Source organism: Pseudovibrio sp. POLY-S9 (genome assembly GCF_001431305.1).
Classification (GTDB): domain Bacteria; phylum Pseudomonadota; class Alphaproteobacteria; order Rhizobiales; family Stappiaceae; genus Pseudovibrio.
Map to the genome: position 1 here is coordinate 65,927 of NZ_LCWX01000145.1, position 57,306 is coordinate 123,232.

At 51.6% G+C, this 57,306-nt stretch carries 56 protein-coding genes; 34 read left to right on the forward strand and 22 right to left on the reverse strand.

Features of this window, described 5'->3' with window-relative positions; all coding sequences use genetic code 11:
- The 3 genes from PPL9_RS12565 to PPL9_RS12575 form a co-directional block, all read left to right on the forward strand.
- On the forward strand, positions 1-308 hold a 308-nt coding region (locus tag PPL9_RS12565), incomplete at its 5' end, for an ABC transporter substrate-binding protein (protein WP_152986689.1).
- Positions 309-364: 56 nt separating this feature from the next.
- On the forward strand, positions 365-1,366 hold the full coding sequence (locus PPL9_RS12570) for an iron ABC transporter permease (protein WP_057463239.1): 1,002 nt from the start codon (positions 365-367) through the stop codon (positions 1,364-1,366).
- Between the two features lie 257 nt (positions 1,367-1,623).
- The gene (locus tag PPL9_RS12575) at positions 1,624-2,331 is read left to right on the forward strand and encodes a class I SAM-dependent methyltransferase (RefSeq protein WP_057463012.1); all 708 of its coding nucleotides are present in this window, start codon (positions 1,624-1,626) and stop codon (positions 2,329-2,331) included.
- Between the two features lie 177 nt (positions 2,332-2,508).
- On the opposite strand, the gene PPL9_RS12580 is transcribed toward PPL9_RS12575, so the two are convergent.
- Positions 2,509-3,000: a DUF1499 domain-containing protein gene (locus PPL9_RS12580; RefSeq protein WP_208989342.1), complete on the reverse strand. Its 492-nt coding sequence runs from the start codon at positions 2,998-3,000 to the stop codon at positions 2,509-2,511.
- 345 nt (positions 3,001-3,345) lie between these two features.
- On the opposite strand from PPL9_RS12580, the gene PPL9_RS12585 reads away from it, so the two are divergent.
- Positions 3,346-3,984 carry a septation protein A gene (locus PPL9_RS12585; protein WP_057463013.1) on the forward strand — a complete coding sequence of 213 codons (639 nt, stop codon included), beginning with the start codon at positions 3,346-3,348 and terminating at the stop codon, positions 3,982-3,984.
- 87 nt (positions 3,985-4,071) lie between these two features.
- Here PPL9_RS12585 and PPL9_RS12590 read toward each other — a convergent pair whose 3' ends face one another.
- On the reverse strand, positions 4,072-4,617 hold the full coding sequence (locus PPL9_RS12590) for an ActR/PrrA/RegA family redox response regulator transcription factor (RefSeq protein ID WP_057463014.1): 546 nt from the start codon (positions 4,615-4,617) through the stop codon (positions 4,072-4,074).
- Between the two features lie 131 nt (positions 4,618-4,748).
- A complete protein-coding gene (locus PPL9_RS12595) occupies positions 4,749-6,104 on the reverse strand; it encodes an ActS/PrrB/RegB family redox-sensitive histidine kinase (RefSeq protein ID WP_057463015.1) in 1,356 nt (451 codons plus the stop codon).
- A 231-nt stretch (positions 6,105-6,335) separates the two neighbouring features.
- Here PPL9_RS12595 and secB point away from each other — a divergent pair, with 231 nt between their 5' ends.
- The 6 genes from secB (at position 6,336) to rsgA (ending at position 11,004) form a co-directional block, all read left to right on the forward strand.
- Positions 6,336-6,845 carry a protein-export chaperone SecB gene (gene secB, locus PPL9_RS12600; RefSeq protein WP_057463016.1) on the forward strand — a complete coding sequence of 170 codons (510 nt, stop codon included), beginning with the start codon at positions 6,336-6,338 and terminating at the stop codon, positions 6,843-6,845.
- A 164-nt stretch (positions 6,846-7,009) separates the two neighbouring features.
- Positions 7,010-7,459, forward strand: coding sequence for a hypothetical protein (locus PPL9_RS12605; protein WP_057463017.1), 450 nt, complete (start codon positions 7,010-7,012; stop codon positions 7,457-7,459).
- Between the two features lie 40 nt (positions 7,460-7,499).
- Positions 7,500-7,925, forward strand: a complete 426-nt coding sequence (locus PPL9_RS12610; RefSeq protein WP_057463018.1) for a hypothetical protein — start codon at positions 7,500-7,502, stop codon at positions 7,923-7,925.
- A gap of 204 nt (positions 7,926-8,129) precedes the next feature.
- Positions 8,130-8,651 carry a hypothetical protein gene (locus tag PPL9_RS33285; protein WP_057463019.1) on the forward strand — a complete coding sequence of 174 codons (522 nt, stop codon included), beginning with the start codon at positions 8,130-8,132 and terminating at the stop codon, positions 8,649-8,651.
- 193 nt (positions 8,652-8,844) lie between these two features.
- Entirely contained in the window at positions 8,845-9,645 is an 801-nt protein-coding gene (locus tag PPL9_RS12620; protein WP_057463020.1) for a protein-L-isoaspartate O-methyltransferase, read from the forward strand.
- Between the two features lie 318 nt (positions 9,646-9,963).
- On the forward strand, positions 9,964-11,004 hold the full coding sequence (gene rsgA, locus PPL9_RS12625; RefSeq protein ID WP_057463021.1) for a ribosome small subunit-dependent GTPase A: 1,041 nt from the start codon (positions 9,964-9,966) through the stop codon (positions 11,002-11,004).
- Positions 11,005-11,412: 408 nt separating this feature from the next.
- On the opposite strand, the gene PPL9_RS12630 is transcribed toward rsgA, so the two are convergent.
- The 5 genes from PPL9_RS12630 to PPL9_RS12650 all read right to left on the reverse strand — a co-directional run bounded on the left by PPL9_RS12630 (position 11,413) and on the right by PPL9_RS12650 (position 18,417).
- Positions 11,413-13,005 (reverse strand): HAMP domain-containing sensor histidine kinase, encoded by a 1,593-nt coding sequence (locus PPL9_RS12630; RefSeq protein WP_057463022.1) that lies wholly within the window; start codon positions 13,003-13,005, stop codon positions 11,413-11,415.
- Positions 13,002-13,703: a response regulator transcription factor gene (locus tag PPL9_RS12635; protein ID WP_057463023.1), complete on the reverse strand. Its 702-nt coding sequence runs from the start codon at positions 13,701-13,703 to the stop codon at positions 13,002-13,004. Before PPL9_RS12635 ends, PPL9_RS12630 begins: the two co-directional genes overlap by 4 nt.
- A 2-nt stretch (positions 13,704-13,705) precedes the next feature.
- Positions 13,706-15,304, reverse strand: a complete 1,599-nt coding sequence (locus tag PPL9_RS12640; protein WP_208989343.1) for a DUF4173 domain-containing protein — start codon at positions 15,302-15,304, stop codon at positions 13,706-13,708.
- 201 nt (positions 15,305-15,505) lie between these two features.
- Complete coding sequence (locus tag PPL9_RS12645; RefSeq protein WP_057463024.1) at positions 15,506-17,563, reverse strand: methyl-accepting chemotaxis protein; 2,058 nt, start codon at positions 17,561-17,563, stop codon at positions 15,506-15,508.
- Positions 17,564-17,907: 344 nt separating this feature from the next.
- Complete coding sequence (locus PPL9_RS12650) at positions 17,908-18,417, reverse strand: DUF2867 domain-containing protein (protein ID WP_057463025.1); 510 nt, start codon at positions 18,415-18,417, stop codon at positions 17,908-17,910.
- A 289-nt stretch (positions 18,418-18,706) separates the two neighbouring features.
- Between PPL9_RS12650 and PPL9_RS12655 the strand changes: the two genes are divergently transcribed.
- A complete protein-coding gene (locus PPL9_RS12655; protein ID WP_057463026.1) occupies positions 18,707-19,636 on the forward strand; it encodes a prolyl oligopeptidase family serine peptidase in 930 nt (309 codons plus the stop codon).
- A 68-nt stretch (positions 19,637-19,704) separates the two neighbouring features.
- On the opposite strand, the gene PPL9_RS12660 is transcribed toward PPL9_RS12655, so the two are convergent.
- The 3 genes from PPL9_RS12660 to pyrF form a co-directional block, all read right to left on the reverse strand.
- Positions 19,705-20,049 carry a hypothetical protein gene (locus tag PPL9_RS12660; protein WP_057463027.1) on the reverse strand — a complete coding sequence of 115 codons (345 nt, stop codon included), beginning with the start codon at positions 20,047-20,049 and terminating at the stop codon, positions 19,705-19,707.
- Positions 20,050-20,546: 497 nt separating this feature from the next.
- Positions 20,547-21,215: a pyroglutamyl-peptidase I gene (gene pcp / locus PPL9_RS12665; protein WP_057463242.1), complete on the reverse strand. Its 669-nt coding sequence runs from the start codon at positions 21,213-21,215 to the stop codon at positions 20,547-20,549.
- Between the two features lie 135 nt (positions 21,216-21,350).
- A complete protein-coding gene (gene pyrF / locus PPL9_RS12670; protein ID WP_057463028.1) occupies positions 21,351-22,067 on the reverse strand; it encodes an orotidine-5'-phosphate decarboxylase in 717 nt (238 codons plus the stop codon).
- A 204-nt stretch (positions 22,068-22,271) separates the two neighbouring features.
- On the opposite strand from pyrF, the gene hisB reads away from it, so the two are divergent.
- The 11 genes from hisB to PPL9_RS12725 all read left to right on the forward strand — a co-directional run bounded on the left by hisB (position 22,272) and on the right by PPL9_RS12725 (position 30,045).
- Complete coding sequence (gene hisB / locus PPL9_RS12675) at positions 22,272-22,865, forward strand: imidazoleglycerol-phosphate dehydratase HisB (RefSeq protein WP_057463029.1); 594 nt, start codon at positions 22,272-22,274, stop codon at positions 22,863-22,865.
- Positions 22,866-22,900: 35 nt separating this feature from the next.
- Positions 22,901-23,374, forward strand: a complete 474-nt coding sequence (locus PPL9_RS12680; RefSeq protein WP_057463030.1) for a DUF2628 domain-containing protein — start codon at positions 22,901-22,903, stop codon at positions 23,372-23,374.
- 13 nt (positions 23,375-23,387) lie between these two features.
- A complete protein-coding gene (hisH, locus tag PPL9_RS12685; protein WP_057463031.1) occupies positions 23,388-24,041 on the forward strand; it encodes an imidazole glycerol phosphate synthase subunit HisH in 654 nt (217 codons plus the stop codon).
- 45 nt (positions 24,042-24,086) lie between these two features.
- Positions 24,087-24,830, forward strand: coding sequence for a 1-(5-phosphoribosyl)-5-[(5-phosphoribosylamino)methylideneamino]imidazole-4-carboxamide isomerase (gene hisA / locus PPL9_RS12690; protein WP_057463032.1), 744 nt, complete (start codon positions 24,087-24,089; stop codon positions 24,828-24,830).
- Entirely contained in the window at positions 24,827-25,606 is a 780-nt protein-coding gene (hisF, locus tag PPL9_RS12695; RefSeq protein WP_057463033.1) for an imidazole glycerol phosphate synthase subunit HisF, read from the forward strand. The genes hisA and hisF overlap by 4 nt, the downstream gene beginning before the upstream one ends.
- A gap of 54 nt (positions 25,607-25,660) precedes the next feature.
- Positions 25,661-25,984 carry a phosphoribosyl-ATP diphosphatase gene (locus PPL9_RS12700; RefSeq protein WP_057463034.1) on the forward strand — a complete coding sequence of 108 codons (324 nt, stop codon included), beginning with the start codon at positions 25,661-25,663 and terminating at the stop codon, positions 25,982-25,984.
- 54 nt (positions 25,985-26,038) lie between these two features.
- The gene (coaA, locus tag PPL9_RS12705) at positions 26,039-27,004 is read left to right on the forward strand and encodes a type I pantothenate kinase (RefSeq protein ID WP_057463035.1); all 966 of its coding nucleotides are present in this window, start codon (positions 26,039-26,041) and stop codon (positions 27,002-27,004) included.
- 325 nt (positions 27,005-27,329) lie between these two features.
- Entirely contained in the window at positions 27,330-28,292 is a 963-nt protein-coding gene (locus PPL9_RS12710) for a hypothetical protein (RefSeq protein ID WP_057463036.1), read from the forward strand.
- Positions 28,293-28,384: 92 nt separating this feature from the next.
- Entirely contained in the window at positions 28,385-29,164 is a 780-nt protein-coding gene (locus tag PPL9_RS12715) for a GNAT family protein (protein ID WP_057463037.1), read from the forward strand.
- Between the two features lie 165 nt (positions 29,165-29,329).
- Positions 29,330-29,587: a PQ-loop domain-containing transporter gene (locus PPL9_RS12720; protein ID WP_057463038.1), complete on the forward strand. Its 258-nt coding sequence runs from the start codon at positions 29,330-29,332 to the stop codon at positions 29,585-29,587.
- A gap of 152 nt (positions 29,588-29,739) precedes the next feature.
- Positions 29,740-30,045, forward strand: a complete 306-nt coding sequence (locus PPL9_RS12725; protein WP_057463039.1) for a hypothetical protein — start codon at positions 29,740-29,742, stop codon at positions 30,043-30,045.
- 76 nt (positions 30,046-30,121) lie between these two features.
- Here PPL9_RS12725 and PPL9_RS12730 read toward each other — a convergent pair whose 3' ends face one another.
- Positions 30,122-34,930 carry an NAD-glutamate dehydrogenase gene (locus PPL9_RS12730; RefSeq protein ID WP_057463040.1) on the reverse strand — a complete coding sequence of 1,603 codons (4,809 nt, stop codon included), beginning with the start codon at positions 34,928-34,930 and terminating at the stop codon, positions 30,122-30,124.
- 357 nt (positions 34,931-35,287) lie between these two features.
- Between PPL9_RS12730 and argC the strand changes: the two genes are divergently transcribed.
- The 3 genes from argC (at position 35,288) to PPL9_RS12745 (ending at position 37,506) form a co-directional block, all read left to right on the forward strand.
- Positions 35,288-36,235 carry an N-acetyl-gamma-glutamyl-phosphate reductase gene (argC, locus tag PPL9_RS12735; RefSeq protein WP_057463041.1) on the forward strand — a complete coding sequence of 316 codons (948 nt, stop codon included), beginning with the start codon at positions 35,288-35,290 and terminating at the stop codon, positions 36,233-36,235.
- 40 nt (positions 36,236-36,275) lie between these two features.
- The gene (gene leuD / locus PPL9_RS12740; RefSeq protein ID WP_057463042.1) at positions 36,276-36,881 is read left to right on the forward strand and encodes a 3-isopropylmalate dehydratase small subunit; all 606 of its coding nucleotides are present in this window, start codon (positions 36,276-36,278) and stop codon (positions 36,879-36,881) included.
- A gap of 88 nt (positions 36,882-36,969) precedes the next feature.
- Entirely contained in the window at positions 36,970-37,506 is a 537-nt protein-coding gene (locus tag PPL9_RS12745) for a hypothetical protein (RefSeq protein ID WP_208989345.1), read from the forward strand.
- 57 nt (positions 37,507-37,563) lie between these two features.
- Here PPL9_RS12745 and PPL9_RS12750 read toward each other — a convergent pair whose 3' ends face one another.
- Both PPL9_RS12750 and PPL9_RS12755 read right to left on the reverse strand, forming a co-directional pair.
- Positions 37,564-38,241 (reverse strand): ankyrin repeat domain-containing protein, encoded by a 678-nt coding sequence (locus tag PPL9_RS12750; RefSeq protein WP_057463244.1) that lies wholly within the window; start codon positions 38,239-38,241, stop codon positions 37,564-37,566.
- A 142-nt stretch (positions 38,242-38,383) separates the two neighbouring features.
- Entirely contained in the window at positions 38,384-39,007 is a 624-nt protein-coding gene (locus PPL9_RS12755; RefSeq protein WP_057463043.1) for a LysE family translocator, read from the reverse strand.
- Between the two features lie 91 nt (positions 39,008-39,098).
- Here PPL9_RS12755 and PPL9_RS31320 point away from each other — a divergent pair, with 91 nt between their 5' ends.
- A complete protein-coding gene (locus tag PPL9_RS31320; RefSeq protein WP_082596803.1) occupies positions 39,099-39,569 on the forward strand; it encodes an Lrp/AsnC family transcriptional regulator in 471 nt (156 codons plus the stop codon).
- A 12-nt stretch (positions 39,570-39,581) separates the two neighbouring features.
- Here PPL9_RS31320 and PPL9_RS12765 read toward each other — a convergent pair whose 3' ends face one another.
- Together PPL9_RS12765 and PPL9_RS12770 are read right to left on the reverse strand one after the other, a co-directional pair.
- Complete coding sequence (locus tag PPL9_RS12765) at positions 39,582-40,019, reverse strand: cyclic nucleotide-binding domain-containing protein (RefSeq protein WP_208980539.1); 438 nt, start codon at positions 40,017-40,019, stop codon at positions 39,582-39,584.
- A gap of 94 nt (positions 40,020-40,113) precedes the next feature.
- On the reverse strand, positions 40,114-40,797 hold the full coding sequence (locus PPL9_RS12770; protein WP_057463045.1) for a response regulator transcription factor: 684 nt from the start codon (positions 40,795-40,797) through the stop codon (positions 40,114-40,116).
- A 265-nt stretch (positions 40,798-41,062) separates the two neighbouring features.
- Between PPL9_RS12770 and PPL9_RS12775 the strand changes: the two genes are divergently transcribed.
- The 7 genes from PPL9_RS12775 (at position 41,063) to PPL9_RS12805 (ending at position 47,214) form a co-directional block, all read left to right on the forward strand.
- Positions 41,063-41,569 carry a L,D-transpeptidase family protein gene (locus PPL9_RS12775; protein WP_244273168.1) on the forward strand — a complete coding sequence of 169 codons (507 nt, stop codon included), beginning with the start codon at positions 41,063-41,065 and terminating at the stop codon, positions 41,567-41,569.
- Positions 41,570-41,721: 152 nt separating this feature from the next.
- Positions 41,722-42,627: a diaminopimelate epimerase gene (gene dapF, locus PPL9_RS12780; protein WP_057463046.1), complete on the forward strand. Its 906-nt coding sequence runs from the start codon at positions 41,722-41,724 to the stop codon at positions 42,625-42,627.
- Positions 42,624-43,892 (forward strand): tRNA (N(6)-L-threonylcarbamoyladenosine(37)-C(2))-methylthiotransferase MtaB, encoded by a 1,269-nt coding sequence (gene mtaB, locus PPL9_RS12785; RefSeq protein WP_057463047.1) that lies wholly within the window; start codon positions 42,624-42,626, stop codon positions 43,890-43,892. Before dapF ends, mtaB begins: the two co-directional genes overlap by 4 nt.
- 30 nt (positions 43,893-43,922) lie before the next feature.
- Positions 43,923-45,476 (forward strand): signal recognition particle-docking protein FtsY, encoded by a 1,554-nt coding sequence (ftsY, locus tag PPL9_RS12790; protein ID WP_057463048.1) that lies wholly within the window; start codon positions 43,923-43,925, stop codon positions 45,474-45,476.
- 145 nt (positions 45,477-45,621) lie between these two features.
- Positions 45,622-46,233, forward strand: coding sequence for a LysE family translocator (locus PPL9_RS12795; protein WP_057463049.1), 612 nt, complete (start codon positions 45,622-45,624; stop codon positions 46,231-46,233).
- Positions 46,234-46,275: 42 nt separating this feature from the next.
- Positions 46,276-46,737 carry an isoprenylcysteine carboxylmethyltransferase family protein gene (locus PPL9_RS12800; protein WP_057463050.1) on the forward strand — a complete coding sequence of 154 codons (462 nt, stop codon included), beginning with the start codon at positions 46,276-46,278 and terminating at the stop codon, positions 46,735-46,737.
- Positions 46,738-46,881: 144 nt separating this feature from the next.
- Complete coding sequence (locus tag PPL9_RS12805) at positions 46,882-47,214, forward strand: hypothetical protein (protein ID WP_057463051.1); 333 nt, start codon at positions 46,882-46,884, stop codon at positions 47,212-47,214.
- Positions 47,215-47,307: 93 nt separating this feature from the next.
- Here the strand turns inward: PPL9_RS12805 and PPL9_RS12810 are convergent, their stop codons facing one another.
- From PPL9_RS12810 to PPL9_RS12835, 6 genes are all read right to left on the reverse strand, one after another.
- Complete coding sequence (locus tag PPL9_RS12810; protein ID WP_057463052.1) at positions 47,308-48,939, reverse strand: ABC transporter ATP-binding protein; 1,632 nt, start codon at positions 48,937-48,939, stop codon at positions 47,308-47,310.
- 17 nt (positions 48,940-48,956) lie between these two features.
- Complete coding sequence (locus PPL9_RS12815; RefSeq protein WP_057463053.1) at positions 48,957-50,141, reverse strand: ABC transporter permease; 1,185 nt, start codon at positions 50,139-50,141, stop codon at positions 48,957-48,959.
- A gap of 6 nt (positions 50,142-50,147) precedes the next feature.
- Positions 50,148-51,257, reverse strand: coding sequence for a microcin C ABC transporter permease YejB (locus PPL9_RS12820; protein WP_057463054.1), 1,110 nt, complete (start codon positions 51,255-51,257; stop codon positions 50,148-50,150).
- 14 nt (positions 51,258-51,271) lie between these two features.
- Positions 51,272-53,143 carry an ABC transporter substrate-binding protein gene (locus tag PPL9_RS12825; RefSeq protein ID WP_057463055.1) on the reverse strand — a complete coding sequence of 624 codons (1,872 nt, stop codon included), beginning with the start codon at positions 53,141-53,143 and terminating at the stop codon, positions 51,272-51,274.
- Positions 53,143-55,008 (reverse strand): extracellular solute-binding protein, encoded by a 1,866-nt coding sequence (locus PPL9_RS12830; RefSeq protein WP_057463056.1) that lies wholly within the window; start codon positions 55,006-55,008, stop codon positions 53,143-53,145. The genes PPL9_RS12825 and PPL9_RS12830 overlap by 1 nt, the downstream gene beginning before the upstream one ends.
- Positions 55,009-55,287: 279 nt before the next feature.
- Positions 55,288-55,836, reverse strand: coding sequence for a cytochrome c family protein (locus PPL9_RS12835; protein ID WP_057463057.1), 549 nt, complete (start codon positions 55,834-55,836; stop codon positions 55,288-55,290).
- A 557-nt stretch (positions 55,837-56,393) separates the two neighbouring features.
- On the opposite strand from PPL9_RS12835, the gene PPL9_RS12840 reads away from it, so the two are divergent.
- Positions 56,394-57,284 carry a prephenate dehydratase gene (locus PPL9_RS12840; RefSeq protein WP_057463058.1) on the forward strand — a complete coding sequence of 297 codons (891 nt, stop codon included), beginning with the start codon at positions 56,394-56,396 and terminating at the stop codon, positions 57,282-57,284.
- Positions 57,285-57,306: the final 22 nt, after the last annotated feature.

Consider the following 57,306-nt stretch of genomic DNA (forward strand, 5'->3'; position numbering starts at 1 on the left):
ATGCCATGCCGACGGCTATGATTGAGGCTGCTGGTGGTACTAACGTGATGGATACCCTGGAGAAGAGCTGGGCGCGGGTGAACTGGGAGGCTGTTGTTGAGGCTAATCCAGAAATGATCGTGATTGTGAATTACGGGGAAGTGACTGCTGAGCAGAAGCGTGAGTTCATGCTCAACAACCCAGCCTTTGCGGATATGGATGCGGTGAAGAACGACCGGTTCGTTACGCTGGAATATGCAGAGGCAACACCAGGGCCGCGCAACATCAAAGCGATCAAGAAACTCGCAGCGGCATTCTGGGGGAACTAAGAATGAACGAAGGAACCGGCGTTGTTGCTGCCCCCAAAGGGGGCTCCTCTCATCATATGCTGCAGATCATCTGCGTGGGATTGGCTGCGCTGGTTCTTTCTGTTTGCCTTGCGGTCTCCGTTGGGGCTGTTTCCATTTCCATGGAGACTGTATGGGGTGTTCTTGCCAACAAACTGGTGCCGGGGACGGTTGAGCCGAGCTGGTCACTGGGGCGGGAGAGTATTCTCTGGGAAATCCGCCTGCCCCGTGCGCTGCTGGCGATCATGGTGGGGGCCGGGCTTTCCATCGTGGGAGCTTGCCTTCAGTCCGTCACCCGCAACCCGTTGGCTGATCCGCATCTGATCGGGATTTCAGCTGGTGGTGCGTTTGGTGCTGTACTGGCGCTGCTGCATACGGGGTTGTTTTTGGGGATGCTCACCGTGCCTTTGCTGGCATTTCTGGGTGCTCTTGGGGCGACACTTATTGTGATTGGGGTGGCGAAGTTTACAAGCGCGACCAGTGCAGATCGCTTGGTGCTGACCGGTGTGGCGGTGAGCTTTGTGCTGATGGCAGGCGCGAACATTCTCATCTTTCTGGCAGACCCGCGGGCGACGCACAGTGTGGTTTACTGGATGTTGGGTGGGTTAGGTCTGGCGCAGTGGGGACACCTTATCTATCCGTTGGTGGTGCTGGTCCTTTGTGGGGTCTGGCTGTGGCTGCGGGCCGGACACTTCAACGCCATGACCATTGGCGATGAGACAGCGACCACGCTTGGCATCTCCGTTGGTGCATTCCGGCTGGAGACCTTTCTCATTGGGGCACTGATTACTGGTGTTATGGTGGCGTTCTCGGGTATGATCGGGTTTGTGGGGCTTATGGTGCCTCATATTGTGCGGTTGTTTGTGGGCGGTGATTATCGGCGCTTGATCCCGGTCTCTGCGTTGTTCGGGGCAATCTTTTTGCTGCTTGCGGATGTGGCTGCGCGGACACTGATGAAGCCGGAAGACATGCCGATTGGCATCATCACCGGGCTTGTTGGCGGGGTCTTTTTTATCTGGTTATTGAGAGAAAAGCGGTAGGTCTGCCGCTTTTCAAGCACTCTGGCATCTCGTAGTTGCTGTGATATGAGCTTGAGCTTGCCGTCATCACGACACAGTTTTTTCGCGTTAGACTCATACAAGGCCCATCTGGCAGCATGGCAGAAACACGGATTTTGAAAGGTATTTACCTTTATTCCGGTTGGTTTCGGCTGCTTTTAATTATGGTTTTGTCGCATATTCCTAGGCGTTGATCAGAGGTCTTGTTCGGGAACATGTGTTTGATGCGGAGTACGTGAATGACATCTCGGTTGTATAGCGATTTTGCCGAGCAGTATGATGAGGCCATTCAGGAGAACATCTACAACGCTCTTTTAGAGCGCCCCACCCTGCTTGGCATGCTGCCGCCACTGCAAGGGCTGAAGGTGCTGGACCTTGGGTGCGGCCCCGGCGTGTATGCGCAGTTTCTCTATGATCACGGAGCCGATGTAACCTGCATTGATGAATCCGAGCAGATGCTGAAGCTGGTGAAAGAGAAGCTGGACGACAACGTAAAGTGCTACACCTCCGACCTGTCTAATGGGTTGCCGGAGAAACTGGAAGGCACGTTTGATATCGTGATCTGCCCGTTGATGATCCATTACGTCGAAGACCTGAACAAGCTTTTCAGAGACATCGGAAACGTGTTGAAGCCGGGTGGTTACTTCGTGTTCTCAACGCATCATCCGCTGGTGGATGCGCAGTGCTCTCCAAGCGGCAGTTATCTGCGTCAGGAACACGTGACGGAGGAATGGAACACCATTGGTATGCCGGTGAAGGTGAGTTTTTATCGCCGCCCGCTCTCTATGCTGTTTGGGTGGCTCTCAGCTGCCGGAATGTGTGTTGTGGACCTGCGCGAAGGGATGCCTGCTGCCGAGATGAAAGAGAAATCTCCAATCCACTATGAGAAGCTGCAGAAGAACCCGAGCTTCATCTTCTTCAAATGCCAGAGCCACTGCAGCAAGTAGGTTGACCTCCTGACCCGCTTCAGACTCACTGGCTACTTACAGTTTTGTGAGTCTCAAGGTTTCTGCGGTTTATCTCCCGCAGAGTCAGTTGCACTGTATGCAATCGGGTAGATTCATGAGTCATTTCAAGGGGATACTGACTCTGCGAAACTCACAGGCGTGTTAGTTGCCTCTGAGTCAATTCTCAACATCGGTGAATGTGGAATAAATGCTTCTGAAACGCTCGTAGCGAGCCTTGTTGGCGCCCATATCGCTGTAGCCAACGCGGGATTGAGAGCGGTAGTGCACGACGCCTGCTTCTTCATCGATCCAGAGCTCTACATCGTCGTTGTAACCCATGCTTGAGCTTGTGAAGACGGCGTGGAGGTATGATCCTTCCACCTTGCTGATCTTGTTCTTGCCCATCTCCTGCAAGGTGTTGGTGAGAGCTGCCTGTGTGATCTCAAAGGAGGAGAGCATGGGAAAAGGCTCCACACGACGGGCTGTGTCTTCTGTTTGAGAAGAGACGGCATTGGGGGAGTTGGGCAGGGCTGCAAACTGGCCATCATGCACGCCAACATAATCCGGCACTCTAGAGTTTTGCCAAATAAGTTTTACAGTGACGCCAACCACAAGCGCGACCAGAAGAATTGCAATAACAGCCATTTTAGAAAGACCTTTGAATATCATCGTTCCCGAATTTCCCACTTGCACAAAGCATAACTCATTCAGAGGTTGCGGGCGAAATGAAATTCTAGTGTTTAGAGTGCGACACAATCTGTTCGCATCTCTTACAGGTTTGCGTGAGGGGTAGGAGTGAGGTCTGAAATTTAACTTCCACTCCAAACCAAGTAGTTCACGCTTCTTCACTGCAAGATGAACGCATAATTAAGGCTATAGCCCCTCAAAACGGCTATATTGGTGCCATAAAACTTGACGATTTTGCAATTTCGCTCTTAATTGCCCTTTTAATAGCAAAATTGCTGCTTAAATCTCTCAGGTCGGGAGAAAAGCAACAAAAGGAAGCCTTTGCAGATGAATTCAGAACGCTCTACGCAGACAACTGAGCGCCAAGACGTTTCGCCACTTTTGAAACTGGCCCTTGAGCTCGGTCCATTGGGCGTTTTCTTCATCGCCAACTCCAGAGGCGCACAGCTTGCTGAGATGTTTCCTGCATTGGGTACTCTTGGTCAGCCGATCTTTATTGCAACAGCTGCCTTTATGGTGGCAATCACCATCTCCCTCACCGTGTCTTACATCCTCACCCGTCATCTGCCCGTGATGCCGGTGGTGTCTGGTGTTGTGGTGCTCGTGTTTGGCGCACTGACACTGTATTTGCAGGATGATCTGTTCATCAAACTCAAGCCAACCATCGTGAACACCTTGTTCGGGTCCATTCTGCTGGGTGGCCTGTTCTTCGGTAAGTCTCTGCTGGGCTATGTGTTTGACAGCGCCTTCAAGCTGGATGCTGAAGGCTGGCGCAAGCTGACTATGCGCTGGGGTCTGTTCTTCTTTGTGTTGGCGCTGATCAATGAGTTCGTCTGGCGCAACTTCTCAACGGACTTCTGGGTGGACTTTAAGGTCTTTGGTTTCATGCCAATCACCATGGTCTTCACCATGATGCAGCTGCCGCTGATCCAAAAGCACAGCTTAGAGAGCGAAGAGAAGAGCTAAAGCTCTCTCACTTTCCCAAGTACAGACAAAATTAAAGCGCGGTTTGAGCCGCGCTTTTGTGTTTTTGTAGCAATAAATGCCGCTGGATTAGCGCGGTGCGCGCTTTGCCAGGATGCGCTGGAGCGTTCTGCGGTGCATGTTCAGGCGACGGGCTGTCTCTGAAACGTTGCGGTCACACAGCTCATAAACGCGCTGGATATGCTCCCAACGAACCCGGTCAGCAGACATTGGATTGTCTGGTGGTGGGGCTTTATCGTTTGGACGGCGGGTCAGCGCTGCCAGAATATCATCAGCATCAGCTGGCTTTGCGAGATAGTCAATGGCACCAAGCTTTACTGCTGTTACAGCAGTTGCGATGTTGCCATAGCCGGTCAGGATGATTGCGCGCGCGTCCGGCTTTTTCATGCGGATGGCTTCAACCACGTCCAGACCGCTGCCATCTTCGAGGCGCATGTCTACGACAGCATAATCAGGTGCCTGTGCTGCAACTTTACTCAGCGCTTCTCTTACGCCGTCTGCGGTTTCCGTGTGAAACCCTCGTTTCTGCATCGCACGTTCCAAGCGCTGCTGGAAAGCACGATCGTCATCAACGATTAGAAGGCGTCCAAGAGGTGCAACTTCTGGTTCTGTCATTTTGCAGGTCCGATTAATCTACGGTATTCACAGGACACTTTAGTATATTTTTCAGTTAAGGGAAGTTCCCATGGGCTTTTATAGCCAGATTTCGCTAAAGTATTTTTACTAGGATACCTAGAGATTTACTCTCAGGATTCTGGAGTTTGCGCTCCCTGATCCATAGTTTCACGTAGCCAGCGTATATGAACCAAAGCTCCGCGGTCAGGATCTTTTCGATTATGAAAATTCACTCTTCCACCAGAGCGCTCCAGCAATGTTTTGGCAATGAAGAAGCCAAGACCCAAGCCACCGCCTGATTGGCGTTCTGCTTCGTCGTCAAATTCTTCTTCACCATCCTCTGAAATTGCAGGTGCAGAGCGTTTGGAAACATAGGGTTCGCCCATTCTGGCAAGCACGTCCGGCGCAAAGCCTGGGCCGTCATCCAGAATGAAGATTTCCACGTGCTTATCATCCCACTTCGCTTCGAAAAGAACGGTGGTTTCTGCGAAGTCTACGGCGTTTTCGAGTAGGTTGCCGAGGCCATAGCTGATGGCAGCGTCACGGACGCCGACGGGTTCTGGTCCGACGCCTTCAGCCTTGATATTGATTTCAATGCCGAGACCTCGGTGCGGCTCAGATACATCTGCCAGCAACAGCGAAATCGGCATGCGCTGGAACACCTGATCGGCATCACTGGACAGGCTTGTGAGCTTCTTCAGAATTTCACGACAACGCGCGGCCTGAGAATAAACCAGCTCAGCATCTTCACGCAGTGGGTCGCCCTTCTCAAACTCGGTGGAGAGCTCTTTGGCCGTCAGATAGATGGTGCCCAGCGGTGTGCCGAGTTCGTGCGCGGCAGCTGTTGCAAGGCCGTCCAGCGCGGACAGATGCTTCTGGTGCGCCAGGACCATGTCACTGGCTGCCAATGCATTGGAGAGCTGGCGTGCTTCTTCAGCAACCCGCAAAGAGTATGTTGCCATGAAGAACATGGAGCACATGAGCGAGAACCAGACGCCGACAAGGTAGAGCGGCGGCAGATCAATCTGCGTGCCATCATACCATGGCAACGGCATGTGGAACGCGGTGAGCAGCGTGACAACTGCACCGGCCAGCGCGCCGAGAATGATGGTGTTGCGGGAAGAGAGCGCGGTTGCAGAGACGACAACAGGTGCAAGAATGAGGAAACAGAACGGGTTGCCCAGACCACCTGTGAGGTAGAACAGACCACCGAGCTGAATGATATCGTAGGCCAGCTGAGCTGCTGCTGCATTTTTGGAAATGCGCGTGCTTGATGGCCAGCGAATTTTGAGAATGACATTGAGCCAGGCGGATGCGGCCACCAGAACGTAGCTGTAACCAATGGGCAGCGGGAAGTTGAGCAGATAGTGCACCACAAGCAAAGAGACAGTTTGTCCTGCCACTGCCAACCAACGCAGGCGCACAAGCGTATCCAGCTTGATCTGCGGGTCTAACAGTCGCGACTGCCCTTCCGGTGTGCTCATCATTTAATCTTGCTCCAATATGTCACAGATGCCCTTCATAAATCACAGGTGATCCACTTGCCAATGGGTTATGTGGCAGAACTATCTTGTTTTGCCGCTGAAATGTTAGCATAGCCTTGTATCCGCCTCTGGGGCATGCTAGCCACCATCTAGTTGCGCAGGTACGGCAAACAAACACTTAAGAGTGACAGTGTGTTGTACCAGTGATTGTTATTGCGACACGGGAAAAACGATATGAGTGAAGCTAATACTGCTGGTGAACAGGGTGAAGCAGCTGCACCAGGCATGAACATCCTGGCTCAGTACATTAAAGACCTTTCTTTTGAAAACCCAAATTCTCCAAAGTCTCTTCAGCCAGGTGAACAGCCAAAGCTGGACATCAACGTAAACGTTGGTGCGAACCCAATTGGCGAAGACCAGTTCGAAGTTATTATTACTCTGAACGCAAAAGCGAACACTCCTGAGCAGGTTCTGTTTGCTGTTGAACTCGTTTACGGTGGCGTATTCCAGATCACCGGTGTTCCTCAGGAGCATATGCACCCGTTCATCCTGATCGAGTGCCCACGTATGCTGTTCCCGTTTGCTCGCAACATCCTTGCAGACACCACACGCAATGGCGGCTTCCCACCACTGCTGCTCGATCCAATCGACTTTGCAGCTCTGTACCGTCAGAACCTCGCTCAGGCTGCTGCTGCTCAGCAGACACCTGCTGCAGGCGAAAACGGCGAAGCAAAGCCAAACTAAGAATTTTAAGTTTCCGGCATTCCGTCGGTACTTTGACAAAGCCACGTTGGATTCCAGCGTGGCTTTTGTTTTGCCTGCAATTCGATATTTCGATCTAGGAAGATATTTATTTTCGCCGCCTAGGATCTCCGCGATAAACGGAGAGAGGCCTCAAGAGACTTAAGATGCGGCATCCAAACTTACGAAGTATCGCTGGTGCTCTGGGCATTGTTGCCCTCATGATGACACCTGTTGGTTCCCTTGCTCAGGACGAGCCGGAAATTGCCGGCCCGGAAGACTGGCACGCCTACAGCTTTTCAGCTGAGCAGATCACCGGAGACATTATTCTGGCTCCCGGGACGATCGAGATGGGCAAATCTGGAATTCTGACAATCACGGGCGTTGAAGGGTATACCCCCAACCTCTTCTCCTTCACTGGCGCAACGTCTCTCGACCTGCCAGAGGGCAAAGTTTTCTGCGAGAAAGACGTCGATAAAGGTATCATGATCATCGACCGGTCGCAGCCAGATTTTCTCGTGATTGATGTCTTCGGAGGTGATGTGCCGCCTGAAGCTGGCAAGAGCGTTGATCAGCAAGCCGGTTTCTGCGGCTCGTTTACCTACAACAAGTCGTAGGGCAACCTACGCCTGACTGTTTCAATCAAGGTAGTTCCAAATGAAAATCAAGATTACTTCTGTCTTTCTGGGCTTGTCTCTTGCTTCCATTCCGCTTGCTTATGCTGGCGAGGCTCCTGATAAAAAATGGGGCGCCTCCAGCACCACCGCGACGAGTATTACTGGTGACATCGTCGTGGGGTTGACCTCAATCACGATGGCGACAGGAAGTGTGTTGCATATTAAGCCTGTAACCAGCGAAGTTCCCAATCTCTACCGCTTTACGGGCGCTGATATGCTCATGCTGATCCGTAACAACAATCTCTGTTTGCCAGACACGACAGATGGCTATCTCGTTCTCAGCTACCCAAGCAAGAACATGCTGGCAATCGATGTTTTTGACGGTGATATGCCGCCTATGACGGTAGAAGGCATGGAAAGCCAATCCAATTTCTGCGCTTCTTACAACTATGAGATGCCTGGATAAAACTTCACATTGCACCCAAGTAAGCGCTGTGCAAAATACGGAGCCTCTGATCAGGCGAGCCGGGTTCTGCGCTTCCTATTACTACCATAAGTCTTAGATTTTGCACTTTAGGTTGCATATGCATGTATAGAACATAAGATGGTCCGCGATTTCACGGACCGTCTCATCGGTCAATTTGCATTTATCTGACCGAAATATTGATTTATGAAAACACCAGAAGAACCAGCAGGACAGCCTCGTCCTGACATCGCAATGTTCAGTGTCAGCCGTGCTGAACTGATCCGCACATACCTATGCTATGCTTTTATTGTCCTTTCCTCAGAGGCATTATTGGGACTACTCAGCAGCATCTTTCTTAACGCTGTTTCAAACCTCCCTCCTATCCCTGGACTTGTCACAATCTACTATTTACGGTCCGCGATTGTCCTGTTCTTTATACTCGCAGGCTTCTTTGTAGCTCCTAAACGAATTAATCTTCTGAGTTTTATTGGGCTTTACATCGGGATCTCATTCGCCATTAGTTTTTATTCCGTTGTATTTAGATTTTACTCCCACATAACGTTATTCTTACTTCTTGAACCAGATCAGATGATAAACTGGCTCATCAATTCTTCTTTCATTTCAAACTTTATTTATATCCCATTGATTGGATATGGCCTTTACCAAGTTTGGCGGGCTCCCTCTGCGAAGAAGCTTGCAAGTCTTGGGACCAGCTCCGCGCAATAGGGCTCCGTTAAAGTTAGGACCCTTATTTCAACTGGTCTTCAATTGCTCTTGGGAAAAGTTAGTCTGTCCTGGAGTTTGTGGCACTCACGTGCTGCGCTCTAATATTTGATTTGAGTAGATCGATGCGGTTTGATTGTATCCGGTCGCATGGGTCATACTTTATCTCTTCTCTTGAGGCGGCGGTTTTTCTGCGATGTCTGAAAACGCATACGCGCAAGAAGTTTGTTACAATTTGCGCGGTGGGAACCGGGCATTGCTGATGGATGCGTTTGCCACTGTTCGCAAAGAAGATTTCCTCTTTCCCCCTCCATGGCGTGTCGCTATCACAACGCAAGGGTATGGCCGCAGGGCGGTTCTGGAGGATCCAGAGGACCTTTATCAGGACATGCTGGTAGAACTTGTGCACGAGGCCAATATCAATACTGGTCAGCCGTCTTTATGGGCGCAGATCTTCAACTGGTCAGACCTCAAGCCGGGTATGGCGGTTTTTGAGTCAGGTTCTGGCCTTGGCTATTTCACTGCCATCATTGCTCATGTGGTTGGCGCTGAAGGCGTTGTCTACTTCGATGAACCGCATGACAAACTGCATGATCCGTGTCACGAGAATCTGGCGTCCATTGCGAACGTTCATGCAGATTACAAAGGTGCGCCGTTAGATCGGGTCTACCTTTGCTATGGCACAACAACGATCCCGGCCCAGCTTTATCTCAATACCAAGCTGCGGGGGCAAATCGTGTTTCCCTTTACCAATGACTGGGGGCATGGCTTCTTTATCAGCTTGAAGAAGAAAAAGAAGACGTGCGAGCTGAAGGTCAGCTCCCCGTGTGCATTTGTTGTCAGCCACACATACAAGAACAGTCCGTTTACAGACGATTTTGGCGAGCTTTATGACATGACGGTGGACATCAGCTTGGTTGAGCAAGCGCTGAATGATGACGTGCTGGATGTGGCAAAAATGATCCATCTGGCGCTCGAAGCCAGGTCGAACTCTTAGAGCACATCGCGCTCCAAAATCTTTAGTGCAGCGACTTCTTATGGTTTGACTGAAGCCAATCAGACACAACGCGCTTTGGCCATTATGCCGCATGGGAATCCTGCTTGCCAAACACCCGGTAGCTCTATAAGCTCATAGATGTTGCACAAGAGTGTGATGCCCGAAACGCAACCAAAGGAGGTGTTTGATGATTGTAATAAAGGTGCCTCAGGCAGGTTCGTTTAAATAGGCAACACGCCTTACCTGCCTGACCCACTTTGGGGTCCGTATGCGATAGCTACGGCGACCCTATGGTGCTGTTCTATTTCAGGCAGATAAATGTCCCATAAATTGATTGAGCTGGGTTGGTCGGCTCATTTTATGATGCAGCTTCGCGATGACGAGCTGCAAACCCTTTCTGTTGCGCGCATTACTCAGGTTCATAGGAACCAGATGGTCGCTATCAGCAGTGAGGGAGAGTTTTCTTTGAGCGTCTCAGGCCATGGTTCTACCGGCTCTTATGCCGTTGGTGACTGGGTCATCTATGATTCTCAGTTTCAGGTTGCGCGTGTTCTTGACCGCCTTACTGTCGTGGAACGACGGGCCGCAGGCGAAGATGCTCGCACGCAGCTGATTGCGGCTAATCTGGATGTGCTGTTCATAACCACCTCCTGCAACAAAGACTTCAACATTGCGCGCCTTGAGCGATATCTGGCTGTTGCCCAGCAAGCTGGCATTCAACCTGTTGTGCTGTTGACCAAAGCCGATTTGGTGGAGGACACGCGAGACTTTGAAGTGCAGGTGCAAAAGATTGATCCTTTGTTGCCAGTCATCGCGCTGGATACCCGCGACACCTCTCAAATCACGCCGCTCTTTGACTGGTGGAGAGCCGGACAGACGGCAGCTTTGGTTGGGTCATCTGGTGTTGGTAAGTCTACCATTCTCAACAGCTTGAGCGGGTCTTCCGCCAAAACCTCTGGAATTCGTGAAGATGATGCCAAAGGCCGGCATACAACGACGGCACGCTGCCTTTACCCGATTGGTGAAGGCCGCTGGCTTATGGACACGCCGGGTATGCGTGCCTTGAGGCTCTATGAGGTTTCCGAAGGCGTTTCGGCGGTGTTTCAGGATCTGGTTGATCTTGCTGAGGACTGCCGGTTTGGTGATTGCAGCCATGATGCAGAGCCTGGGTGTGCCATTCAGGCTGCGATTGAGTCGGGTGAGCTGGATGCTGCCCGGTTGAAACGCTGGCAGAAGCTGGTGCGGGAAGAGCAATACAACAGTGAGACTGTTGCGCAGTCCCGGTCCCGTTCAAAAAACTTCTCAAAAATGATCAAACGCGTGCAAAGCGGTAACCGACACATGAAAGGCGACGCCTGACACTCATGACATGTGCTCCCGTGGATGTAAGTTTGCGGGAGTGCATTAGAGCGGTTTCTTGCGGTTTTCAGCATCTCCAAGGGGGAGCCGACCCACGAATTTGGCAGTTTCCGCAGGTCGGCCAGATGTCTTTGAAGTGTTGTTGTGTTGAGGCAACTTCAAAGACCTCGGGAGGCTTATCCACTCGGTAAATTTGCTGTCTGACCGAAGTGGTGACGCTCACCTATTTTTTAACCGAATTCAGTGCTGCAATACCGTACTCGGTGTGGCAGCCTTGTTTTTGCGGCTGCTTTAGATGAGTGTCGCGCGGATCCATGAAACAAGCTGTCCTATAAAGAACAGCGCAAGATTTTTTTTTAGGCTAGACGCTCCCCGCGAAGCAGGGGGAAGCCACACACAGATTCGGGATTATACGTCCTGTGGCAGGACTTTGGGCAGCTCAACACAGAAGGTTGTTTCTGCACGATCCGCCAAAAAGGTGAGAGAGCCGTAGTGAGATTTCACCATGGACTGCACGATGCCAAGGCCCATTCCGGTCCCACCTTCTGAGCGACGGGTTGTGAAGAACAGGTCAAAAATTTTCCCTGCGTTCCCCTCAGAAATACCGCTTCCATTGTCGCAAATGTAGAATCGCAGTGTTGTCGGCGTTTCTTCGATTTGGATAGTAACTTTCGTGGCCGCGTGGTTGATCGCATTGTCCACCAGGTTGAAGAAGATGATTTCTGCATTTTCAAGCGTGATCGGCACTTGGACCGAAGATTGGCTCTTACAGTTCACTTCAAGACTAGCGTATTGATTTTGAAGGTGGTTGAGCAGGTTTTCCAGATCCAACTGACCCGTTGATTTCGGGTTGTCTGCACGCGCCAGATGACGCAAGCGATCCAGCAGAGCTGTTACCCTGTCGGAGTCTTTGAGGATGTTATTCAGGAAGCGGTTTCGCTGTTCCTTCGACATGTCCTCACCAGACTCCATCAGCAGCTCTACCGCGCCCTTGGTTGCTGTGATCGGAGACTTCAGTTCATGCGCTGCATGTGAGGCAAATGTTGAGATGTAATCTGCTCTCTCAGATATCTTGCGCGCCATGGACAGGAAGCTATCTGCCAGCGATGCAAACTCACGTGTGCCGTTGTGCTTGAGCGGGGCGATTGCATTTGCGTCCCCCGTACTGATCCGCTGTGTGCGCTCTATGAGCTCGTGGATTGGCTTCGTGATCACCCGCAGAAAGACAAAGCCAATCAACGCTGTCACCAGCAATGTGAATGCGCTTGCTATGGCAACAATTTCCCATTGCTTGAAGAGCTGGCGCAGGGTGTTGCTTGGGGTTCTGGACGCATAAATCACGCCGACAACCTTGTTGTGCAAGATGACTGGCATTGCTGAGAAAATACGCGTTGCCGTTCCGCGGCTTAAGGATGAGAAAGCTGGAGCTGGTTCATCTGAAATGCGTTCTCGTAAAACGCTTTTATATTCACCCGAAAGAGCTGCCTGAACCTCTTCAATGTGGCTTAGTGAGAGCCCCAGTTCACTGCGCCCAGCGATGACGTTTCCTTTGTGGTCCAGCACCCGGAAACCAGCCAAAGTGACCTTTTGAGTCTCTACGAGCAAGGGAGACAAGCGGCTCCCGATCTCCTGCATAATGTCGCTCGATGGATCACCTGAAGGACGCGCTTTTGCCCGGCGTGGGTATGTTTTTGCAGAAAACAGATAGGTGCGGGGTGCGATGGGTTTGTAGGGGCCATCCTCAATGGAGATGGTTTGTTCAATGGCTGCAAACTCACCGAGCTCTATCTCCTCTTGCTCAGCCACCATGCGTGACATGACTGCAGACAAGACGGCGCTTTGGGCAATCAGTGCATTTTCTGTTTGCTGGAAAATCTGGTGCTCGAAGATGCGGAAGAACAGGATGATTGCGAATGGCAGCAGAAGCACGCTTAGCAACACAGCAACGACAACCATGCTCAGGGTCGGGCGCCACTTTTTGCGGGTTGTGGCAGCCTTCATGTTGCAGCAGACATGGCTGCTAACCGAAACCCGACGGCATGAACGGTTTCGATGAGATTGGGAGCCCCTGCATTTGTCAGCTTCGAGCGCAGATTGCGGATGTGGCTGTCGATGGTGCGGTCAGAGACATGGATATTTGGCGGGTATGCAAGATCTATAATTTTGTCGCGCGAAAACGTCATTCTTGGACGGTCAAGAAACAGTTTCAGGATCTCAAACTCGATTGATGTCAGTTCCACAAGTTGCCCCCGATACGTCACAGATCGATACGCGGCATCCAGTCGCACGCCTCCGGCTTCTCGTTGAGCAGAGCTTGCCGGTTCTGCGAGCTTGGGGCCTTTCGTTCTCTTCAGAATTGCGCCAATACGCGCGACAAGCTCCCGAGGGCTGAATGGCTTGGTGACGTAGTCATCACCGCCCATCTCCAAACCGAGGATCCGGTCAATTTCTTCATCGCGCGCTGACAGGAACAGGATCGGCACTTCTGAGTGCTTGCGGATTTCCCGGCAAACCTCAAAACCATCCATTTCAGGCATGCCGATATCGAGGACGATCAGATCTACCGGCTCGTTCCTGAAACGGGCGACAGCTTCAAACCCATCTTGAGCAACGCTTGCTTTGTAATTGGCTTTTTCGATTGCGAAGGTGATGACGTCGCGAATATGAGTGTCATCATCAACTACGAGAATATTTTGCATTTTCAGAGGCCCGGATCGTCACGATATCGAGTTTTACTGTCGCTTGGTGCCGTTTGCAACTCAGTCGGGGTTTGCAATTCGACCGGGACCTCATTCTCTTGCAGATAATCGAGCAGCAACTGATTTCTAAGGCTCCAAAGGCGCCAGTCCCTTGCATCGAGCCGCACGTGGAGAGCCATGTAACGCCGGGAGGACTGCAACTCTATCAATCTCTCATTTTTGCCTTCAACACTGCGGTCCAGCTCGCTTCTGATCTTAGCATCAATTGCGGGGATTGCCTGCGGACCAAGCTTGATCAGATACCAATGGTCAAACTTGGTGCCCTCGGCGTAAGTCACGTTGTAGTCTGCAATCAAAGCGGCAGTGTTTGTGAGGCTGAGGGAATACAGGATCACCGCGACCACAAGCATGTTCACCCGAACAAGCCAGCTGTTGTTACGCTTCAGCGCGAGCTTCACAACAATGCTAAGCACCCCGATAAGCACCAGCATCACCCAGATCAACGCGTAAAAGCGCAGGTAAGTCATTGAATACTCGCTGACGTAATTGCCGAGGCGAGCAAGACAGGAGACCACAAGCAGAGTGGTTTGAACTGTCCATGCCAGCAGCAGTACCTGCACGAGCTTGGATTTTGCGGTCGCAGCCCCTGAACGGCTGGCAAACAGCACGAAAATTGCAGCAAGCAGAGCGGCGATGATGAGCGTATAAACGCCTGAGTGTGCGTAATTGGCGTATGTGGTTCCTGCAGGAAGTTCTTGAGAACCCCACAGGTAGACAGCATCCAACACCGTTTGCAGGGCGAAGAGGCCGTTGAAGAGGACCAGCGAGCGAACCACTGCCTTGTAGCCAAAGAGATCATCCATCACTGATTGATAGGCCTGAACAACTTCCTGCTCCGGTGTTTTGACACTCAGCACAGCTGTTTTCTCTTTCTTCAGCTTTTTTCTGAACTTGACCCGCAGAAACGGCCAGACCAGAGCAAAAGCAATGGACCAGAACACGATGCGTGCCATGTTCAGTTTTTCGAAGAACTTTCCAGGATTGATGTTGAGCAACCACTGCTCAATGACCGGGTTTGATGAGCTAAACAGGTAGAGGAAGACCGGGAACAGCGTTAGCGGTAAGAACCAGGTGAATGCCAGCTTTGCGTAGTTGGAGAATGGCCGTTTGCGACGCTTCACGCGACTTAGAGTGATCATGTCCTTTACAAAGCCCAGCGGCCAGCGGCGCAGGAAAATGAGCAGCACTCTTAGTAACTTCAAGTCGAAGGCGTTTATGCGCAAGTTCATGATCAGTGCGCTTGTGGCTAGTGATAGGATCGCAATAAAGCCGCTGAGGAAATCCCACTGGAGCACGCTTGGTGCAACGCCAACAATCACTGTCAGTCCTGCGATCCATGCACGGTGAGCACTTACCCTGCCTGCACCCGCCAGCATGATTGCAAAGGCAACGGCCACGATGAAGATGCTGAAGCCGATTTCTGCGCGGCGACCAAAGAATAGGAAATCTGCGAGCAGGCAGAGCGCCAGACCGAGAATAAGACGCGCCTGAATGCTAAGGACAGGCATCCATGGCAGTTGTTTGCGAAAGGTCGATAACATTGATTTTGCCCCAAAATCACTTGAAAGAATGAAGTTGGGGGAGATCTAGAGACCTCGATTGCAGGGAGTTGGGCAAAACACATGAGATCGCGTGCAGATTTGTGCAGTTTCTGTGCAGGCGGTTTTCATGATGTGTTGGGCATCGGAAAAGGCAGCCTACGTTGATGCGCAAACTGCCTTTGGTTTGTTGTTTCAGTCTCCCTAAGCCGCTTTTATGTCACCAAGGAACTGGTCGATTTCCGTGCGGAGGTGATCAGCTTCCGTGCGGAGTTCTTCGGAAGCGATGAGGACTTGCTTGGAGGTTACGCCGGTTTGGATGGCGGCCTCGTTGACCTTGGAGATGTTTTCCGTGACCTCCGCCGTTCCACCTGCAACTTCGCTGACGTTGGTTGCGATTTCCTGCGTGGCGAACTTTTGCTCACTGATTGCACTGGAGACAGCACTGGCACGTTCGTCGATCTCACGAATGATCTTGTCGATGTCTTCCATAGCAGTGAGAGAGCCCTCTGTTGCGCGCTGGATATCTGCAATCTCGTTGCGGATCTGCTCGGTGGCCTGAGATGTCTGCTCTGCCAGCGACTTCACCTCGCTTGCCACCACAGCAAAGCCCTTGCCAGCTACCCCTGCCCGCGCGGCCTCTATTGTGGCGTTGAGCGCAAGCAGATTGGTTTGTTCGGCAATATCTGTGATGATGCTGACCACATCCCCCACACTTTGTGCAGCCTTGCGCAGTTCTGCTGCATCGGAATTGGCGCTGTGCACTTGCTCTACGGCCTCTGAGGCTGCTTTTCGGCAATGGTGCATCTGGTTACCGATTTCAGCGACAGAACTGTCGAGTTCCTCCGTTGCTGAGGCGACGGACTGGACGCTGCGGGATGCTTCTTCAGCTGCGGAAGCCACAGCTTTGGATTGGGAGCTTGTGAGCTCGGAGATATTCGACATTTCCTGAGAGGAGAGCTGCATGGTCTGCGAGTTGCGGCCCATGGTCTCCAGCACGTATGAGACGGCCTGCTCAAAATCGGCAATACGCCCTTCCAGAAACTCACCACGCTCAAGCTGGACTGCGTGCTGAGTGTCTTGCTCCTGCTTCAGATTACGCGCCAGGATCATGTTTTCCTGGAATACGGATACCGCCCTAATCATCTGGCCCACTTCGTTTTTTGCAGGTTTCGGCAGTTTGATGTTCAGGTTCCCACTCGCCAGTTGCTCCATGGCCTCAATGATACCTGCGAAAGAGCGCTGGATGGATTTGATAAGGATGAAAGACATCAGGAACACCAGTAGGAAGGCAGCTGCTGCGATGCTCATGTGCAGTGTCAGGCGTCCGTTGGCATTGGCCTGAAGATGCTCCGTATCTGTGATCAGGCTTGCGGCGATGGTGTTTTCCAGTGTCTTGAGCTGATTGATCTTCTGGGAAGCTGTTTCAAACCACTCCGGACCGCTTATTGCTTGCAAGCCAGTTGTGGAGTTTGCACCACCCAGCGCGATATCGCGGTAGGTGTTCAGCTTCGTGTTGGCAGCCCCTTCCTGCACCTTTGTGAGGTCTGCAAAAATTTCACGTGTGGCATAGGTCTGGAAGATATGGGTAAAGGCCTCTTGTTCCACGATCAGCTTTTGAAACTTCTTCATAGCTGCAGGTGGGAACGCATTGCTTGCAAAGCCAGCGGCACCAACCGCTCGCTCCAACCCTGCCCGCTCCTTTGCCAGAAGGAAGGCATGATAACTCACAATGCGATCTACGATTTCCGCGTTGGGACTGAGCTCGCTCATGGAACCGATGATATCCAGCTTCTCGGAGTTTAATTGGGTGTAGAAACTGACAGCCTCTCCAATCTGCACATTGAGAGCATCCACTTTAGAACGCATGGCTGGTGTCTTTTGCAGTCGCGCGTTGATGCCTTCCAGGTCTGCTGCAAATTCCGGCTGATAGATGGTCAGGTCAAAGCCATTTAGAAACTGCAGGTAGTCGATGCGCGCTGTATCGGTTGCCCGGCGTTGCTCTTTCAGGTCAACCGCAAACTGCTGGCCTTTGCTGGCGAGGAACAAGGCAGTGGCTCCGCGCTCCTTTTGCTGCTCATGCACCAGACTGCCGATTTTGACCGATAGGCGCGTGAGCTGAGATAGCGCTGCCAGCTTCTGCTCATCCTCGGTATCCACCTTGATGAGCTGATAGAGAAAAACGAGAGCTGCAATACTTGGAATAATTGAGAGCAGTGTAATGGTATGAACAATTCTGAGCTTAGCTAAATATGCAAACATGATAATATGGGTCCGCTGAAATCTAGCTAAGCATTTTCCCTTGTTTATTTACGGCCAGTTAACGATACAGGGCCGATTTCATGCATGCGAGTAGCATTTGGAATCGTGTGAAAGCTGCACTTTTGATAGAGCCTTGTTCAGAAGTTCTTTTTCTGGAAATGAAGTCCTTTTGTTATTCAGATAAAAAACATTAGTTATTTCGTATATTCTTTAAAAACAAACATTAGAGATATCAGTAAACTGATTAATCAGGTCAACAATTATTCGCAGACAAACTTAAATCAGAGCAGAGATTCGAAATAAAACGCCTGATTCAGTAAACTAATACATTCTGATTAAGCGTTTTACTTAGCTGAGCAAAATGCACGACTTACGTTACGTAGCATGCGCCAGGAAATGAACTTGTGGGCTGGGCCAACGGGCAGCATGTAGAGGTTGCCGAACCAGTTGTGGGTGATGACTGAGGACGTGATGCGGACCAGCGCCCCTTCATTTGCAGCGTCGACACTGATGGTGGTCATGACTGAGAGGTGCTTGTCTCTTGAGGTGAGCACTAACTCGCGATCCTCGATATGTTCCACCAAAAAGAAATCTAGATGATCTCCCACATCTGGCAGTGTGGTTGTACGTTTGTCTCCAAATCCTTTTATCTTTGTGACGCCCGCTAATGCGGAGATTTGGTCTCTCACCCAAAACGCAGCGCTGAGCCAAGCGGAGCGTTTGCTGAACAACGCACGGTAGACTTCAAATGCGGTTGGTTGTGCGTTTATCTTCAACGAATTGACGTGATAGAAGTTAAGCTCTTCGCGTGGAGCAACCAATTGAGGGACCAGGAGGGATGAGATTTCCGGCATTTCTGATGCTCCTTCAATGTAGCCAAGACTAATGTGACCTTCTCTTTAGAATAATCTAAAGTACTTTTATAGACAACGGATTAGATCCTGTTACGCGGCTTGCCTGAAACTATAATTATATATCTTAGGCGCCACACTCTCGCCTTATGGTTGCAGCACAATTTTCCCTGCACCAGTTCGGTGTTTCTATTTTTATATTACGGGCAGATCACGTTGAGTATGAGGTTCCGCAAGACAGGCCTTTCTGTATGGATCTGTGCGCTTGCTGTGTCTGCTCATGGGGGAATTTATGCAATCTAGTTTGCTTCGTGTTGCTATTGGGTGTTCTGTTCTCTTCACTGCTCAGGCCGCTATTGCATCAGGCCTTTATCTTGTGCGTGAAGACGGCAGTGAGATCACAATCTATCTGAAATCCCAAAGCCCGAAGGATGCGACCGACCTCCTTGTTCTCATTCAGGGCTCTGACTGCAACAGCGTTGCTCACAATACTCTGATCAATGAGGAATTCTCGCAGGTGCTGCCAAAAGCGGATGTGTTGACCGTTGAAAAATACGGCATCACCTCGGATCTTTCATGGGATCGCAGCGATAAGCGTACGGACTGCCCAGCGGATTACATCGAAAATGACTCACCGGAACGTCGGACAGCAGATTACATCAAGACTATCAATCAGCTGAAAGAAGCCGGGATTTACAAGCGGGTGTTTCTGTTGGGCGGCAGTGAAGGTGCTGTGGTTGCCAATATGATTGCTGCAAAAACTGATTTTGTGACGGCCAGTGTTGCTCTGAATGGTGGAGGGCGTCACTTTATTGATGATATCCTGCACAACATGAAGTCCAGCGGCATGCCTAATGAGGCGTTTAAAGAAGCCTCTGCTGGGTTCAAAGGCTTTGCGCAGCAGATCACCACAAGCAAACCGTTTGACGTCAACATGAGTGGGCACGGCTATAGCTGGTGGAACGCTATGCTGAAACTAGATCAGTTAGAGATTCTGGCTCAAGTTGAGAACCCTTTATTGATTGTGCAAGGTGGGCAAGACCAAAGCGTTTCACCTGAAGCTGTTGATCAACAGATTGCGAAACTCACGGAGCTGAGTAAGACCAATATTACTTATAAATCCTACCCAGACATGACCCACTCCTTTGAAAGGGCTGGAGGGGAAAGCATGGTCGAGCAGGTCATCACCGACATTGAGGGATGGTTGGCGCAGCTGGATTGATCCATCGAAGGGCAGTTTTCTGCCCTTTTCTTTTATGGCGGGGGATGGATTGTCAGCTTGGCTGCTTATTAATGCAGTTCCAACTTTGCCTTGGCGCTATCCTGCGAGTGACAGACACCATCGCGCTTCATCTTGCGCTCGCACTGACGTTGGGAGGCAGGGGTGAACTTTGGCTTCCACGCACGGACAACTTCTTTAAATTCTGCAAGGAACAGTTTGAGTTCTGCGGCATCAAGCTCTTGAAGAGCGATGCAGGAAACAACGGCAGGCTGGCCAAGGGCAACACGAATGAAGGTAAAGCGGTTCTTTGCGGTATGGTTCTCGTGCAGCATCTGAACCATGACATGCTGCGGTACGTCGGCATCCTCTGAGAGGTAGGCCATCATCTTCAGGCGCTTGTCGCAGGCCCGCATGTGGATCTCAACATCATCGGCATTCAGCGTACACTCACCGTCTGTATTTCTGTATTAAAGACAGGCGCTTCCATGCCGCCATCCGATGCAACCTTATTCATAAGTGTTTGCGGTGTCATATTCTGCAAGACAGACCATCCAATCCATTTGTTTCTATAGTGGCAGAAAATATCGAATTTTCTCCTAAGAGCTCCCCGTTTTTGAGGCAGGAAGTTCCAGTGACCACTATGAATTGGAATAAGGGCAGAAACTGTCTTCTATGAGACACAAAGCCGTGATGGGCGTGCGGAAATCGTCAACCTTACCACCTAAATAACGCCGCTGTGATCTGGACTGACCCGCAAAACTGCGAAGGCAGTCATATGAGTTGTGATATTTACAAAACACAACCCAACCTGATCACATCTGCTGAACTCGGCGTCAGAGGGTATGGATAAGTGTTGAGAGACGCTTTTATGCCCGATGTGCCGTTTTTTTAGTGCTGGGGTGTGTCCTTTTCAGATCAACATCTTGGAGATGATGTTGATCTTCTGGTCCTGATGATTTGCCTGTAACGCTTCAATTCCGGCTCGCATGCCTTTGACCAGAGTGTCGACGGACATGCTTGGTGCTCCAAGGTTCTGGATCATGGCGGCAACCTCCGGCAAATGCGGCAGATGCACCCAACCGGCCCGAACCGGGAGGTTGTGTTTCGTGATGTGGTGCAGGACGCCGTACATCAGATGATTGCAGCAGAACGTGGCAGCTGAATCCGAAATATCCGTTGGCACCCCTGCATCACGCATGGCTTGCGTCATAGCCCGAAGAGGAACCGTTGCGTAGTAGCCAACTGGCCCATCTGGCACGGTCAGCTCACCCTGAAGTGTGACACCTGCGGTATCGGTTACGCCATAGCGGGCGCAGTCGTTGAGGTTTTGTGCGAGGCGCTCCAGCGTGATCATGGAGCGACCACCATATTCACCCAGCATGAGGACAGAGCTGGGTTTCAGCTCTTCCATGGCAGCGACGGTTTCTTCTATGCAGTGAAAATAGCTGCCTGAGACGATGCGGGAGACGATTTTAGCACCAGCGATCTCTTCACCATCCAGTGCCAGCGCAAGCTTTTCTGCCGGGTTGGTGGGCGTATTGGCATAGGCGCCAAAGCCTGTGATGAGAATGGTTTCCATAAAATGCGCTCCCTCTCGTTCAGATCGCGCAAATGGTACCCAGAGCAGCTTAAGCCTTTGTTCAAGAGACAAAGACAGATGAAGCAAAAAGAGCCTCTGCATGACAGAGGCTCCCGAGTTTGTGCAGTTTAGGCCTTACAGAGCACTCTCGATCTCAGCGACAACAGCTTCAGCTGCGGTGCGGGGGTCTTCGGCGCGGTAGATTGGGCGGCCGATGACGAGGTAGTCGGAACCCGCTTTGATTGCGTCGTAAGGTGTCATCACGCGGCGCTGATCGCCTGCATCTGTGCCTTTAGGGCGTACGCCTGGTGTTACGATGCAGAGCTTGTCGCCAACTTTGGCACGCATGGCGGCGGATTCCATTGGCGAGCAGACGATGCCACCGACGCCAGCAGTTACCGCATCAAGCGCACGCTGTTCCACCAAGGTTGCTGTAGGGCCGACGTAGCCCGCGTCTTTGAGGTCTTGCTCATCCATTGAGGTGAGCACGGTGACGCCCAGCAGGCAGAGGTCTTTGTTGCCAACTTCTTCCAGTGCCTTTACGGCTGCGCGCATATTTTTCGGGTAAGCGTGCACGGTCATGAACTTCATGCCCATTTTCGCGACGTTTTTCACTGCACTGGTGATGGTGTTGTCGATATCCAGAAGCTTTACATCCAGAAAGATGGAATGCCCTTCCTTCGCCATCTCTTCAGCGAACTGAAGACCACCTGCGAACTGGAGTTGCATGCCAATTTTGTAAGTGCCGACAAGTCCTTGTGTTTGTTTGACGAGCTGGCGGGCCTCATCAACTGTTGGAACATCCAGAGGGAGGATCAGGCGATCGACTGCACTTGCTGGGCGATAAGACATGCGAGGCTCCAAATATCTGCTAGATAAACGGCTCAGTTCCTAACAGTTTGTGCCGAGAAATACCAGAGGGAGTAGCAGATCCTAGCTTTTTCATCTTTGGGTATTTTCAGCGATCCCTTAGCCTGTTAAAACGGCGCGTCTTTAAATGCTTGTGCAGGGGTTTTGCATGAGTATAAGGACTATAAACTTATCAAGGGACATCCCATGCGTCAGGCCACTATTGCCCGCGGCACAAAAGAAACGACGATCTCTGTTTCCATCAATCTGGATGGCACAGGCAAGTACGACATCAAAACCGGTGTTGGTTTCTTTGATCATATGTTGGAACAACTTTCCCGACATTCGCTCGTGGACATGACGATCCGCGCAGATGGTGACATCCATATTGACGACCACCACACCACCGAGGATGTGGGCATTGCTCTGGGGCAAGCGTTTAAAGAAGCGCTTGGCGACATGAGCGGCATCACCCGCTATGCAGACACGCACCTTGCGATGGATGAAGCCTTGACCCGCGTGGCTCTGGATGTCTCCGGTCGTCCTTTCCTTGTCTGGCAGGTAGACTTCCCACGGGACAAGGTTGGCACGTTTGATACTGAGCTTTTTGAGGAGTTCTTCCGTGCGTTTGCCATGAATGCAGGTTTTACTCTGCACATTGCAAACCTTTATGGCACCAATTGCCATCATATTGCGGAAACATGCTTTAAAGCAGTTGCGCGTACTGTACGCACAGCTATCGAACCAGATCCACGCCAGAGTGGACGCGTGCCAACTACAAAAGGTCAGCTTGGCGGCTAACCTTTTCGGCCCGCAGCTCTGCTTGTTCAGGGAGAATGCAATTGGCTGTCTATTATGTCATGACCGAACCAGGGGTTTCACTTGACCACCTGAAGGACGAGGACGCACGAAACATCAAGTTCGTGAAAGACGGTTTCTCGTGGTGGGCGATGCTCTTCCCTCTCCTCTGGTCTTTGTACAACCGGATGTGGCTGGTCTTCCTCGGTTATCTGGCAGCAATCATTGCGCTGGTGTTTATTGCTGAAGCCTTTGGGTCTACCACTGGCGGCTTTATTACCGTGCTCGCCACTTTGTTTTTTGCGATGGAAGCCGGGTTTCTGAAAAGCTGGAGCCTGCGCCGCAAAAACTGGCAGACTGTCGGGTTTATCTCTGCCGCCAATCTGGATGAGGCAGAAATTCGTTTCTTCGACCGCATTTCCAAAACCAAAAGTGAAGTGCGGCTTCCACAGGGGCCAGTGGCCCCACACACCAGCGACACTGACGTCGTTGGAATGACACTCAAGCGATAACAGGAGTTTCTTCATGAGTGTGGCAATTATTGATTATGGTTCTGGCAACTTGCGCTCCGCGGCAAAGGCGTTTGAGCATGCAGCCCATAACCATCATCATACTCATGAGGTTACGGTAACTTCTGATCCTTCAGTTGTTGCCAAGGCTGACCGTATCGTTCTGCCCGGTGTTGGCGCATTTGCGGATTGTCGCCGTGGCCTGTTGGCGCTGGATGGCATGGAAGAGGCATTGGCGGAAGCTGTGCTCATCAACGGTAAACCCTTCATGGGGATTTGCGTGGGCATGCAGTTGTTGGCGACTCGTGGGCTTGAATTTGAGAAGGCGGAAGGGCTGGACTGGATCAGTGGTGATGTCACCGCGATGAAACCAGCTAATCCTGAGCTGAAAATTCCTCACATGGGCTGGAACACCATCAACGTCACGGGTGATGAACATCCGGTGCTTGAAGGCATCAAAACCGGCGGTGATGGCCTGCACGCTTACTTCGTGCACTCCTATCACTTTGCGACCGAGAACCCTGAACACCGTTTGGCAAGCTTTGACTATGCGGGTGAGTTCACTGCGATGGTGGGACGAGACAACATGGTTGGCACGCAGTTTCACCCGGAAAAGAGCCAGAAGCTCGGTCTCTCTTTGATTTCCAATTTCCTGAGCTGGGCGCCGTAACGGCTGCCCGCTTTCAGTGGCACAGACAAGTCCAAGGACAGAATTATGATTATTTTTCCAGCGATTGACCTTAAAGGTGGCCAGTGCGTTCGTTTGAAACTGGGCGACATGGATCAGGCAACCGTGTTTAACGATGATCCGGGTGCACAGGCGAAGACGTTTCAGGACCAGGGCTTTGAATGGCTGCACGTTGTTGACCTTGATGGTGCGTTTGCGGGTGAGACCAAAAACGGCGAAGCTGTTGATGCGATCCTTGCCAACACCACCAACCCGGTTCAACTGGGCGGCGGTATCCGCACTATGGAACACATCGACAACTGGCTGGCAAAAGGCATTGCACGCGTCATTCTTGGTACCGTAGCCCTGCGAGATCCTGAGCTGGTGAAGGAAGCTTGCAAGAAGTATCCTGACCGCATTGCTGTTGGTATCGACGCAAAAGGTGGCAAGGTTGCCGTTGAAGGTTGGGCAGAGACTTCCGAGCTGACCGTGATTGAGCTGGCAAAGCAGTTTGAAGATGCTGGTGTTGCAGCGATCATCTACACCGACATTGACCGTGATGGCGTTCTTAAGGGCCTGAACATTGAGAGCACACTGGAGCTGGCCAATGCAGTGAGCATTCCGATTATTGCTTCCGGTGGTCTGGCTGACATCAAGGACATTGAGCGTCTGGTGCAAACAGATTGCGATATTCTTGAGGGCGCGATCTCTGGTCGTGCGTTGTATGATGGTCGTCTTGACCCTGCTGAAGCGCTTGATCTGATCAAGAAAAGCCGTGAGGGCCTCGCATGACCCTGAAGGCTCGCATTATTCCATGCCTTGATGTGAAGGATGGCCGCGTCGTGAAAGGCGTCAACTTTGTTGACCTGATTGATGCTGGCGACCCTGTTGAGGCAGCCAAAGCTTATGACGCAGCTGGTGCAGATGAGCTGACGTTCCTTGATATTACTGCCTCCAGCGACAATCGCGACACGATCTATGATGTTGTGCAACGCACTGCTGAAGCTTGCTTTATGCCAGTGACTGTTGGCGGCGGTGTGCGCACTGTTGAAGACATCCGCAAGCTGCTGATCGCCGGTGCTGACAAAGTTTCAATCAACACCGCAGCGGTGAAAAATCCTGAATTTATTCGGGAAGCAGCTCAGAAATTCGGTAGTCAGTGCATTGTTGTCAGCATTGATGCCAAGCGTGTTTCTGCTGAAGGCGAAGAAGAGCGTTTTGAGATCTTCACCCATGGTGGCCGTACGCCAACTGGCATTGATGCTGTTGAATTTGCGCGTAAGGCAGTGGACCTTGGCGCTGGTGAACTGCTTGTTACATCAATGGATCGTGACGGCACGCAAGAGGGCTACAATTTGCCGCTTACCCGTGCAATTGCGGATGCTGTACATGTACCTGTGATCGCTTCCGGTGGGGTTGGAACTCTGGATCATCTGGTTGAGGGTGTTCGTGATGGACACGCGACTGCTGTGCTTGCTGCTTCAATCTTCCATTTTGGGACTTACAGCATTGAAGAAGCCAAGCAACACATGGCAGATGCTGGAATTCCTATGCGTCTGGATAAGTAAATTTCGCTCAGGTATTCAGAGTAATCCTGAAGCGGCCTCAACAAGGCTAGCCAAATGACCAATTTTACCCTTTCGGACCTAGAGGCTATTGTTGCTGCACGTGCGAACAGTGACGATGAAATGTCATATACCCGCAAACTCATTTCAAAGGGCGTTTCCAAGTGTGCACAGAAGCTTGGAGAGGAAGCCGTTGAAACTGCGATTGCAGCCGTAGAAGGTGATAGGGACGGCGTTGCTTCTGAAGCAGCTGACCTGCTTTATCATCTACTTGTTGTTATGAAGGTTTCCGATGTGTCGCTGGATGAAGTTCTAGCTAAGCTTGCAGCACGCACCGGCCAAACCGGACTGGAAGAAAAAGCGTCTCGTACGGACGACTAGTTTTCTTCCTGTCACGCGAAGTGGGAGGCACGAGGGGCCTTGAGCGCTAACGCTATGCATAAAGAAATCGCTCCAGTGCAAGAGCTGGACCTGTCCCCCTACTCTGTCTTTACAGAGACTGAATGGGCGTCTTTACGCGCAGGCACACCAATGACGTTGAGCATGCAGGAAATTGAAGACCTGCAATCGCTCAATGACTTTGTGTCTCAGGAGCAGGTGAAGAATATTTACCTGCCTCTGTCTCGTCTGCTTGCCTATTACGTGGAAGCTTCCCAAAGCCTTCAGTTTGCAACGAAGCGCTTTTTGGGCATGCAGCTGACCCGAACGCCGTTCATCATTGGTATTGCGGGTTCGGTCTCTGTCGGCAAGTCAACGACGGCCCGCCTGTTGCAGGCACTGCTTTCGCGCTGGCCTGCAAGCCCGAAAGTGGACCTGATCACCACTGACGGTTTTTTGTATCCGAACTCTGTTCTGGAAACAGAAGGATTGATGCGTCGGAAGGGCTTTCCTGAGAGTTATGACCGCTCTGCACTGCTCAAATTCCTGACAGACATCAAGGGCGGAGAGCGCAAAGTTCGTGCCCCGATTTACTCTCATTTCTTCTATGATGTGATGCCGGGACAGCATGTCACAGTCGAACAGCCAGATATTTTGATCGTCGAAGGGCTGAATGTTTTGCAGACTTCGCATCAGCCAAAAGCGGCAAAGGCAGTGCCCTTTGTCTCTGATTTCTTTGACTTTTCCATCTACATTGATGCGGAAGAGCAAGTGCTGCAACGCTGGTATCTGGAGCGTTTCATGCGTCTGCGTGAGACGGCATTCCGAGATCCCGGTTCATATTTCCATAAATTTTCCACAATTTCGAATGATAAGGCGCAAGAGATCGCGAAGGACCTTTGGCAAAACATCAATCTGGAGAACCTTCGCCAGAACATCTTGCCGACGCGACCACGCGCTGATCTGATCCTGACAAAGGGAACAGACCATAGCATCGAAACCGTGGCGCTGCGCAAGATCTAAACGAGCAAACGCGCTCTTACATTGCTGACTGACAGACTGGCACCGAGAGGCAGGCGCCAGCCTGTATTGCATGTGTTTGAGCGTTGAGTGCCTGCAGGCCTTCCCCGGAAAGCTTGCTGGAAAGTTTTGCCTGCCGGCGTGCAAGATGCCCCCGAGCAGGAGCTTGCGTCAGTAAAACGACAGCTGCGCACCATCATCAGACTGGCATGAACCACGAAGCGCGTGAGCGCCTCGACCGTTTCTTATTGCCAAGTTCCAGCAATCTCGCATGCAACGCGCGCGGGAACCGGTGCCACTGTGCCTAAAAAAGGCTTTCGGAGGAATTATGCTACAGCTTGCAAAAGTATCCGCGTATGCAGGGTTTAGTTTTCTGGTTCTCACTACAGCAGTTGCTGCAGGGCCAAACGCTTCTTTTGGTGACCTATCTTTGTCTGAGGAGCCAGTTTCTCTGCTCTCCGGCAAAGATACTCTTCCGCAAAACAAGATGACCACTTCCGGCAACTATAATGTTGCCAAGCCAATTCTTGCTAAAGGCTGGGCGACAGCTGAAGACGGCAAAGCGGGCTCTTCTCTTCAACAAATCCTACCTGTTGGCGCACAGCTGAGCGTGCTGGACTGGGCGACTGACCCAACCAAAGGCGAGCTGGTTCGTCTGGGCGTTGACCAGCCGGACGAAGAAGGCAGCATCACCTCTGACATTTATGTTTCCAAAGCAGATTTTTCGACCTACACGCTGACTGAAGTTGCCAAACTCAGCCGTGACGAAGCAGACAAGATCGCCGGTAGCGAAGAAGACAGCTACATTGGCTATGCTGGTGCTGTGCTGGCAGCAAGCTCTGGCCGTGTTCGCTCTGCTCGCCGCCGACGCGGTATGACTTACTGCTACCGCTATGTGAAGAAGCATCTGATTTCTGAAGGTCTGGTAGACACCTACATTCCGGGTGGCTCGGCTTACATGGCGATCAAGGCTCTCCCGAAATATGGCTTCAAACGCTTGCGCGTGAGCAGCCCTGATCGTGCGCCAGATGGCTCGATCTGCGTTTATAACCGCGACAAACGCAATCGCCACGGCCACATTGAAGTGAAGAAAAGCGATACCTGCTACTGGTACGGCTACGGCTGTAGCAAGAACTCCATGTATGGACGTCGCGACTTTTACGACTGTTTTGCCAAAGGTGACATTAAGCGGAGTTTCTGGGCGTTTACGTCTTCGAGGAAAGACGAGGACGACAATGAACGCGGAAGTTCTGCTCTTGTAAGAAAGAACGATCCTTCTGAACGCCTTTAATACCTGATGATGACACCCTGACTGAAAGGTCGGGGTTTTGTCATTTTGGTGCTTTAAACTTTCCAGATCGGGACATTCCGAGGAGGCCTAAAATGCTTGCATATCTAGCTGCACTGAAATCCGCAGAGAAATCCGAAAAGGATCCCTCTCAAAACCAGAACGAACTGGGGCAGGTCGTGGGCGAAGATATGTTGGATTGGGCTCCGGCTCAGCTGCCGACAGACGAGACGATGGTCGGTCACTTTTGCAGACTGGAGCGATTGGACCCCGAAAAGCATGCGCAAGACCTGTATGAGGCGTTCAGTGTCGATACAGAAGGCCGCAACTGGACCTATCTGGATGAAGGCCCTTTTCCAGACTTTGAAAGCTTTGAGCAATACATCAAGGAGTTGGCTGCCGGGAACGACCCGTTTTCATTTGCTATTATTGAACAAGAAGGCGGAAAAGCTCTTGGTGTTGCGAGTTATATGAACATTGTGCCTGAAACAGGCAGCATTGAAGTTGGGCACATCCACTTCTCCCCCCTGCTGCAACGCAAGTGCGGTGGCACGGAAGCGATGTTCCTGATGATGCAGCGAGTGTTCGATAAATGGGGCTACCGTCGTTATGAATGGCGGTGTAATGCCTTGAACAAAGTGTCTCGCAAAGCAGCTGTACGCCTTGGCTTCAGCTACGAGGGAACATTGCGTCAGGCATCCGTTGTCAAAGGCAAGAACCTTGATACGGCCTGGTTCTCGGTGCTTGATAGCGAATGGCCCGTTTTGCGTGCCTCCTTTGAAAAATGGCTTTCACCTGCGAACTTCAAGGAAAACGGCGCGCGCATCAAAACGCTGTCCGAACTGGTTGCACGAGAAGAGGTCCGAGTCTTTTAACGATCTCTTAGCCGACCTAATGATGATGAAGCCTCGGTGCGCCCGAGGCTTTTTTGTGCGAAGACCTGCCGCACATGCACCTATTACGCTAGATTTCATCTTGTGCTACTCTGCGTACACCTACCCAGGTTTTTCTTATCTCACATTACAAATGCGATTATCACTATGCTCGTTTACGCAGATTACATCGGCTATCTCGCTGCCATTATTGGCACCTTGTGCTGGCTTCCGCAGACCGTGAAAACGTGGCGGTCTCGCGAGACAAAAGACCTTTCCCTTGCTGCAAACCTTCTTGTGCTGAGTACTGTGGTGCTCTGGTTTGTCTATGGCATCATGATGGAGGCCTGGCCGCTTGTTGTTGGCAATATCATCTCCATTATCGCGGTTGGTGCGATTGTGACTGCCAAGCTGATCTATAAATGAGATCGCGCACAGAATGGTCGGATTTGAATAGATAGAGGCCCACAGCATTAAGCTCAGGTTCAGCACACCTTTCGGGACGTAATAGACAGAGACGCTGGTTTAAATTCATATCTATGGGGAGGATATGTTTTGACACGTGAGAAGGAACCAGCATGTTCGACCTCAATAAAAACAATAAGAACGCCGCCGCCCAACAGGAACTCAAAGCGCAGTTGGAAGCGCTCCGTTCAAAATCAGGAACCAAGGTCGAAGAAGAGCGCATCGAAGGCGTAGACAAGAGTGTGCTTGATCGTGCTGCCGCCCCTCGCGAAGTGCAGCTGACCCATGACATTGCTGCAGCGCGTGAGAAGTACCGCGCCGCCTCCAGCGATGAAGACAAGAAGGCCGCGATGAAGCATATCTCCGACCTTGAAATGCGACTGGCGATGGAAAAAGAAAAGAACGCCAAGAATAGATAATTCTGATCTCAGGCAAAGAAAAACCCCAGTGCAGGGTGCTGCACCGGGGTTTTGTATTTTGTACTGTTTGCAGAGCTTAGTTTGCAAGCTCTGCCAGCATGCCAGCTGCCACAGAGAACTTGGAAACCGACAGGTTCTTCTCCAGAATCTCGTTGGTTGCCTGCTGTGTTCTTTCAGCTTTACCGCCATTGCGTTCCAGCCAGCCATCAAAGCCTTTTTCATCCGCAAGGGCTTGAGCAGCCAGATCACGCAGAGCATTTGCCAGGATGGAACGGGAACGGTCGAGCGCCAATCCGTCGTAGTAGTCACGAATGACAAACTCACGAGCCAGCTCTTCAATCGCGCCGAACTTGAAGTGCTCGGCCACGCGGAAGTAAGAGGCTGCAACTTCATCCACGTCACGGTTGGCTTTTTCAGAGACCAGAACGATATCCGGGATCACCATTTCGCCGATGAGACGGGCGATACGAGCCGCGATCATGATTGGAACACCAGCTTCCACCAGACGATCAGTTTCCGCTTTGAGCGTTGCTGCCCGTTCTTCGGAAAGGAATGTTTCCAGACGTGGAGACAGACGCTTGACGGTATCGCGGAAGCGGTTGATCGCAGCTTCCAAACCATCTTCGAAGGAGACGTTGCGCAGGAACCAGATCACCATACCCAGCACCAGATCCTGAACCAGAGTATAGAGCTCTAGCTGCAGATCACCGGAGATGGTGTTGTCGAGACGGTCGATCTCTTCGTTCAGCTGGGTCAGCCCAAAGGCATCACGCACCACAGCGAAGGCACGGGCCACATCAGCAACAGACGCGCCGGTCTGATCGATGATGCGGGTCAGGAATGCAGGGCCACCCCGGTTGATGATGGAGTTCGCCAGCATTGTTGCGATGATTTCGCGACGCAGACGGTGTCCTTCAATTTCCTGAGTGTAGGTCTCTGCCATCTGTTTCGGGAAGTAGCGGTACAGCTCTTTCGCGAGGTAGGCATCATCAGGAACGGAGCTGTTCAGCAACTCATCATGGAGCGTGAGTTTAGCATATGCCAGCAGCACGCCCAGTTCTGGACGAGACAGGTGCTGACCTGCTTTTTCACGTTCTTCAATGGTCACATCATCCGGCAGATCTTCAACGACACGATCCAGCAGATCCTGAGATTCGAGCTGACGCATCATGCGGACCTGATAGCCCAGATCTTCAAGGCCACGACGATCGCAGAGTGAGATTGCCAGAGTTTGCAGGTAGTTGTTACGCAGCACCAGCTGAGCAACTTCGTCTGTCATATCTGCCAGCAGAACGTTGCGGTCCGGAGTGGTCAGGGTACCCTTCTTAACTGCAGCGCCCAGCGCAATCTTGATGTTCACTTCCATATCGGAGGAGTTCACACCAGCGGAGTTGTCAATCGCATCGGAGTTACAGCGGCCACCGGCACGAGAGAACTCGATACGAGCTTTCTGAGTGATGCCGAGGTTTGCACCTTCGCCGATAACTTTCGAACCGACTTCAGCCGCTGTGATGCGGATTGCGTCGTTACCACGGTCCCCCACATCACTGTTGTTTTCGTCAGAAGCGCGGATGTATGTGCCGATACCACCGAACCACAGCAGGTCTGCCTGCATCTTCAGGATAGCGGTCATGACCTCCTGAGGAGATGCTTTCGACTTGTTGAGGCCGAGCATCTTCTGAACCTGAATGGTCAGAGGAATAGACTTGGAAGAACGTGGGTAGATGCCGCCGCCTTCTGAGAGCAGCTCCTTGTTGTAGTCTTGCCAGGAAGAGCGCCCCAGATCGAACATACGCTTGCGTTCTTCCCAGGTCACAGCTGGATCCGGGTTCGGGTCAAGGAAGATATCGCGGTGATCGAAGGCAGCAACGAGTTTGGTTGCTTTTGAAAGCAGCATACCGTTGCCGAATACGTCTCCAGACATGTCACCAACACCACATGCGGTGAATGGCTCTTTCTGGATGTCACGGTCCATTTCGCGGAAGTGACGTTTCACAGCTTCCCAACCGCCGCGAGCGGTAATGCCCATCTTCTTATGGTCATACCCAGCGGAACCGCCGGACGCGAATGCATCGCCCAGCCAGAAGCCTTTGCTTTCTGAGATTGCGTTTGCGGTATCTGAGAAGGTCGCGGTGCCTTTATCAGCTGCCACAACGAGGTATGGGTCGTCCTGATCGTGACGAACAACCAGCTCTGGCGGCAGGATGAGGTCAGCGTCCAGGTTATCTGTCAGATCCAGCAGGGAGGAGATGAAGATCTTGTAGGCTTCAGTTCCTTCCGCAATCCACTCGTCACGGCTGCCTGTTTTTGGAAGCTGTTTCGGCAGGAAACCACCTTTTGAGCCAACAGGAACGATCACAGCGTTCTTGACCTGCTGTGCTTTCACAAGGCCCAGCACTTCTGTGCGGTAATCCTGAGCACGGTCGGACCAACGCAGGCCACCACGAGCAGCCGGACCAAAGCGCATGTGCACGCCTTCAACGCGCGGGCTGTACACAAAGATCTCGCGGTACGGCAGCGGCTTTGGCAGACCTTCCACTTTATGTGGGTCAAGCTTGAATGCAAAGGTTGGTTTTGGCTGGCCAGCATCATCCAACTGGAAGAAGTTGGTGCGCAGTGTCGCCAGGATCAAATTCTGGAAACGACGGAGAATACGGTCGTCATCCAGGCTCGTTACTTCATCAAGGCTTGCGGAAATCTCATCAATCAGACGCCCCTCCTTACCCGAACGTTCAAACGTTCCGAGTGTAGGATCAAAGCGTGTATGGAACAGGTGAACGAGCTGCTGAGCGATCTGTGGATAGCGGTTAAGAGTTCCCCACATATAATCTTCAGAATAGAGGATTCCAGCCTGACGCAAGTAGCGGGAGAGCGCCCGGATCATAGCGATGTCGCGCCATGCCAATCCTGCTGTCAGTGCAAGGGCATTATAACCGTCGTTTTCAGCCTGTTTGTTCCAGACTGCGAGGAACAATGCACCGAGGCGCTCGATATCCGCTTCTGTGAAGTTGCGGAAGCGGTTTTCATCCAGATGCAGCGTTGTGTCGTGCAGATAGCTAAGTTCGCGATCTGACGGCGTAATCCGGTAGGTTCTCTCGTTGATGACGCGGAACCCGAGATTTTCGAGCATCGGCACACGAGCAGACAGCGGAATCGGTTTGTTGAGGTGGTAGGCACGCAGAGAAATCTGGCCCTTTCCTTCACGCTCGCGCTTGTAGAAGCTGATGACAAGCGGGCGCTTCTCGCCCAGCTGTTCAACGCGGCGAATATCTTTGGTCGCGGTCACCGCTGGTGTCGCGGAAGTGTATTCACCATCAAACGCAGAACCATACCGCTTCAGCAGTGCGCCAGAGATGGCGTTGCCATAGACTGAGCGGAGCGCTTCTCGCAGACTGTCTGTCCAGGTGCGGACGATGACCTGAATAGAGGCTTCCAGCTCTGCTTGAGACGGTTGAGGCGTATCACCGATGTAACGGCCAATGATGTAGTGAACGCGGACAAGAGGGCCTTCAGGGAAGGTTGCGTACCAGGCAGACAGACGACCTTCGTAGACGTTTGCCAGATACTTACCAACTCGCTCACGAATGCTCGTGGTGAAATGATCACGCGGGATGTAAGTGATGATCGATACGAAACGGTCGAACTTATCGGTTCTGGACAGAACACGGACACGTGGCCGCTCGTTGAGCTGAAGAATCGCATCTGCAAAGTTGGAGAGGGTTTCAACATCAATCTGGAACAGATCATCACGCGGATAACCTTCCAAGATGTTGCGAAGTGCGCGACCGCTGTGGCTTTCCGGATCAAAGCCGTGCTTTTTCATTACTTTCGCGGTCTTATGGCGAATGTAAGGAATGGAGCTGGTTGAGCGGGTGTACGCTGTGGCGGTGAAGAGACCGACAACGCGCAGTTCACCACGAAGTTTGCCTTCATCATCAAACAGCTTCACGCCAACATAGTCCATGTGCACGTGACGGTGGACGCGGCTGCGGATGTTGGCTTTACCGATGATCAATGGTTCCGGCTTCAGCAGAAACTCTCTGATTTCCGGTGTCATAACAACGAATTCAGAGCCCTTGCGGAGCACGCGGACCTTCGGATCGGTCAGAATGCCGAGACCGGAACCTTCGATCAGAGAGAGTTCGCTGTTTTCGCTGGTGTCATCGAAAATAAACTCGCGGATACCCAAAAGGGTGAAGTTATCAGCCGCCATCCACTCAAGGAAGGCGATTGCTTCGTCAAACTGCTTGTTGTCTGCCTTTGCACGGACCTGCTGGTATTCTTCAACCGCCAGCTGGATTCTGTCGCGCATTGGGCGCCAGTCCTGCACGGCCTGACGGACGTCGTTGAGAACAAGGTCAAGAGTCTCTTCGAGCTTCTGGATGTCCTCATCAGAGTTCAAGCGTGTAAGGTGGATATGGATGAGACTTTCGCGGCGAACAGATGGTCCTCCCAGACCAACAGTGCCGTGGAATTTTTGCAGGCCGCCATCATCATCACGCTCTACGATGAAGAGTGGGTGCAGTACGAGGCGGACTTCGTAGCCAGCAGTTTGGATTGCCCCCATCGCGGAGGAAACGAGGAAGGCCATGTTATCGTTGACGATTTCAACGATGGTAATGTCTTCGAGCTGCTTACCGTCAGCGTTTGGCTGCGGGTTGAACACGCGAATACGATGGGTCCCCAGCGGGTGATTTGCGAAATCAGCCCAGGCTTCCTGCGATACGACCGCAAGCTCTGATGGGGTATAGTTCAGGAGATCTTCTGCATCGGCGTGAGAGAAGAGGTCTTCGGCAAACCTTGCTTCGTCTTCGTTATCGTCAATTAGCAGTGCACAGGTATCGGCAATAAGCCCAGCTTTAGCCTCGGCTGTCGTTACAGACATTCAGGCGTTCCTCATCCAACATTATAGTCGGCACAGGCTGCGCGAACATGCCACATGGACGCGGCCTATGCCTTTGAAACCTATTAAGGTGCATTTACTCAATATTTCAATGCGAAACGCGACAAGAATCCCGCAAAAACATCGTTTTCAGTAGAATGTGTTCGGATGTGAGCGACATACGGGAATTCTTGTAATATTCGAAAAGCCCTTCCTGTGAACCTGAAGTTGCTTGAGCCCCCCTCAACTGCCAATTGAGGACAGAGGCCTAAAAAAACGCGCCCTATTCTGTGACAATAGGTGATGGACGTTGTACAACCCCTGAACCTAATTCCAACTACAAGCTCCAAGGAGTCGAAAATGTCAGTGCGCGTGTTCATTGATGGAGAAGCCGGAACGACGGGTCTGCAGATCCGCGAGCGTCTGGCCGGGCGCCGTGACATTGAGATCCTCAGCATCGCTCCGGAGCGCCGCAAGGAGCTGGCAGCTCGTGCAGAACTATTGAACTCTTCTGATGTTGCGATCCTGTGCCTGCCGGATGCAGCTGCACTGGAAAGCGTGTCGCTCATCAAGAATGACAGCACCCGCGTTATTGATGCATCTTCTGCACACCGCGTTAATCCAGATTGGGCCTACGGCTTTCCTGAGATGACGAAGGATCAGGCGGAGATCATTTCCAACGCGCGGTTCGTTTCCAATCCGGGTTGTTACCCGCAAGGCGTGATCGCGACTGTACGTCCACTGCTGGAAGCTGGAGTTATTCCGTCCACCCACGCACTCACTGTGAACGCAGTTTCCGGTTATACTGGCGGTGGCCGTCAGATGATTGAAAAGTATGAAGCCAGCGACAAGCCGTCTTCTTACTGGCCTTACGGTTTGCAGTTTGGACACAAGCATCTGCCGGAAATGCAGCTGTATGCTGACCTTGCCCATGCACCATTGTTCCAGCCAGCGGTTGGCAACTATGCGCAGGGCATGATGACATTTGTTCCGTTACAGCTGGGACAACTGCGTAACGCACCAACAGGCAAAGACCTGCACGCTGTGCTTGATGACCATTTCTCCAGCATTGCTGGCGATGTGGAGGTCGCACCGTTTGAAAGCGTCAACGCAATTGAGGATCTGAGCCCGGAAATCTTCAACGGCACAAACAAAATGCAGCTGCACGTTTTTGCCAATGATGACCGGCACCAAGCTCTGCTGGTCGCAATCTATGACAACCTTGGCAAGGGCGCTTCCGGCGCAGCCGTCCAAAACCTGAATATTATGATGGGCCTGAACGAGAGCATTGATCTCGCTGTCGCCTAATAAAAATTAGAGAATTCCAGAGATCCGAGGAGAGTCTTCCATGGAAAAGTTTAGTACACTGACAGGCGTTGCTGCGCCGCTGCCACTGGTCAATATCGACACCGATATGATCATCCCGAAGCAGTTTCTGAAAACCATCAAGCGTTCAGGCCTTGGCACTGCACTTTTCCATGAGATGCGTACCAACGACGACGGCTCCAGAAACGAAGAGTTTGTGCTGAACAAGCCAAGCTACGAGAATGCTCAGATCCTTGTTGCTGGTGATAACTTCGGCTGCGGCTCTTCCCGTGAGCACGCGCCTTGGGCTCTGCTGGATTACGGCATTCGCTGTGTGATCTCCACCAGCTTTGCTGACATCTTCTACAACAACTGCTTTAAAAACGGCATTCTGCCGATCGTGGTGAGTCAGGAAGATCTCGACAAGCTTATGGATGATGCGTCCCGCGGCGCAAACGCGACACTGACTGTTGATCTGGAAGAACAGGAAGTGCGCGGCCCGGATGGTGGCTCAATCAAGTTTGATCTGGACCCACACCGCAAGCATTGCCTGCTGAACGGCCTTGACGACATTGGTCAGACTTTTCAAAAGACCGACCACATCGACAGCTACGAAGACAAACTGGGACTGAGCCATCCTTGGCACTAACCAAGTTGGTATAAAGCAAATTTTTCAGGGCGCCCTTGTGGCGCCCTTGTTATATGGACTCCGCACGGTGCAATCCTTGGAGGTCTGAATGAATAAAGACGCTGGCAAGAGGCTCTCGTTCAAGGCGACATTTATTTGGAGTTTCGCAGCCTTATTCCTTCCAATCTGGATTCTAGGCTTCACTGCCAGCATTTTTGCCGGAACTTGTCAGAAGCCTGGTATTGATGAAGAGAGAAAAGTCCGCGCCTGCAGCATTTCTATCACAACAGGTTTATTGAACACCCTCATCGCATCTGAAGAAAAGAAACTTGCGATGTTGTACTTAGAACGCGGCATTGCACTTAGTCACCTCGATCATTCGCAAGAAGCAATTGAGGACTTTAGGCTCGCGATAGAGAAGGCTACCGGCATTCCATTGCCTGAGTTGGCTCAGCGCATTGAAGCTAATGACGACTTTCTGGAATTCTTCCATAAGCGCACAGGCCAAAAGCTCACTCGATCCCCTATTTCATCTCTTGGGTATTCTAGCAGAAAGCGATTTGAAGGGCTGATCTTGCGGTTGATTAGTGAGGACCCAGCTTCCAAAGCTTGGTCCAACTGGGAAAAGCTGCTTAAAGAGGCTTAAAGAGGCTTAAAGCTAAACAGCCTTGTCTCCTCACCAATCTCTGTTAGCTTAAGCAGCCTAGTCTTCCAAGAGCTGCACGATTGCTGTGTGGCCTTTGTTGCGGGCGTGGTCGATTGGGAGGGCGCCGTTACGGTCAGCGATGATTTTGTCAGCTCCGGCATCAACGAGTTTCTTGACGATCGTCTGATAAGGTTCACTGCCGTCGCCAAGAATGGTGGCCTCAAGAAGTGCGGTCCAGCCCAGATTATTGACATGGTCAAGCGGTGCGCCAGCCTTAATCAGCATGGAAACAATCTCGACAGCCCCCTGATGGCTTCCGTATATGAGTGCAGAGCCTTCATAGACAGATGTCACCATGGAAGGGTCGATCCCTAAGTCCAGAGCCAACCGTGCCAGTTCAGGGTTACTCGTGGTGATCGCTATGTTCAGCACATCACGCTTTTTGGCATCCATCAGATTGATGTCAGCGCCGAGTTTGACCAAGTGCTCGACCAGCTCAAGATCTCCACGTCTGGCTGCAACGATAACCGCTGTATCACCAGAGCTGTCACGGGCATCCAGTGACGCTCCGGCCTTTGCGATTTGGTCTAATGCCTTCATGTCATTCGCCTCTACTGCAGCAAAAACGTCTTGCTCTGTATAAGTTTGAGCAAGCGCAGAAGAGTTTAGCCCACCCAGCGTGAGCAGTGTAGCCACAACGGCTCCTGCAAGTACTTTACTGACTGTGTTTGGCATGGAAGCAGTTTCCTCTTTGAGTGAGACGTTGGTTGGCTCAGTCAAAGCGGCAAACTATGACTGCATGAAGGCGACATGCAGTCATATCACAAGCTGACGGCTTGATTTACAATGCGCTTTTCAAAAGATCGTGCAGATGTGTTTACGCGATATCGGCAACGACCATAGAGATGCCGACAGCAAAGACGCAAAGGCTGGCGAGCATGGAGACGCGTTTGCCGTTGTTGCTGTTTGCCAGCCACACGCGGGCAGGGCCGGAAACGAGGCTGCCAACGCCGTAGTAAACAATCAGGCAGAGTAGGCTTGCCACCATGCCGAAAACCAGCGCGTAGAGCCAGAAAGGCATAACCTCCGGCACATAGAACTGCGGCAGTAGAGAGAAATAGAAGAGCATTCCCTTTGGGTTCAGCAAACTGGTGAGAAAGCCGAACTTCAGATCATTGGTATCTGCTGGTGCTTGTTGCTCATCTTCTGAAGTCCACATGCCGCTTGCGAAGAAGAGGCGATAGGCCAAATACATAAGATAGGCCAGACCTACCCAGCGGATTGCCTGAAACAGTCTTGGTTCCGCCAGGAAGAGAGACTGAAAACCTGCAGCAACCAAGACGGTGAACACGAGATAACCAGCTGAAATTCCGAGAGATGCTTTGAGGGCAGCGGGTTTTCCGCTCGCAAGTGCCCTGCTGGTGACATACAGCATATCCGGGCCGGGCACGATAATCAGACTTAGGATGGTGATCAAAAAGAGAAGGGTATTCGCTGCCATTGAGAGTATTTTCTTATGAGAGGTTTTATTCCAAATTTTCTCCGAATATACTGCGGCGCATACCCTCCGAATATCGAATTGATTCCGAAAAATGACCTCTTCTCACCATCTCGACCGAACAGACTTCGTCATATTGGAAATTTTGCAGAATAATGCACTGCTTCCCAATAAACAGGTGGCCGCAGAGGTTAACCTGAGCCCATCGGCTTGCCATGAACGTATTAAGCGATTGAAAGACAGTGGTATTTTACAGAGTAGCCATGCCGTCGTGGACCCGAAAGCCTATGGAGTGGGCTTTGAGGCAATGTTCTTCATTCAGCTGGACAGACACGAGGCACTTCTGGTGGAGGAATTCATGCAGGAGGTCGTTGGGCTACCGGAAGTAAAATCCGTCACGCTGATCAGTGGAGCATACGATATCGTCGCCCATCTGCGTGTTCGCGATATCGATCACCTGAAAAGCCTCGCCTTTGAAAAGTTCACAAAGCGAGCCTACATCACCAAGATCGAAAGCTCGATTATCTATGATTTTAAAGAGAGCCGTGTGCAGAAGCCGCTTTAAAGGGCTGCTGGCTTAACTGCGCTTAGCAGCAACTTCTTGTTTATGGCGCTCATTGAGAGCGTCCACTTCGTCCAGCTTGCGACCAACGCGCGCCAAAGCGGCGGCAGCTGTCGTAAACTGGTTTGCTTTATCGACATAAAGCTTTTGCGCCGTTTCAGGAAATTCCTGCAGCATGCGGGAGAAGAGTGCGCGGCGGACGCGGATCAATTCGCAATTTTCAAGTGCGACTGCACGGGCCGGACGTTTGCCCTCAGCCATCAGTGCGTTTTCGCCGAACAGAGTACCGGGGCCGTAGGTGCCTCTGGGACGCGCGTCGCGCCCCATACCGGTTTCCAGCTGCACCTTGCCGATTGTCAGCACGATGCCACCGTCTGCCCGCTCACCCTCATTAAAAATTGTTCCACCTTTAGACACCTGCATGGTTTCCGCACTGAATGCGAGCAGGCGCAACTGGTCCTCTGAAAATTGCGAGAGGAGAGGAACGCGTCTTAAGATTTCGATGTCGCGGGCTAGACTCATAGTTCTTGGATTAGCTGCTTATGCCTCAAGGCACAAGCTTATATCCACCAGCTTCTGTCACGAGCAGCTCCGCATTGGACGGATCACGCTCAATTTTCTGACGCAGACGGTAAATATGAGTTTCCAGCGTGTGTGTGGTGACGCCGGAGTTGTAGCCCCAAACTTCATGCAGCAGCACGTCGCGTGTCACTGGCTTTTCACCTGCACGGTAGAGGAACTTCAGGATAGAAGTTTCTTTTTCGGTCAGGCGAACCTTCCCACCACTATCGTCCTGCATAGACTTTGCAGCAGGCTGGAAGGAGTAACGGCCAATGGTGAACACAGCATCTTCGCTCTGTTCATGCTGACGCAGATGCGCACGAATGCGAGCAAGCAGAACAGCGAACTTGAATGGCTTGGTGACGTAGTCGTTTGCGCCAGCTTCCAAACCAAGGATCGTGTCACTATCTGTGTCATGACCGGTGAGCATGATGACTGGAGCGCCAAAGCCTGCTTTACGCAGCAACTTCACAGCTTCACGGCCATCAATGTCCGGCAGACCAACGTCCATCAGAACTAGGTCGAAGTGATCTTCTTTTGCTTTTTTGATGCCAGTCGCAGCACTGTCAGCTTGAGTGGTTTCAAATTCATCATAAAGCGACAGCTGCTCAACGAGCGCTTCACGCAGATCGTTATCGTCATCTACAAGCAGAATTTTACGTGCAGTCATATTCTCACCCAATCACCAATCTTTGGTGCTAGCCCTAAAACTTATCTCACATAAATACATGAAGGGTTGCCGAAAAAAAGGCGAGCAAAAACGTGGTAAATCTCAAAGTTTTTCGTAAAATCTACTTCACGCGTAAGTGACCCCCGCTTTATTTGGGAGTGTTTCTCCCGGTGTTTTCCGCAGGACAACAGGTTCATAGATGCTTCCTCTCGCAGTACCCACTCCCCCCGCAAAGCTACTTAAGAAGACCCAGAAGACCCTATTTGTGCGGCATACAGGTGATGAGCCTCACTCAGGAACACTGACGCTAGGCGCAGTAACATTTGCGTGTGCACTTGGACGATCTGGTTTGACGCACACAAAGCGCGAAGGTGACGGCGCAACTCCGATTGGGCGTTTTGAACTGCTGAATGTGTATTACCGCTCGGATCGCAGCTCTTGTCCAGTCACGTATTTGCCAGTTTCACCCCTGTCTCAAAGCGATGGTTGGTGTGATTCTCCTCAGGATACTCTTTATAACCGCCCCGTCGATCTGCCGTTTGAGCCCAGCCATGAGAAGATGTGGCGAGATGACCGGCTTTACGACATTGTTGTCGTGCTGGATTGCAATATGTATCCGGCGGTCAAAGGCGAAGGCAGCGCAATCTTCTTTCACGTGGCACGAGAAGGCTTTTTACCGACAGAGGGATGCGTTGCGGTTTATCCGGAAGTGATGCGTGAAATCCTGAAGGAAATGGCGCCTGGGGATGTAATGGAAGTCTGTGCGGATTAGTGCAAAACCAGAGAATTCGATTAGGGAGGCTTTAAAGCTGGCCTCACAATCGTTTCAGACAAGGTTTTTCCCTGCATTTTCCCTAGTAATCTAAAGTAATTTAATCCATATAGTGCCTTCTTGACGGATTACGCATGAATGGAAGCAAGCTCATGGCGGATACGCTGGTTCCCTTTTTGAAAATGAACGGTTTAGGCAATGATTTCGTGGTGTTTGATGGCCGCGCAAAGAAGGTTGTCTTAACTCCGGCGCAAATTGCAGCTATCGGAGACCGCGAAAAGGGTATTGGTTTTGACCAGATGATTACGGTCGAGCCTGCAAGTTCTGATGCTTATGCCTTTATGCGCATCCACAATCGCGATGGCAGCGAAGTAGATGCTTGCGGTAACGCAACACGCTGCATTGGCCGTCTGCTAATGGGTGAAGCAGGCACTCCAAGCGTTCCTATTCAGACCAACGCTGGTTTACTGATTGCACATGCTTCTGACACAGAGACGCTGGTGAGCGTTGATATGGGCAGGCCTCGCTTTGAGTGGGATCAGATTCCACTGGCAGAAGAGTTTGCGGACACGCGGGCCATTGAGCTGCAGATCGGGCCGATAGACGAGCCAGTTCTGCACTCACCAAGCGTTGTGAATGTTGGTAATCCGCACGCCATTTTCTGGGTGAATGATATTGAAGCCCACGACCTTGCGCGATTTGGACCATTGCTTGAGTGTCATCCGATGTTCCCTGAAAAGGCGAATATCTCTCTTGCTCAGATCATTGGCGAAAACGAGATCCGCATGAAAGTCTGGGAACGCGGTGCTGGCTTGACAAAAGCTTGTGGCACCGGGGCCTGCGCAGTGGGTGTTTCTGCTGCCAGAACTGGACGGACAGGACGTAAGTGCACTGTCCATCTGCCGGGAGGACCGCTGGGTATTGAGTGGCGTGAGGACAACGACCACATCATGATGACCGGTGAAACCGCAATTGAATTCGAGGGCGAGCTCAATCTCGACACCCTCACCTACACAAAGACCGCTTCGGGGGACGCGGCAATGGAGCCTACGCAGTGAGCATTGATGTTGTGACATTTGGCTGCCGACTGAACGCTTATGAGTCGGAAGTGATGAAGCGCGAAGCAGAGGCCGCAGGCCTTAAGGATGCCGTGCTGATCAACACATGTGCCGTGACCAACGAAGCTGTCCGTCAAGCACGGCAGACCATTCGCAAAACCCGCCGCGAAAATCCGGATGCACGTATTATCGTGACTGGCTGTGCGGCCCAGACAGAATCTGAAACCTTTGCCGAGATGGGTGAAGTGGATCTGGTTCTTGGTAACTCCGAAAAGCTGGAGCGCGCCTCTTATGGCCGTGTCGCTCAGTTTGGCATTGAAGAAACCGAGAAGGTGCGCGTCAACGACATTATGAGCGTGCGCGAAACCGCTGGTCACCTGATCGATGGACTGGAAGGACGCTCTCGTGCGTTTGTTCAGGTCCAGAATGGCTGTGACCATCGCTGCACCTTCTGCATCATCCCTTATGGCCGCGGTAACTCACGTTCTGTGCCGATGGGCGTGGTGATTGACCAGATCAAACGCCTTGTCGATAACGGCTATGGCGAGATTGTTCTGACTGGCGTTGATATTACCTCCTACGGCGCTGATCTGCCAGGAATGCCGAAGCTTGGAACGCTTTGCTCCAAGATTTTGAAGATGGTTCCTGATCTCAAGCGCTTGCGTCTGTCCTCCATCGACAGCATTGAAGCTGATGATGAGTTGATGGAAGTGATTGCGCATGATCATCGTCTGATGTCGCATCTGCACCTTTCCCTGCAGGCTGGCGACAACATGATCCTCAAGCGCATGAAGCGCCGTCATTCTCGTGAAGATACGATCCAGTTCTGCGAAGACGTACGCAAGATGCGCCCGGATGTTGTTTTCGGCGCTGACATCATTGCCGGTTTCCCGACCGAGACTGATGAGATGTTTGAGAACACCCTGCGCATCGTTGATGAGTGTGGGCTGACACATCTGCATGTGTTCCCATTCTCTCCACGCCCTGGCACTCCAGCGGCCCGTATGCCGCAGCTCGATCGCAAGATCATTAAAGAGCGCGCTGCACGCCTTCGTGAAAAGGGGCAGGAAGCTTTGCTGGCTCACCTTCGTGCTGAAGTGGGCAAGAAGCGTGAGATCCTGATTGAGCGTGAGGGACTTGGTCGCACCGAGCAATTTACTCAGGTTGAACTGGATGCGGATGTTGCCGGAAGCCTTGTCTCCGCACGCATTACAGGGCATACCGAAAGACATCTAATTGCAGAGCCACTTGGCAAAGCAGCTTAAGCTTTTACATTTCAAAGGTATCTTTCCAGCATGAGCGAAAAGAAGCGCGGTTTTTTCAGTCGCCTGTTTGGCGGTTCCTCAGAAGAAACACAGAGCCTGCAGGAGGAAAAAGCTCCTGACAGTGCAGAGCTTCGTGAGTCTTTAGAAGGCGTTCAATCCGTTCCGCTTGACCCTGTTAAAGGCCTTGAAGAAACGGCTGAAGCAATCGCAGATGAAACTCTTGATCTGGAAAATCCAGAGCTCACACCTGAGTTGGAGCCTGCGACCGAAGAGAAAGTTTCTGATAAGCCTCATGATTTGGATGAGGCAGAAACCAAAGCCCTAGAAGAGACCGCCTACCTGGACAATGACGATCTGCATGAAGAAAATTCAGCAGACGTTGAGCCTGAGCAAGATATACTTTCCCCAAAGGTCAGCGATGATGCTGCGCCCGTTGCTGAGGATACTGCCGATGGACAACCCGTTCTCACAGATGAGATCACTGAAGCATCAGGAACAGCGGAAGGACCTGAAGAAGCAGGAAGCTCTGAAAGTGTTCGGGAAAGCGGAGGATCCGGAGGAGACGAGGAAACTGGAGCGGTCGAAGAGAGCCGAGAGGCTGAAGAAGCTGGAGAAACTCCGGGAATTGCGGAAACTGGAGAAGATGTTCCAGTAAAAACGAGCTGGTTCCAGCGTCTTAAAGCCGGGCTCTCCCGTTCTTCCAATGCCCTATCCGAGGGCATCAGCTCGATCTTCACCAAGCGCAAGCTGGATGCAGATACTCTTGAAGAGCTGGAAGATATTCTGATTCAAGCAGACCTTGGCATTGATACAGCGATTGCGATTACCGACCGTGTATCTGATGGTCGCTATGATAAGGAAATTTCAGGCGAGGAAGTCCGCAGCATCCTTGCTGAAGAAATTGAAAGCGTCCTTGAACCTGTTGCTAAACCGCTGGACCTTGAAAGCGGTCATAAACCACACATTGTCTTGATGGTTGGCGTAAACGGTACAGGCAAAACCACCACAATCGGTAAGCTATCATCTCTGCTGCATGAGCAGGGTAAGAAAGTGATGCTCGCAGCGGGCGACACATTCCGCGCTGCAGCTGTTGAACAGCTGAAAATTTGGGGTGAGCGCACTGGCGCTGAAGTTGTGGCGCGCGATACCGGTGCAGATGCTGCTGGCCTTGCATACGATGCCGTTGATGCCGCTCTCAGCAACGACACAGATGTGCTGTTGATTGATACCGCTGGTCGCTTGCAGAACAAAGCTGAGTTGATGGATGAGCTTGAGAAGATCATCCGTGTGATCCGTAAGCGCGTTCCCGATGCACCGCATACCACTTTGCTGACCCTCGATGCGACCACAGGCCAGAATGCTCTGTCTCAGGTGGAGATTTTCGGCAAGGTTGCTGGTGTAACTGGTCTTGTGATGACCAAGCTGGACGGCACAGCCCGAGGCGGTATTCTGGTGGCGATTGCCCGTAAATACGGCCTGCCCGTGCACTTCATTGGCGTGGGTGAAGGCGTAGAAGACCTTGAGCCATTCTCAGCAAAAGACTTTGCAGCAGCGATTGCTGGCAAAGATCATGAGCAAGACTAACTAAGCTATGTGATTTGGGAAGGCGTCTTGCGCCTTTCCACTCCTACCTACTTTCAGATCATTTTCTTCGAGTTCATTGGACACGCCAGAGCAATCAGATAGACTGGTTCTTCTGTTGCCGTGCCATCAATTTGTGAGCTCTTTCATGACACTTGAGTATCTTCTGACCTCTTTCATTGTTGTTCTGTTGCCCGGCACAGGTGTGCTTTACACGATTGCTATCGGGCTTGGGAAAGGGCTTAAGCCAAGTGTTGCTGCTGCGTTTGGCTGTACGCTTGGGATTGTTCCAGCAGCTTTGGCAAGTATTATTGGGGTGGCGGCGATCTTTCATAGCAGCGCCCTTGCTTTTCAGATCCTGAAGTATCTTGGGGTTGCTTATCTGCTTTACATGTCATGGAGCATCCTGCGCAGTGGTGGCGCGCTGGAAGTGAGTGGCGAAAGCCGCGAGAGAACTCTTTATCGCACCGCACTCGACGGTATTCTGCTTAATGTGCTGAACCCAAAGCTGTCTCTGTTTTTCCTCGCTTTCCTCCCTCAGTTCGTTTCTCCTGGTAGTGAAAATGCAACACCTGCTCTGCTCTTCCATGCCTTTGTTTTTATGGCACTTACATTTGTTGTTTTCATCGGGTACGGCGCAATGGCGTCGCTGGCCCGCGATTATGTGATCAACCGCCCAAAAGTTATGGCTTGGCTCAAACGAGGTTTTGCAGCTACGTTTGGCGCGCTTGGTGTTAAGCTGGCACTCTCTGAGAACTGATAGGCTTCCTGCATTTCTGGAACAACAAACTACTGGAACACAATGGAAAATTTAAAACTCAGGTTCCCGCCTGTGGCTGTCTTCTTTAGCTTTGCGGTTATCATCTGGATGGTTGCAACACTGCTTCCCGGAGATATCAATCTGCATGGTGCAGAGACAGCATTTCTTGTGATTGGCATCGGAGCTGGTGGTTATTTTGGAGTGACCGGGCTTTCTGAGTTCCGCAGAGCGCGGACAACAACAAGCCCTACACATCCTGAAAATGCGAGCGCGATTGTTTCTGACGGAATTTACTCCAAAACGCGCAATCCGATGTATCTGGGTTTGCAGTTCATCCTGTTGGGATGGGCCATCTTTCAGGGGAACTTGTTCGCTATTCCAGTTGCTCTGGGTTTTGCTGTCTATATCACCCTGTTCCAGATCAAACCGGAAGAAGACCTTTTAGAAGAGAACTTTGGTCAAGAGTACCTTGCCTACAAAGCACGCGTCCGGCGCTGGATGTAAGTTCTCCGCACGATACACAAGCGCTTTGCCTTGAATGCTTCAACCTCCACTTCCTTTTGTTACCCTATGGTAAGAATGCACAAGTAGTGTCCCTAGCGTGATACTGGCCGTTGATCCAAAAGAAACAACAAAAGGGAGATCCTGATGGCCGTGCTTATGAAGTTTGATGATATCGATCAGGTTTACAAAGAAACCAGCAAAATCAAAGCAAGCCTGAAGAAAGCCAAGGTTGACGAAAAGACCGAGGATGCTTTCATGAAAGAGCTGAACCAGAAGAAGAAACGCGCGGAAGGCAAATTTTTGGATGAAGTGAACAACGACTCCAAAATTAAGAACTTCAAGGCTGAATCTTTAAAAGGGGACGGTGGCTTCACAAAAGCACTGAAGGAAGCTGCAAAGCGGACGCCAATCCAGCTGATGGAAGCGAGTGGTAAGGTTACGCTAAAAGTCGGCAAGGATGTTGTTGTCGGAACCTAGTTCCTTACTTCCACCGTAGATTTGCTATGACCATGGCCGAATGTTCGGCCATGGGTAAGTTCTTATTGCTCATTGAGCAGAGGCAGCAGCACATCAAGAGCTAATGACGCCCTCAATTGCTTCCAGACGGAATGCAGCAGCCATCAGGGCCTTGGTGTACTCGGTCTGCGGATTGTCAAAGACCTCGTCTGACGTCCCCGCCTCCATCACCTTGCCATGCTGCATAACGACCACATCATTGGCGAGTGCACGGACGACCTTAAGGTCGTGCGAGATGAACAGATACGCCAAGCCATGAGCCTTTTGTAGATCGCGGAGCAGGTCGACAACCTGCGCCTGAACGCTCATATCCAGCGCTGACGTTGGTTCATCCAGCATCACAAACTTCGGCTCAAGCACCATTGCCCGCGCAATCGAGATACGTTGACGCTGCCCGCCTGAGAATTCATGCGGATAACGGAACCTTGTAGCTGCATCCAGCCCCACTTCTTCCAGCGCACCTGCAACTTTGGCTTCCCGCTCTTTGGCCGTGAGGTTGGGCATGTGGATCTTGAGGCCTTCGCCAGCAATTTCCGAGACTGACATACGCGGCGACAGGGAGCCGAATGGATCCTGAAACACGATTTGCATATCCCGGCGCAGCGGACGCATCTGCTTCCACGAGTGTTCCTGAATATCAGAGCCATTGAAGCTGATCTGACCGTTTGAGGAGATCATACGCAGGATCGCAAGTCCCAGCGTGGTCTTACCTGATCCACTTTCGCCCACAATGCCCAGTGTCTGCCCAGCGCGAACGGTCACATCAATGCCATCAACTGCTTTGATGTGGCTGACTGTTTTACGCAGAAAGCCGCGTTTGACGGGAAACCAGACCTTGAGGTCTTTGGCTTCCATGACAATTGGCTGACTGGTATCTCCGGCAGGTGGATGCCCTTTAGGTTCTGCCGCCAGCAGATGCTGGGTGTATTCGTGTTGAGGGCTTTCGAAAATATCTTCGGTATCGCCGTGTTCGACAATTTTGCCCTGTGTCATCACACAAACACGATCAGAGATCCGGCGAACAATGCCGAGATCGTGCGTGATGAAGAGCATGGCCATGCCTGTGCTCTTCTGCAGGTCTTTCAGCAGTTGCAGGATTTGCGCCTGAACCGTGACATCAAGTGCTGTTGTCGGTTCATCCGCAATCAGCAGGTCCGGCTCGTTTGCCAATGCCATGGCGATCATGACACGTTGGCGCTGTCCACCGGAGAGCTGATGCGGATAGGACTTCAGGCGTTCTTCCGGATTTGGAATGCCAACCTGATCCAAAAGTTCCAGTACCCGCTTTCGGGCATTCGTCTCACCGAGGCCGCGGTGGATCTTCAGAATCTCCGCGATCTGCTGTTCGATGGTGTGTAGCGGGTTCAGTGAACTCATAGGCTCTTGAAAGATCATGGAGATCTTGTTGCCACGCACACTACGCATTTCGCTTTCAGTCGCTGCTATCAGATCTTGGCCCTGATAGACGATCTTGCCAGTTGGATGGCTCGCAGACGGATAAGGCAAAAGCTTGAGCACGGACAGTGCTGAAACAGATTTGCCTGAGCCACTTTCGCCCACAAGTGCGACGGTCTCGCCTTCCTTGATGTCGAAAGAAATCTGGTCAACGGCGAGATTTTCCTTTTCGCCTTGTTGGAAGGCGATGGAAAGGTCCTCAACAGAGAGGAGCGTTTGATTATCAGTCATATGCGATCCTCCCTTCTTCAGTTCATCGTTTTACGTGGATCAAAGGCGTCGCGAACCGCTTCACCGATGAAGATCAACAGGCTGAGCATGATCGACAGGACGAAAAAGCCTGTCATGCCAAGCCAAGGTGCCTGAAGGTTGTTCTTGCCTTGCTTGAGCAGCTCACCCAGCGAGGCGGAGCCCGGAGGCAGGCCGAAGCCGAGGAAGTCCAGCGCCGTCAGCGTGGAGATGGACCCATTGAGGATGAACGGCATGAATGTAAGCGTTGCGACCATCGCGTTTGGCAGCAGGTGGCGGCGCATGATGGTGCCATTGGAAACGCCCAGCGCACGCGCAGCCGAGATGTACTCGAAGTTCCTGCCTCTCAGGAATTCCGCCCGGACCACGCCAACCAAAGCCACCCACGAGAATGCGAGCAGGATTGAGAAGAGGATCCAGAACCCCGGCGTCAGCACCGACGAGATGATCAAAATGAGGTAGAGCGTCGGCATTGCCGTCCAGATTTCAATGAAGCGCTGGAAACCAAGGTCGACCCAACCACCGTAGAAGCCCTGTATGGCACCGGCACCAATGCCGATGACGGAGGATGCCAGTGTTAGCGCCAGACCGAAGAGCACGGAGATACGGAAACCGTAGACAAGGCGGGCGAGGACATCACGGCCCTGATCGTCAGTGCCGAGCCAGTTCCAGTTGCCGATTGTACAATTCGGATCGTTCACACCCTCTGCATAACGCTCGCAGCGCAGTTCCTTATCCATCATCCAGCTTGGGGGAGCTGGTGCGGGGACCGGGATTTCGTTGTTGACCGTCTGGTAGGAATAGCGGATCGGAGGCCAGAGAATCCAGCCGTCGGCATCGATCTCTTCCTGAATAAATGGATCACGATAGTCCGTCGTTGCAAGGAAACCGCCGAACTTTTCCTCTGGGTAATCCGTAAAGACCGGCATGAGCAGCTCGCCCTTATAGGAAACCAGGATTGGGCGGTCGTTGGTGATGAATTCTGCACCCAGAGCGAGCACAAACAGGACGAGGAAAATCCAAAGGGACCAGTATCCACGCTTGTTGGCTTTGAAGTTTTGCAGGCGGCGCTGGTTGAGAGGAGACAGCTTTTGCCGCTTTTCAGGCGGTTGCGTCTGCTCTGGCAGCGGATTGATTGTTTCGTAGCCCTGATCCTGAAGGCGTTTTTCGAGTTGTGTGTCCATTGCTCGTTACACCTCCCGGCTTTCGAAATCGATCCGGGGATCAATCCAGGTGTAGGTGAGGTCTGAAACCAGATTCACAATCAAACCCATCAACGAGAAGATATAAAGCGTGGCGAACATAACTGCATAGTCACGGTTAAGCGCTGACTCAAAGCCTAGCAAGCCAAGGCCATCAAGCGAGAAGATCGTCTCAATGAGGAGCGAGCCTGCAAAGAACGCCGAGATGAACGCACCCGGAAAGCCAGCGACAACGATAAGCATCGCATTGCGGAAGACATGGCCATAAAGCACCTGACGCTCTGTCAGGCCTTTGGCGCGAGCAGTCTGAACGTATTGCTTTCGGATTTCATCGAGGAAAGAATTCTTCGTCAAAAGCGTTGTTGTTGCAAAGGCGGAGAGCGCCATCGCAGTCAATGGCAAGACCAGATGCCAGAAGTAGTCGAGGATACGTTGTGGCCATGACATATCGCTCCAGCCCTCTGAGGTGAGACCTCGGAGCGGGAAGAAGTCCCAAAAGGAGCCCCCGGCAAAGAGAACAATCAGCATGATTGCAAACAGGAAGCCCGGGATTGCATAGCCAACAATGATGATGCTGGACGTCCAGACATCGAACGAGGTGCCGTCTTTTACTGCTTTGCGAATGCCGAGGGGAATCGAAATGCCATAGGAGATGAGCGTCATCCAAAGGCCCAGCGAGATGGATACCGGCAGTTTTTCGACAATCAGATCAACAACAGCAATGTCACGGAAATAGCTTTCGCCGAAATTGAAGGTCGCGTAGTCCAAGATCAAGCGCCCAAAACGCTCCAAAGGAGGCTTATCGAAGCCAAACTGGACCTCGAGGTCCTTGATGAACTCCGGATCAAGGCCCTGTGCTCCTCGATACTTTGATCCTGCACTGTCTCCTCCGCCCTGATTGGCTGCAGCAGAACTTCCAAAATCACTTCCACCACCCGAAATGCGGCTGGTTGCGGATACACTATCCCCTTGCAATTGAGCGATAACTTGCTCAATCGGTCCGCCTGGTGCGAACTGAATAATGACAAAGTTGATTGCCATGATGCCGATAAGAGTCGGGATCATCAAAAGCAATCTACGCAGAATATAGGCGCCCATGGGCTTCTTTGTCCCTAACTTTCCTTGCCGATGCGAGCGGCTTTTTCTGTATCCACCCACCACGTCGCTTCTACGGGGAAGGCATATGCCGGCATATCATTCGGAATGCCGAACATGTCCCAGACAGCTACTGTGTGGAAGGCTTTGAACCACTGCGGCACCCAGTAATAGCCTGCGCGCAGAACTCTATCCAATGCTCTGGCAGCGGTTATCATTTCCTCACGCGAGGATGCATTCAGCGCCTTATCCACCAAATCGTCGACAGCAGGCACCTTGATGCCCGAGAGATTGTAAGATCCGAAGGTTTCCGCAGAAGCCGATGTCCAGAAGTTGCGGATGCTCGGCCCGAGTGTCGGAGTCAGAGAAAAACGATGCCCGACAATGTCATAATCGAAATCATCTACACGCTTCTGGAACTGTGCCGGATCAACGACGCGGAAGCTTGCTTCAATGCCTAACAGTCTGAGATTCTTGACATATGGCAGTACAATTCGTTCGAAAGCAGGTGAGTTGGAAAGGAATTCCATTTGCAGCTGCTTTCCGTCAGGCCCGATCAATTGCTCACCGCGTCTGTAGTAGCCTGCCTCCTTGAGCAGAAGCGAGGCTTCTCTGAGGAGTTTGCGATCCTGACCTGAACCATTGGAAACCGGTTGTGTGATCGCTTCGCCAAAGACCCCATCTGGCAGGTCTTTCTTGTAAGGCTCAAGCAGGGCCAGTTCGGCATCGCTTGGCAGACCAACAGCCTTCATCTCCGAGTTTTCGAAGAACGACTGGGTTCTGGTGTACAGATCATAAAACAGAGCGGAATTTGACCACTCAAAATCGAAGGCGTAGCCGAGCGCTTCACGGACCTTGGGATTGGTGAACTTTTCTTTGCGCGTGTTGAGGAACCAGCCTTGCGCCCCTGATGGGAGGCGGATGGCAAACTCCTTCTTGGCAACACGTCCCTCTGTCAATGCAGGGAAGTTGTATTCCGTCGCCCAGGTCTTGGAGGAAAACTCCTCGTGGAACGTTAAACGGCCTTTCTTGAAGGCTTCAAATGTTGCTTGTCGATCGCGGAAGAAGTCGAGGCGAATGATCTCGAAATTGTGGTGGCCATTGTTGACCGGCAGGTCTTTTGCCCAGTAATTCTCTACCTTTTTGTACTCTATGTACCGGCCAATCTCATAGCGTCCGACCATATATGGTCCCGAGGACAACGGCGGTGTCAGTGTTGACGCCTCGAAGTTGTAGCGGGTGTAGTACGCTTTTGAGAGGATAGGGAGAGTTGCTATCAATAAGGGAAGTTGCCTGCTGTGATTACCTGAAAAAGCGATCGTGACAGTGTGTTCATCAGGTGCGGTCGCAGAAACCATTTCCTTGATGGACTGGCTGATAATCGGGTGCCCTTTTTCCTTCAGAAGGTTCAGACTGAAGGCAACATCTTCTGCATTGAGCATTGATCCGTCATGGAACCGGGCTTCTGGCCTAATTTTGAAGGTGACGAAGTTGCCGTCTTCAGAGACCAGAGCGCTTTCGGCCACCAGACCATATACGGCATCCGGCTCATCATAGGCACGCACCATCAGGCTATCAAAACAGAGCTCCATACGCGGTGGGGCATCTCCTTTGAGGATGAAGGTGTTGAACGTGTTGAAGGTCTGCGGGTTCTGATTGTAGCCCCAGCTCGGCGCAGTCATGGCGATTTTGCCACCAACCGGAGCTTCGGGATTGACGTAGTCAAACGCCGTGAAATCCTTTGGGTACTTCAGATCACCAAAGACAGAGAGGCCGTGGCTTAAGGTTCCCGCCTGAACCGGCAGGGCTCCACCGGGCACCAGAAAGGCTGCTGCAGTGGCCGCGCTGAAGTGCAGGAAGCTACGTCTACTGATTTGGCTAAGCGTCATCAATTGGCCTCCTCTATCTTCTTGGCTTTTTCTTCGTCCCACCACCAAACGGTTGGGAAACCTATGGAGAATTCAGGAAGCTGTTTTGGGTGTGCGAAACGATCCCACCGCGCAACGCGGCTGAATGGAGATGTCCAACCTGGAACAACGTATTGCTCCCACATCAGGATACGGTCTAAAGCCTTGGTTGCTGCAACCAGTTCGTCACGATCATCAGAGTTGATGATGATATCAATCAGCTCGTCGATGGCAGGGTTCTTGATACCCGCATAGTTTTGAGAGGCTTCGCTATCCGCTGCATTTGAGCCCCAATACTCTCTCTGCTCATTGCCTGGAGAAAGAGACTGCGCCCAGCCGGTATAGATCATGCCGAAATCACGGCTGCGGACGCGGTTGACATATTGTGAGCTGTCGACGACGCGCAGCTGCAGGTCAATACCAAGCTTCTTCAGCGAGGCCTGATAACGAAGAGCTACACGCTCAAAGCGGCCACCATTCATCAGGTATTCGATTGTAAATGGTTCGCCAGTCTCTTTGTTGACGAGCTTACCTTGCTTTTGCACGTAACCAGCGTCTCTAAGAAGGCCGATTGCCTTTCTCAGATTGGAGCGCTCCTGACGGGAATCTTCGGATACCGGGTTCTCGTAGGGCTCTGTAAAGACGGCTTCAGGCACTGGCGCTTTCAAAGACTTCAGAATTTCCAGCTCACGCCCTTCTGGCAGGCCTGCAGATGCGAGCTTTGTTCCGTCGAAGTAGCTGGTGAAACGGCTGTATTGATCAAAGAAGATCGTGCGGTTCATTTCCTGGAAATTCAAGGCATAGTTCAGTGCCCGGCGCACGCGGCGATCCTGAAACTTCTCTTTGCGGGTGTTAAGAATGAAGCCCAGCATCAAGCCACTACCACGATACGTCTGCGGGAATTTTTCCAGCACCACATGGTTGGCTTTCACAGCAGGAATATCGTAGGCGGTTGCCCAGTTCTTTGCCGTGGTTTCCGTGCGCCAGTCAAAACGGTCAGCCTTAAAGGCTTCAAGCTGCACGGTTTCGTCGCGGTAGTAATCGTAGGCGATTGTGTCGAAGTTGTTGGAACCAACATTTACATTCAGATCTTGCCCCCAATAGTCGTCAACGCGCTCAAATGAGATTGAACGCCCAGGTACGACTTCTCCGATGCGGTACGGGCCAGAGCCGAGAGGCACTTCCAAAGTGCTTCTGGAAATGTCACGCGCATTTCCAGAAGCATCTTTCTCATTCCACCAATGCTTTGGCATGATGTAGAGCGAACCAAGGATTTGCGGGGCTTCTCTGTTACCCGGTTTATCGAAGTTGAAGCGGATCTCTGTCGGGCTCAGAATGTCGTAGCCCGTAACATGACGGTAATAGTATTTTCTGGAAGGATCTTGCGTGGTCCATTGATCGAATGACCATCCCACATCTTCTGTGGTGATTGGTTTGCCATCGTGCCAGCGTGCATCAGGGCGTAAGCGATAGACCACCCACGCAAAGTCCTCGGGATATTTCATCGCATCAACGATCAAGCCATATTCAGTCGAGGACTCGCTCATTGATGGGGTCATCAGGGTATCGTAGATGAGGCCCAGTCCACCTGCACGAATGCCCTTTGATGCCACAAGGTTCAAACTGTCAAAGGTGCCCGTTGCCGAGAGACGCACCCTGCCCCCTTTGGGAGCATCCGGATTGACATAGGGGAAGTGCGCGAAACCTTCCGGCATCTGAGGAGCGCTGATGAGGGAGTCTGCATACCGCCATTCAGGCTCACTGGTTTCAGCAATTGCTGCGGAGGATGTCAGACTTGCAATGGCAAGCGCCAAGCCTGTCAGTGAGCTATATAGTCTGGTACGCACAGCATTCCTCCATAAATACAATCAGTAGTTCTAGCGTAGAAAAAACACCACGCGCTGAAAATTGAACTTTTCTTGCAGCTTTCAGCCAAACTTAAACTAAGATTACGGCTGAAAACACTTCCACGACAACGTCTTTTGCCAAGATGACAAAAATTTAACTGGAAGAAACGAGGAAAAGGTTAGCATTCACGCAAATTCAGACAATAAAAAAGCCGGGATCAAATCCCGGCTCTTTAACAATTCTACCCTCACATATGTGGGAGAGATATCAATTCAATATTAATTGATCGGTACTGGGTTGTCTGAAAGTGAACGCAGGTAAGCGATCAGGTCAGCGCGTGGCTTGTCTTTCTTCAGACCAGCGTAGCCCATGGATGTACCAGAAACATGTTTCTTAGGTGCTTTGATGAACTCGTTGAGCTGCTCAAAGGACCACTCAGGATTGTTTGCCGCAAATTCCTGCATCGCTGAGGAATAAGAGAAGCCATCATGAGATGCAGGTGAGCGACCTACAACACCCCAGAGGCCCGGGCCAACTTTGTTTTTTCCACCCTGATCGAAGGTGTGACAAGCTGCACATTTTTTAGCTTGTTTCGCACCAGCATCCGCAGAAGCAGTGGTGAGCAGCTCTTCAATTGAGACGACCTTGACTTCTTCCGCAGCTTCATCACCTGCGCCGTTGTCGGCACCAGCGACTTCAATCTCAAAACCGCGTTTCTCGTTTCCATGAGGCGCAAAGATGACTTCCGTCAAAACACTCAGGCCCATGAATACAACCAAGGCGAACAGAATTGCGCCGGCAATTTTGTTCAGTTCAAACGAATTCATAGCTCACACGCTCCGAATATTTGGTTAGGCTAGCCTTCATGCAGCAGGCACGGCACCTAACTCGATATGTGTATTTTGCTGGGAAACTACAGTTATTTTCGGGCACTTGTCCATAATTTAATTAGTGTTTTTCCTAGGTCTTTTGCAGTGATGTGGACCACAGGTTGATGTTTGAGAGCTCAAAAAACCAAGGAACACAGCAACTCTCGCCGGTCAGCAGTTTAAAATGGCTATAAACTACTGATTTATTCGAGGATATCCCGCTCAGGCCAATTCAGATTGCAGTGAAGGCGCAGCGCAACCAATTTACCTGAACTCAAGAGAATGCGACAAAATATCACACCAAAGCGCTTTTAGATCTGGGGATTTCATTACAGAGCACCCAACAGGACCCTAAACGCGTTCATTCTTGAGGTCTTTTCACCTTAAGTTTCGCCTCTGAGTATTATTAAGGTTTGCAATCCCTCACATCTAGGGCAATTTGTGCGAGGGGCTTTTTCGCGACTGTTGGCGAAGCCTCAAATGTATCAGGTTTCTAAATTGCCGTGAGTATAATGATGTCAGATCAGCGCAAAGTCGTGTTTCAAGGAGAAGTGGGAGCTAACTCCCATATGGCGTGCAACGCCGTTTACCCAGAGTATCAAGCTATCCCTTGCGCGACTTTTGAAGACTGCTTCCACGCGATCGAGACCGGAGAAGCAGAACTTGGCATGATCCCGATCGAAAATTCAGTTGCGGGACGCGTTGCGGACATTCACCACCTGCTTCCTCGCAGCAATCTGCACATTATCGGCGAATACTTCATGCCGATTCGGTTTCAGCTGATGGGCATCAAAGGCACCAAGCTGGAAGAGCTGAAGAGTGTTCAAAGCCATATCATGGGGCTTGGACAATGCCGAAACTTCATTCGCGATCATAACCTTAAGCCGATTATTGGCGCTGACACAGCTGGATCCGCACGCCAGGTTGTTGAAGGTGGCGACAAAACAATCGGGGCCTTTGCTCCAGAGCTTGCGGCTGATGTTTATGGTCTGGATATCCTCGCACGTGATTGTGAAGACGCTGCCCATAACACGACCCGTTTCGTGATCCTCTCTCGCGAGAAAAAGCAGACTGCGAACACTGGCCAGCCGATCATCACGACCTTCATTTTCCGTGTTCGAAACGTTTCTGCTGCTCTTTACAAAGGGTTAGGCGGTTTTGCGACCAACAACGTCAACATGACGAAGCTGGAATCCTATCAGCTTGAAGGTCAGTTTTTCGCCTCCATGTTTTACGCAGATATTGAAGGACACCCAGAAGAACCCAACGTAGCCCTTGCACTTGAGGAGCTGGCGTTTTATTCGACTGAACTGAATATTCTTGGGGTGTACAACGCTAGCCCGTTCCGCGAAAAAATTCGGGAACCTGAGGCTAACCGTGCTTTGCGTCCTACACCAGGGAAATAACAGTTGTAGGCCTTGCTCCAAC

Coding starts and splice junctions, on each gene's coding strand:
- PPL9_RS12570 (WP_057463239.1), top strand. CDS start 365: ATGCTGCAGATCATCTGCGTGGGATTGGCTGCGCTGGTTCTTTCTGTT.
- PPL9_RS12575 (WP_057463012.1), top strand. CDS start 1,624: ATGACATCTCGGTTGTATAGCGATTTTGCCGAGCAGTATGATGAGGCC.
- PPL9_RS12580 (WP_208989342.1), bottom strand. CDS start 3,000: ATGATATTCAAAGGTCTTTCTAAAATGGCTGTTATTGCAATTCTTCTG.
- PPL9_RS12585 (WP_057463013.1), top strand. CDS start 3,346: ATGAATTCAGAACGCTCTACGCAGACAACTGAGCGCCAAGACGTTTCG.
- PPL9_RS12590 (WP_057463014.1), bottom strand. CDS start 4,617: ATGACAGAACCAGAAGTTGCACCTCTTGGACGCCTTCTAATCGTTGAT.
- PPL9_RS12595 (WP_057463015.1), bottom strand. CDS start 6,104: ATGATGAGCACACCGGAAGGGCAGTCGCGACTGTTAGACCCGCAGATC.
- secB (WP_057463016.1), top strand. CDS start 6,336: ATGAGTGAAGCTAATACTGCTGGTGAACAGGGTGAAGCAGCTGCACCA.
- PPL9_RS12605 (WP_057463017.1), top strand. CDS start 7,010: ATGCGGCATCCAAACTTACGAAGTATCGCTGGTGCTCTGGGCATTGTT.
- PPL9_RS12610 (WP_057463018.1), top strand. CDS start 7,500: ATGAAAATCAAGATTACTTCTGTCTTTCTGGGCTTGTCTCTTGCTTCC.
- PPL9_RS33285 (WP_057463019.1), top strand. CDS start 8,130: ATGAAAACACCAGAAGAACCAGCAGGACAGCCTCGTCCTGACATCGCA.
- PPL9_RS12620 (WP_057463020.1), top strand. CDS start 8,845: ATGTCTGAAAACGCATACGCGCAAGAAGTTTGTTACAATTTGCGCGGT.
- rsgA (WP_057463021.1), top strand. CDS start 9,964: ATGTCCCATAAATTGATTGAGCTGGGTTGGTCGGCTCATTTTATGATG.
- PPL9_RS12630 (WP_057463022.1), bottom strand. CDS start 13,005: ATGAAGGCTGCCACAACCCGCAAAAAGTGGCGCCCGACCCTGAGCATG.
- PPL9_RS12635 (WP_057463023.1), bottom strand. CDS start 13,703: ATGCAAAATATTCTCGTAGTTGATGATGACACTCATATTCGCGACGTC.
- PPL9_RS12640 (WP_208989343.1), bottom strand. CDS start 15,304: ATGTTATCGACCTTTCGCAAACAACTGCCATGGATGCCTGTCCTTAGC.
- PPL9_RS12645 (WP_057463024.1), bottom strand. CDS start 17,563: ATGTTTGCATATTTAGCTAAGCTCAGAATTGTTCATACCATTACACTG.
- PPL9_RS12650 (WP_057463025.1), bottom strand. CDS start 18,417: ATGCCGGAAATCTCATCCCTCCTGGTCCCTCAATTGGTTGCTCCACGC.
- PPL9_RS12655 (WP_057463026.1), top strand. CDS start 18,707: ATGCAATCTAGTTTGCTTCGTGTTGCTATTGGGTGTTCTGTTCTCTTC.
- PPL9_RS12660 (WP_057463027.1), bottom strand. CDS start 20,049: ATGCGGGCCTGCGACAAGCGCCTGAAGATGATGGCCTACCTCTCAGAG.
- pcp (WP_057463242.1), bottom strand. CDS start 21,215: ATGGAAACCATTCTCATCACAGGCTTTGGCGCCTATGCCAATACGCCC.
- pyrF (WP_057463028.1), bottom strand. CDS start 22,067: ATGTCTTATCGCCCAGCAAGTGCAGTCGATCGCCTGATCCTCCCTCTG.
- hisB (WP_057463029.1), top strand. CDS start 22,272: ATGCGTCAGGCCACTATTGCCCGCGGCACAAAAGAAACGACGATCTCT.
- PPL9_RS12680 (WP_057463030.1), top strand. CDS start 22,901: ATGCAATTGGCTGTCTATTATGTCATGACCGAACCAGGGGTTTCACTT.
- hisH (WP_057463031.1), top strand. CDS start 23,388: ATGAGTGTGGCAATTATTGATTATGGTTCTGGCAACTTGCGCTCCGCG.
- hisA (WP_057463032.1), top strand. CDS start 24,087: ATGATTATTTTTCCAGCGATTGACCTTAAAGGTGGCCAGTGCGTTCGT.
- hisF (WP_057463033.1), top strand. CDS start 24,827: ATGACCCTGAAGGCTCGCATTATTCCATGCCTTGATGTGAAGGATGGC.
- PPL9_RS12700 (WP_057463034.1), top strand. CDS start 25,661: ATGACCAATTTTACCCTTTCGGACCTAGAGGCTATTGTTGCTGCACGT.
- coaA (WP_057463035.1), top strand. CDS start 26,039: ATGCATAAAGAAATCGCTCCAGTGCAAGAGCTGGACCTGTCCCCCTAC.
- PPL9_RS12710 (WP_057463036.1), top strand. CDS start 27,330: ATGCTACAGCTTGCAAAAGTATCCGCGTATGCAGGGTTTAGTTTTCTG.
- PPL9_RS12715 (WP_057463037.1), top strand. CDS start 28,385: ATGCTTGCATATCTAGCTGCACTGAAATCCGCAGAGAAATCCGAAAAG.
- PPL9_RS12720 (WP_057463038.1), top strand. CDS start 29,330: ATGCTCGTTTACGCAGATTACATCGGCTATCTCGCTGCCATTATTGGC.
- PPL9_RS12725 (WP_057463039.1), top strand. CDS start 29,740: ATGTTCGACCTCAATAAAAACAATAAGAACGCCGCCGCCCAACAGGAA.
- PPL9_RS12730 (WP_057463040.1), bottom strand. CDS start 34,930: ATGTCTGTAACGACAGCCGAGGCTAAAGCTGGGCTTATTGCCGATACC.
- argC (WP_057463041.1), top strand. CDS start 35,288: ATGTCAGTGCGCGTGTTCATTGATGGAGAAGCCGGAACGACGGGTCTG.
- leuD (WP_057463042.1), top strand. CDS start 36,276: ATGGAAAAGTTTAGTACACTGACAGGCGTTGCTGCGCCGCTGCCACTG.
- PPL9_RS12745 (WP_208989345.1), top strand. CDS start 36,970: ATGAATAAAGACGCTGGCAAGAGGCTCTCGTTCAAGGCGACATTTATT.
- PPL9_RS12750 (WP_057463244.1), bottom strand. CDS start 38,241: ATGCCAAACACAGTCAGTAAAGTACTTGCAGGAGCCGTTGTGGCTACA.
- PPL9_RS12755 (WP_057463043.1), bottom strand. CDS start 39,007: ATGGCAGCGAATACCCTTCTCTTTTTGATCACCATCCTAAGTCTGATT.
- PPL9_RS31320 (WP_082596803.1), top strand. CDS start 39,099: ATGACCTCTTCTCACCATCTCGACCGAACAGACTTCGTCATATTGGAA.
- PPL9_RS12770 (WP_057463045.1), bottom strand. CDS start 40,797: ATGACTGCACGTAAAATTCTGCTTGTAGATGACGATAACGATCTGCGT.
- dapF (WP_057463046.1), top strand. CDS start 41,722: ATGGCGGATACGCTGGTTCCCTTTTTGAAAATGAACGGTTTAGGCAAT.
- ftsY (WP_057463048.1), top strand. CDS start 43,923: ATGAGCGAAAAGAAGCGCGGTTTTTTCAGTCGCCTGTTTGGCGGTTCC.
- PPL9_RS12795 (WP_057463049.1), top strand. CDS start 45,622: ATGACACTTGAGTATCTTCTGACCTCTTTCATTGTTGTTCTGTTGCCC.
- PPL9_RS12800 (WP_057463050.1), top strand. CDS start 46,276: ATGGAAAATTTAAAACTCAGGTTCCCGCCTGTGGCTGTCTTCTTTAGC.
- PPL9_RS12805 (WP_057463051.1), top strand. CDS start 46,882: ATGGCCGTGCTTATGAAGTTTGATGATATCGATCAGGTTTACAAAGAA.
- PPL9_RS12810 (WP_057463052.1), bottom strand. CDS start 48,939: ATGACTGATAATCAAACGCTCCTCTCTGTTGAGGACCTTTCCATCGCC.
- PPL9_RS12815 (WP_057463053.1), bottom strand. CDS start 50,141: ATGGACACACAACTCGAAAAACGCCTTCAGGATCAGGGCTACGAAACA.
- PPL9_RS12820 (WP_057463054.1), bottom strand. CDS start 51,257: ATGGGCGCCTATATTCTGCGTAGATTGCTTTTGATGATCCCGACTCTT.
- PPL9_RS12825 (WP_057463055.1), bottom strand. CDS start 53,143: ATGACGCTTAGCCAAATCAGTAGACGTAGCTTCCTGCACTTCAGCGCG.
- PPL9_RS12835 (WP_057463057.1), bottom strand. CDS start 55,836: ATGAATTCGTTTGAACTGAACAAAATTGCCGGCGCAATTCTGTTCGCC.
- PPL9_RS12840 (WP_057463058.1), top strand. CDS start 56,394: ATGTCAGATCAGCGCAAAGTCGTGTTTCAAGGAGAAGTGGGAGCTAAC.